The sequence below is a fragment of the Hymenobacter ruricola genome, from assembly GCF_015694525.1.
GTDB lineage: Bacteria > Bacteroidota > Bacteroidia > Cytophagales > Hymenobacteraceae > Hymenobacter > Hymenobacter ruricola.
Genome location: NZ_JADQDM010000013.1, coordinates 57,672 through 115,342 on the forward strand (window position 1 = coordinate 57,672; position 57,671 = coordinate 115,342).

At 61.9% G+C, this 57,671-nt stretch carries 46 protein-coding genes and 1 pseudogene (2 of these 47 cut by a window edge); 28 read left to right on the forward strand and 19 right to left on the reverse strand.

Annotation, left to right across the window (positions count from 1 at the left end; genetic code table 11):
• From I2H31_RS19210 to I2H31_RS19245, 8 genes are all read right to left on the reverse strand, one after another.
• Nucleotides 1-526 carry the 5' portion of a DUF4292 domain-containing protein gene (locus tag I2H31_RS19210; RefSeq protein WP_196294681.1) on the reverse strand. Its footprint begins 254 nt before the window's first position, so only the first 526 of its 780 coding nucleotides appear in the window; its start codon is at nucleotides 524-526; the stop codon falls past the left edge of the window.
• Complete coding sequence (locus I2H31_RS19215) at nucleotides 519-2,339, reverse strand: tetratricopeptide repeat protein (protein WP_196294682.1); 1,821 nt, start codon at nucleotides 2,337-2,339, stop codon at nucleotides 519-521. Before I2H31_RS19215 ends, I2H31_RS19210 begins: the two co-directional genes overlap by 8 nt.
• Nucleotides 2,340-2,453: 114 nt before the next feature.
• Nucleotides 2,454-3,464: a sugar phosphate nucleotidyltransferase gene (locus I2H31_RS19220; RefSeq protein WP_196294683.1), complete on the reverse strand. Its 1,011-nt coding sequence runs from the start codon at nucleotides 3,462-3,464 to the stop codon at nucleotides 2,454-2,456.
• Between the two features lie 129 nt (nucleotides 3,465-3,593).
• Nucleotides 3,594-4,031, reverse strand: coding sequence for a dUTP diphosphatase (gene dut, locus I2H31_RS19225; RefSeq protein WP_196294684.1), 438 nt, complete (start codon nucleotides 4,029-4,031; stop codon nucleotides 3,594-3,596).
• Between the two features lie 162 nt (nucleotides 4,032-4,193).
• Nucleotides 4,194-6,239 carry a family 16 glycosylhydrolase gene (locus I2H31_RS19230; protein ID WP_196294685.1) on the reverse strand — a complete coding sequence of 682 codons (2,046 nt, stop codon included), beginning with the start codon at nucleotides 6,237-6,239 and terminating at the stop codon, nucleotides 4,194-4,196.
• A 446-nt stretch (nucleotides 6,240-6,685) separates the two neighbouring features.
• Nucleotides 6,686-8,221, reverse strand: a complete 1,536-nt coding sequence (locus I2H31_RS19235) for an ArnT family glycosyltransferase (protein WP_196294686.1) — start codon at nucleotides 8,219-8,221, stop codon at nucleotides 6,686-6,688.
• 5 nt (nucleotides 8,222-8,226) lie between these two features.
• A complete protein-coding gene (locus I2H31_RS19240; RefSeq protein WP_196294687.1) occupies nucleotides 8,227-9,729 on the reverse strand; it encodes an oligosaccharide flippase family protein in 1,503 nt (500 codons plus the stop codon).
• A gap of 147 nt (nucleotides 9,730-9,876) precedes the next feature.
• Nucleotides 9,877-10,668, reverse strand: coding sequence for an enoyl-CoA hydratase/isomerase family protein (locus I2H31_RS19245; RefSeq protein ID WP_196294688.1), 792 nt, complete (start codon nucleotides 10,666-10,668; stop codon nucleotides 9,877-9,879).
• Between the two features lie 232 nt (nucleotides 10,669-10,900).
• On the opposite strand from I2H31_RS19245, the gene mscL reads away from it, so the two are divergent.
• Nucleotides 10,901-11,284, forward strand: coding sequence for a large conductance mechanosensitive channel protein MscL (mscL, locus tag I2H31_RS19250; RefSeq protein WP_196294689.1), 384 nt, complete (start codon nucleotides 10,901-10,903; stop codon nucleotides 11,282-11,284).
• A 235-nt stretch (nucleotides 11,285-11,519) separates the two neighbouring features.
• The gene (locus tag I2H31_RS19255) at nucleotides 11,520-11,969 is read left to right on the forward strand and encodes a hypothetical protein (protein WP_196294690.1); all 450 of its coding nucleotides are present in this window, start codon (nucleotides 11,520-11,522) and stop codon (nucleotides 11,967-11,969) included.
• Between the two features lie 72 nt (nucleotides 11,970-12,041).
• Here I2H31_RS19255 and infB read toward each other — a convergent pair whose 3' ends face one another.
• The 3 genes and pseudogenes from infB to I2H31_RS19270 form a co-directional block, all read right to left on the reverse strand.
• Nucleotides 12,042-15,092 (reverse strand): translation initiation factor IF-2, encoded by a 3,051-nt coding sequence (gene infB, locus I2H31_RS19260; RefSeq protein WP_196294691.1) that lies wholly within the window; start codon nucleotides 15,090-15,092, stop codon nucleotides 12,042-12,044.
• A gap of 338 nt (nucleotides 15,093-15,430) precedes the next feature.
• Nucleotides 15,431-16,663 (reverse strand): annotated as a pseudogene (gene nusA, locus I2H31_RS19265) (transcription termination factor NusA); the annotation flags it as partial.
• Between the two features lie 94 nt (nucleotides 16,664-16,757).
• Nucleotides 16,758-17,228: a ribosome maturation factor RimP gene (locus tag I2H31_RS19270; RefSeq protein ID WP_230687934.1), complete on the reverse strand. Its 471-nt coding sequence runs from the start codon at nucleotides 17,226-17,228 to the stop codon at nucleotides 16,758-16,760.
• Between the two features lie 276 nt (nucleotides 17,229-17,504).
• Here I2H31_RS19270 and I2H31_RS19275 point away from each other — a divergent pair, with 276 nt between their 5' ends.
• The 3 genes from I2H31_RS19275 (at nucleotide 17,505) to I2H31_RS19285 (ending at nucleotide 19,821) form a co-directional block, all read left to right on the forward strand.
• Complete coding sequence (locus tag I2H31_RS19275; protein WP_230687935.1) at nucleotides 17,505-18,056, forward strand: DUF2911 domain-containing protein; 552 nt, start codon at nucleotides 17,505-17,507, stop codon at nucleotides 18,054-18,056.
• A 116-nt stretch (nucleotides 18,057-18,172) separates the two neighbouring features.
• On the forward strand, nucleotides 18,173-19,210 hold the full coding sequence (selD, locus tag I2H31_RS19280; protein WP_394368974.1) for a selenide, water dikinase SelD: 1,038 nt from the start codon (nucleotides 18,173-18,175) through the stop codon (nucleotides 19,208-19,210).
• Between the two features lie 17 nt (nucleotides 19,211-19,227).
• A complete protein-coding gene (locus I2H31_RS19285; protein ID WP_196294694.1) occupies nucleotides 19,228-19,821 on the forward strand; it encodes a hypothetical protein in 594 nt (197 codons plus the stop codon).
• 10 nt (nucleotides 19,822-19,831) lie between these two features.
• Here I2H31_RS19285 and I2H31_RS19290 read toward each other — a convergent pair whose 3' ends face one another.
• Nucleotides 19,832-21,247, reverse strand: coding sequence for a hypothetical protein (locus I2H31_RS19290; RefSeq protein ID WP_196294695.1), 1,416 nt, complete (start codon nucleotides 21,245-21,247; stop codon nucleotides 19,832-19,834).
• 157 nt (nucleotides 21,248-21,404) lie between these two features.
• On the opposite strand from I2H31_RS19290, the gene I2H31_RS19295 reads away from it, so the two are divergent.
• From I2H31_RS19295 to I2H31_RS19360, 14 genes are all read left to right on the forward strand, one after another.
• Entirely contained in the window at nucleotides 21,405-21,827 is a 423-nt protein-coding gene (locus tag I2H31_RS19295; RefSeq protein ID WP_196294696.1) for a ribosome-binding factor A, read from the forward strand.
• 122 nt (nucleotides 21,828-21,949) lie between these two features.
• Nucleotides 21,950-22,759, forward strand: a complete 810-nt coding sequence (locus I2H31_RS19300; protein ID WP_196294697.1) for a class I SAM-dependent methyltransferase — start codon at nucleotides 21,950-21,952, stop codon at nucleotides 22,757-22,759.
• Between the two features lie 102 nt (nucleotides 22,760-22,861).
• The gene (locus I2H31_RS19305) at nucleotides 22,862-24,094 is read left to right on the forward strand and encodes an ABC transporter permease (protein WP_196294698.1); all 1,233 of its coding nucleotides are present in this window, start codon (nucleotides 22,862-22,864) and stop codon (nucleotides 24,092-24,094) included.
• Between the two features lie 120 nt (nucleotides 24,095-24,214).
• The gene (locus I2H31_RS19310; protein WP_196294699.1) at nucleotides 24,215-27,193 is read left to right on the forward strand and encodes a DEAD/DEAH box helicase; all 2,979 of its coding nucleotides are present in this window, start codon (nucleotides 24,215-24,217) and stop codon (nucleotides 27,191-27,193) included.
• A 267-nt stretch (nucleotides 27,194-27,460) separates the two neighbouring features.
• Nucleotides 27,461-28,030: a CsgE family curli-type amyloid fiber assembly protein gene (locus I2H31_RS19315; protein WP_196294700.1), complete on the forward strand. Its 570-nt coding sequence runs from the start codon at nucleotides 27,461-27,463 to the stop codon at nucleotides 28,028-28,030.
• Between the two features lie 31 nt (nucleotides 28,031-28,061).
• Nucleotides 28,062-28,487: a curli production assembly/transport component CsgF gene (locus I2H31_RS19320; protein ID WP_196294701.1), complete on the forward strand. Its 426-nt coding sequence runs from the start codon at nucleotides 28,062-28,064 to the stop codon at nucleotides 28,485-28,487.
• Nucleotides 28,488-28,545: 58 nt separating this feature from the next.
• Nucleotides 28,546-29,970 (forward strand): CsgG/HfaB family protein, encoded by a 1,425-nt coding sequence (locus tag I2H31_RS19325; RefSeq protein WP_196294702.1) that lies wholly within the window; start codon nucleotides 28,546-28,548, stop codon nucleotides 29,968-29,970.
• A gap of 241 nt (nucleotides 29,971-30,211) precedes the next feature.
• Nucleotides 30,212-31,261: a hypothetical protein gene (locus I2H31_RS19330; RefSeq protein ID WP_196294703.1), complete on the forward strand. Its 1,050-nt coding sequence runs from the start codon at nucleotides 30,212-30,214 to the stop codon at nucleotides 31,259-31,261.
• Nucleotides 31,262-31,415: 154 nt separating this feature from the next.
• Nucleotides 31,416-32,438, forward strand: a complete 1,023-nt coding sequence (locus tag I2H31_RS19335) for a hypothetical protein (protein WP_196294704.1) — start codon at nucleotides 31,416-31,418, stop codon at nucleotides 32,436-32,438.
• Between the two features lie 134 nt (nucleotides 32,439-32,572).
• On the forward strand, nucleotides 32,573-33,223 hold the full coding sequence (locus tag I2H31_RS19340) for a hypothetical protein (protein ID WP_196294705.1): 651 nt from the start codon (nucleotides 32,573-32,575) through the stop codon (nucleotides 33,221-33,223).
• A gap of 171 nt (nucleotides 33,224-33,394) precedes the next feature.
• Nucleotides 33,395-33,757: a curli-like amyloid fiber formation chaperone CsgH gene (csgH, locus tag I2H31_RS19345; RefSeq protein ID WP_196294706.1), complete on the forward strand. Its 363-nt coding sequence runs from the start codon at nucleotides 33,395-33,397 to the stop codon at nucleotides 33,755-33,757.
• 25 nt (nucleotides 33,758-33,782) lie between these two features.
• Complete coding sequence (locus tag I2H31_RS19350) at nucleotides 33,783-35,312, forward strand: carboxypeptidase regulatory-like domain-containing protein (protein ID WP_196294707.1); 1,530 nt, start codon at nucleotides 33,783-33,785, stop codon at nucleotides 35,310-35,312.
• 221 nt (nucleotides 35,313-35,533) lie between these two features.
• The gene (locus tag I2H31_RS19355; protein WP_196294708.1) at nucleotides 35,534-37,510 is read left to right on the forward strand and encodes an OmpA family protein; all 1,977 of its coding nucleotides are present in this window, start codon (nucleotides 35,534-35,536) and stop codon (nucleotides 37,508-37,510) included.
• Between the two features lie 140 nt (nucleotides 37,511-37,650).
• Entirely contained in the window at nucleotides 37,651-38,091 is a 441-nt protein-coding gene (locus I2H31_RS19360; protein ID WP_196294709.1) for an SRPBCC family protein, read from the forward strand.
• Between the two features lie 79 nt (nucleotides 38,092-38,170).
• Here the strand turns inward: I2H31_RS19360 and I2H31_RS19365 are convergent, their stop codons facing one another.
• Nucleotides 38,171-38,641, reverse strand: a complete 471-nt coding sequence (locus tag I2H31_RS19365) for a GNAT family N-acetyltransferase (RefSeq protein WP_196294710.1) — start codon at nucleotides 38,639-38,641, stop codon at nucleotides 38,171-38,173.
• Between the two features lie 81 nt (nucleotides 38,642-38,722).
• On the opposite strand from I2H31_RS19365, the gene I2H31_RS19370 reads away from it, so the two are divergent.
• A complete protein-coding gene (locus tag I2H31_RS19370; protein WP_394368975.1) occupies nucleotides 38,723-39,922 on the forward strand; it encodes a class I SAM-dependent rRNA methyltransferase in 1,200 nt (399 codons plus the stop codon).
• A gap of 139 nt (nucleotides 39,923-40,061) precedes the next feature.
• Here the strand turns inward: I2H31_RS19370 and I2H31_RS19375 are convergent, their stop codons facing one another.
• A complete protein-coding gene (locus I2H31_RS19375) occupies nucleotides 40,062-40,958 on the reverse strand; it encodes a prohibitin family protein (protein ID WP_196294712.1) in 897 nt (298 codons plus the stop codon).
• A 50-nt stretch (nucleotides 40,959-41,008) separates the two neighbouring features.
• Nucleotides 41,009-41,218: a hypothetical protein gene (locus tag I2H31_RS19380; RefSeq protein ID WP_196294713.1), complete on the reverse strand. Its 210-nt coding sequence runs from the start codon at nucleotides 41,216-41,218 to the stop codon at nucleotides 41,009-41,011.
• Nucleotides 41,219-41,365: 147 nt separating this feature from the next.
• Here I2H31_RS19380 and crtD point away from each other — a divergent pair, with 147 nt between their 5' ends.
• The 4 genes from crtD to I2H31_RS19400 all read left to right on the forward strand — a co-directional run bounded on the left by crtD (nucleotide 41,366) and on the right by I2H31_RS19400 (nucleotide 46,176).
• Complete coding sequence (gene crtD / locus I2H31_RS19385; protein ID WP_196294714.1) at nucleotides 41,366-42,877, forward strand: 1-hydroxycarotenoid 3,4-desaturase CrtD; 1,512 nt, start codon at nucleotides 41,366-41,368, stop codon at nucleotides 42,875-42,877.
• Nucleotides 42,878-43,001: 124 nt separating this feature from the next.
• Complete coding sequence (locus tag I2H31_RS19390) at nucleotides 43,002-43,700, forward strand: carotenoid biosynthesis protein (RefSeq protein ID WP_196294715.1); 699 nt, start codon at nucleotides 43,002-43,004, stop codon at nucleotides 43,698-43,700.
• A gap of 96 nt (nucleotides 43,701-43,796) precedes the next feature.
• Nucleotides 43,797-44,411: a TetR family transcriptional regulator gene (locus I2H31_RS19395; protein ID WP_196294716.1), complete on the forward strand. Its 615-nt coding sequence runs from the start codon at nucleotides 43,797-43,799 to the stop codon at nucleotides 44,409-44,411.
• A 37-nt stretch (nucleotides 44,412-44,448) separates the two neighbouring features.
• Entirely contained in the window at nucleotides 44,449-46,176 is a 1,728-nt protein-coding gene (locus I2H31_RS19400; protein ID WP_196294717.1) for a M28 family metallopeptidase, read from the forward strand.
• A gap of 111 nt (nucleotides 46,177-46,287) precedes the next feature.
• On the opposite strand, the gene I2H31_RS19405 is transcribed toward I2H31_RS19400, so the two are convergent.
• Both I2H31_RS19405 and I2H31_RS19410 read right to left on the reverse strand, forming a co-directional pair.
• Entirely contained in the window at nucleotides 46,288-47,760 is a 1,473-nt protein-coding gene (locus tag I2H31_RS19405; RefSeq protein WP_196294718.1) for a hypothetical protein, read from the reverse strand.
• A gap of 118 nt (nucleotides 47,761-47,878) precedes the next feature.
• Nucleotides 47,879-48,307 (reverse strand): hypothetical protein, encoded by a 429-nt coding sequence (locus I2H31_RS19410; RefSeq protein ID WP_196294719.1) that lies wholly within the window; start codon nucleotides 48,305-48,307, stop codon nucleotides 47,879-47,881.
• 162 nt (nucleotides 48,308-48,469) lie between these two features.
• On the opposite strand from I2H31_RS19410, the gene I2H31_RS19415 reads away from it, so the two are divergent.
• From I2H31_RS19415 to I2H31_RS19430, 4 genes are all read left to right on the forward strand, one after another.
• Complete coding sequence (locus tag I2H31_RS19415; RefSeq protein WP_196294720.1) at nucleotides 48,470-50,104, forward strand: NADP-dependent glyceraldehyde-3-phosphate dehydrogenase; 1,635 nt, start codon at nucleotides 48,470-48,472, stop codon at nucleotides 50,102-50,104.
• Between the two features lie 303 nt (nucleotides 50,105-50,407).
• A complete protein-coding gene (locus I2H31_RS19420) occupies nucleotides 50,408-51,646 on the forward strand; it encodes a transglutaminase-like domain-containing protein (RefSeq protein ID WP_196294721.1) in 1,239 nt (412 codons plus the stop codon).
• Between the two features lie 83 nt (nucleotides 51,647-51,729).
• Complete coding sequence (locus I2H31_RS19425; RefSeq protein WP_196294722.1) at nucleotides 51,730-52,965, forward strand: hypothetical protein; 1,236 nt, start codon at nucleotides 51,730-51,732, stop codon at nucleotides 52,963-52,965.
• 105 nt (nucleotides 52,966-53,070) lie between these two features.
• The gene (locus I2H31_RS19430; RefSeq protein WP_196294723.1) at nucleotides 53,071-55,122 is read left to right on the forward strand and encodes a M13 family metallopeptidase; all 2,052 of its coding nucleotides are present in this window, start codon (nucleotides 53,071-53,073) and stop codon (nucleotides 55,120-55,122) included.
• A gap of 184 nt (nucleotides 55,123-55,306) precedes the next feature.
• On the opposite strand, the gene I2H31_RS19435 is transcribed toward I2H31_RS19430, so the two are convergent.
• On the reverse strand, nucleotides 55,307-57,247 hold the full coding sequence (locus tag I2H31_RS19435) for a sensor histidine kinase (protein ID WP_196294724.1): 1,941 nt from the start codon (nucleotides 57,245-57,247) through the stop codon (nucleotides 55,307-55,309).
• A gap of 130 nt (nucleotides 57,248-57,377) precedes the next feature.
• Nucleotides 57,378-57,671: the 3' portion of a ribose 5-phosphate isomerase B gene (rpiB, locus tag I2H31_RS19440; protein WP_196294725.1), read on the reverse strand. Its footprint extends 135 nt past the window's final position; only the last 294 of its 429 coding nucleotides appear in the window; its start codon lies beyond the right edge, outside the window — the gene reads right to left on this strand; its stop codon occupies nucleotides 57,378-57,380.

Below are 57,671 nucleotides of genomic sequence, written 5' to 3' on the forward strand. Positions count from 1 at the left end.
GTTGCAAGAGGCGCTCAATGAGCACGCCGGCTAGCGGGTAGCTCACGCGCTGGCGGCCAGCTTCCTCCACCGTGATGGTGGGCGTGGTGCCAGTGGGCGCGGGCTGGTAGTCGCCGAGCAGCAGGGCCTGCATCTGGGCGAAGCTCACGGGCACGTTCAGCAGCTTGCTGAGGTAGTCGTAGCCACCCGAGAAGTAGGTTTTCTCCAGGCGGTTCAGCACGTGCACCGAGTCGCGCGTGAGCACGGCCCGCACGCCCTCGATGCCCACCAGCGAGGCCGAAACCCAGATGATGCTGTCGCGGCGCATGCGGATGGCGATGTTGGCCCCCTGCTTTTCGCCCTTCATGTTGATTTGCGCTTTGCCTTTGGCGTTCAGGAAAACAAAGCTGGTGTTGGTGGCCCGCACCGACGGCTCGGCGGCCGATACCGACGTGCCGGGGCCCTTGGTGGAAACGGTGGGCACGGCTTTGCGGGCGCAGCCGCCCGCCAGCAGCCCGAGGGCCAACAGCAAAGAAATTCTATTCATACAGTTTTCGGTCTTTCAATTTGCGCTCCAACAGGTTGGAGGCCACGCCGGCTTTGCGGGCGCGCTGCCATTCGGCCACGGCCTTGTCGGGGTCGCCGAGTTGGAAGAGGACGTCGCCGTAATGCTCAATCACGGAGGCGTCTTTGGTGGTTTGCATGGCTTTTTCCAGCGCCGCCCGGGCGCCGGCGTAGTCCTTCATCTTGTACAGCACCCACGCGTAGGTATCGAGGTAGGTGTCATTGTCGGGAAACTGCTTCACCACTTTGCCCGACATCTGCTTGGCCTTGTCCAGCTTTTCGCCCCGCAGCGAGAGAAAATAACTATAGTTGTTGAGCACCTGCACGTTGTTGGGGTCGCTCACCAGGGCCGCCTCGTAGGCCTCGTCCGACTTCTCGTACAAGTGCATCTCGTGGTAGGCGTCGCCGAGCTGCGCGTCGAACTGGCCCAGCAGCTCGGGGTTGTTCACCACCAGCTTGCGGCCGTGCTCCAGGGCTTTCACGCCCTTCTGCGGCTGTTTTTTCAGTAAATGGGCCACGCCGTTGTAGAACCACAGCGACGACTGGTTCGGAAACAACTCCAAAGCCCGGTCGGTGTGCACCAGCAGCGAGTCGGTCTGGTTCAGTTCGGCATCAATGAGCACGACCTGCTGCCAGATTTGAAACTTGGAATTGTCGTAGCGCAGGGCCTGCAGGTAGGTGTCGCGGGCGTCCTTTTTGTGGTCGGTCAGGGTTTGGATATCGCCGGCCACGGCGTAAGACTTAGCGTCCTTCGGGTAGGTTTTGATGGTAGCGGCGGCCAGGTCCCGCGCCAGCTGGTTCACCGATTCCTTCGGGTTCGGCAGCTGCTTGATGTAGCCCACCAGCACGCGCACCCGGTCGTCGATGTCCAGCGCCGGGCTGGCGAAGGCCTGCTTCAACTGCTGCGCCGATTCGGCGGGCTGGTTTTGCTGGCGGTACACTTCGGCCAGTATCATGTGGGCCTGTGGGTTGTCGGGGTCCACGCGCAGGGCCTGCTGGGCCACGCGCAGGGCGTCGGGCAGGCGGTTATTGCTGGCGTACATCTCGGCCTGGGCCAGCACGTAGCGGCTCTCCGTCGGGTTGGCCTTGATGAGCTTTTCGCCCTCGGCCAGCGCCAAATCCAGCTTGTTCTGCTTCAGGTAAATCTGCTGCTTCTTGAAGGAAATCTCATCCACCTGCCCAAATTCTTTCTCGGCCTGCTCCAGAGTGGCCAGGGCCTCGGGCAGCTTGTTCTGGGCCAGGTATAAGTCCGCCAAGTTGAACAGGTAGCTGCCCGAATTTGGCACCTGCTTGATAAGGGCGGCGTAGGTTTTGGTGGCCCCGTCGTACTGTTTCTGGCTGGCCTGCACCTGGGCCAGCAGCAGGTAGTAATAGGCGTTTTTCGGGTCGAGGCGAATGGAGGCCTCGGCGTAGTTGCTGGCGTCGCGCAGGTTGCCGCTCAGCAGGTTGGCTTCCGCTATTTTGTAGTTGATGGCCGCGTTGTCGGGGTTCAGCGAATACGCTTTCAGCAACTGCTCCAGGCCCTTGGTGTAGTCTTCCAGCAGCACGTACTTCACGCCTTCCACAAACAGCGCCTCGCTCATTTCGCGCTCGCGCTCCGAGAGCGGCGGCGCACTCGCCCGCTTGGCGCGCAGCTCGGCCAGTTTTTTCTCGGCTTCGCGCTGCTCTTTTTCCAGGGCGCGCTGCTCTTTGCGGCTCAGTTTGGCCGGCGGCTGGGGGGCGCCATCCGTGGGCTGGGCATGGCTCACGGCCACCAATCCCAACCAAAACAACAGACTCAGAGCAACTTGACGCATATACAACAAAACCGGACCTCGGGCCCGGCTCACGAAATTACGGGGTTTACGAACGAACGACGCGGCCCTCCGCGGAAGGCCGCGTCGCTAGTAACGCATTTCCGCTTTAAAATGTCACACCCGCAACTGGTTATAATCGCCGAGGCTCAAGTCGTCGGGCGAGCCCACCACGCTGGCGTGGTTGCCAATCATGGAATTGGTGATGACCGCATTCAGCACCGAGGCCGACTGCTGCACGATGGAGTTCGACAGGCGCGAGTCGCGCACGTTGGCGTGGTCGCCCAAACTCACGTGCGGGCCCACCACCGAGTCGGTCACGATGGCGTTTTCGCCAATGTACACCGGCTCGATAATCACCGAGTTGGTGATTTTGGCCGAGGCGGCCACCAGCGACTCGCCGCGTTCCTTGAGGTACTCCAGGTAGCGCTGGTTGGTGAATACCGTGGCGTCCTTGTTGCCGCAGTCAAGCCACTCGGTCACGCGGCCGGGCACGAACACCGTGCCCTTGTTCTTCATGTTTTCGAGGGCGTTGGTGAGCTGGTACTCGCCTTTGTCCTTTATGTCGTTGTCGAGCAGGTACTGCAGCTCGTCGCGCAGGTACTCGCCGTCCTGGAAGTAGTAGATGCCGATGATGGCCAGGTCCGACACGAATTCCTGCGGCTTTTCCACAAACTCCGTAATCTGGCCCTGCTCATTCAGCTTCACCACGCCGAAGGGGCGCGGGTCTTCTACTTTCTGCACCCAGATGGTGCCGGGCACGCTGGAATCCAGCGTGAAATCGGCTTTGAACAGCGTGTCAGCAAAAGCCACCACCACCGGGCCAGTCAGAGCTTCCTTCGCGCAGAGAATGGCGTGGGCGGTGCCCAGCGGCTCGTCCTGGTACACGATGGTGCCCTTGGCGCCTACCGACTCGGCAATTTTCACCAGGTTTTTTTCCACCTCGGCGCCAAAACGGCCGATGATGAAAGCCACCTCGTCCACCGGCTCGCCGCATACTTTGGCAATGTCCTCCACAAGGCGCTGCACAATGGGCTTGCCCGCAATTGGAATCAGGGGTTTGGGAACGGTGAGGGTGTGGGGGCGCATGCGCTTGCCCATGCCGGCCATCGGGACGATGATTTTCATGTGTTGAGTAGTGGTCAGGTATTTATGATGTTCATTCAGTGTGCGCTAGGCGTTGGCCGCGTCCGCCCGGCAATCGGTTGTTGGCGGCCCGAAGCTAGGGCCTGCCCGCCAACAACCGATTGCCGGATATTAGCTTTTTCCTGTACTGCCATACCCACCCGTGCCGCGTTGGGTTTCGCTCAGGGCCTCAACGGGCTGCCAAGCTATGGTTTCATGCTTGGCAACTACCAGTTGGGCAATGCGTTCGCCATCGTTCACTACGAAGGGCTCATTCGACAAATTCACCAGCAGCACCCGGATTTCGCCCCGGTAGTCGGCGTCAATCGTGCCCGGGCTGTTCACAATGCCGATGCCGTGCTTCACGGCCAGCCCGCTGCGGGGCCGCACCTGCGCCTCGTAGCCCACCGGAATTTCCAGGCTCAGCCCCGTGGGAATGAGTTGGCGCTCCAGCGGGCCCAGCGTGACGGGACCATCCACGAGGTGGGCCCGCAAATCGAGGCCGGCGGCGTGGGGCGTCTGGTATTCGGGCAGCGGGTGGCCGGAGTGGTTGATGACGGGAATTTGCATAGGAACGAAATTAAGACAGCGATAAGCTAGCCGGCCAAAGATAGGAGTGTCCTTATGCGGATAGTAAAAGCATTGCCCTAGAAGTGCAGTCTCAGTTCATGTCAAAAGCCCTGGCAGTGAAGTTGCCAGGGCTTTCCAATGCTCGCTGTTGTTTGTCCGCAGCTAATGAGTTATTGGATTAGAAAAACTCTCGTGGTCAATCAGCACTTTGTTCGTTGTGATGATATCTGCCCCAACAACCTTTAGCGTATAAATGCCTGCGGGCATTTCTTTGGTATCGATGATTAAATCTGCTGATGTCAGGCTTGACGTAAAAACAATCTTTCCATAGGCGTTAGACAGATAAAGCGTGCTTTTAGCATTCTCTTCCGCGCCTTTCACAAGCAGCGACGCATTGGCAGGATTGGGATAAAAGGACACTTGCCGCGGTTGTTCTCCCCCGGGAGGATTTGAAGTATTGGGCGGGCAACTTAGGGGCCGATAGATTCTATCGCTGATTGTAACTGTCCCACATTCGTTGGTAATAGATAGTGTATAAGGCGCAGCGGGATTTGTACCAGGATAGGCATACCACTCTCCACTAATGCAAGGGTCAGAAGTATGGACACAGCCGCATCCAGGGTCCGTCCCCGGACCCGGTGTTGGCGCTACTTTACCCTGAACACTGTCCATTTGGGTCGTGTTCACTAGTGCTCGGTGAGGCGCCAGAGCCATTGTCGTCCAATCGTACGTTGCTCCCATTAGGCTCGCTCCCGGGATGTATGCGCATAGGTTGAAAGATTGACAGGAGACGGCCGGATTCTGTGGCGAATTGTGGAGCAGGGCGTAGAGGTCGCTGTAGCTTATTGGCAAACCTATCCAAAAGTTTTTCGTGATTTTACCTTCCGCTGATGTGCAAACAGTCCCGTTCTGAAATATGGGCTCTGCAGCAATCCAGCCAGGCTCCGTCAAATTCGCCGATACCGGGGTCACCGTTACCGTGTTGCCTGTCGTGCTTGAAAGAACCAGATTGCTGGAGCATGTCCAATTAATTCCAGTGGTAGGCAGGCGAAAGGCGGCAGTAAAATCTTGCGGTCCACATATTGCCTTTTTTTCCGCCACAGGCGAGCTGTTTAGTGTTCCCCCACACAGGTGCTTTGGGTCATCAATTGGGATGCGCTGATAGACCCTGATGTAATCAATGTTGTAGGATGCGGGCAGGGTTGCCGTTCCATCGATGCCTTCGTCGCCCATTTTCAGCTCAGCCACGATGTTAAGCGGACTGTCGGGCCACAGTGGGTTGCTGATGCACGTGGCGCATGAGTTCTCGCCGCATGGGTTCCCCAACATGTCTACATAACGGTAATAGCGGTTCACTTCTACTCCGTCGTAGAACCAGACGATTCTGCTTGGCTCCCATTCAACAGCATAGATATGGTAGCCATTTGTGATACCGGTTACACGAGGGTCTTTTTGAAAATTTACCCGGGAGAACGAGTTGGGCAAATCGTGTGGGGAATGTCCTTCGCAATCTTTGCATTCTACCCCTCTGGTGCTCGGGTGAGTATTATAGGGCTGCCCGTGTAGGGAGGTGTATAAAGTGAGATGGTCTGCTGTATACGTCCAGCCATAAGACAGGCCATCCCAATATTCTTGGCGATGGTGAGAATCATTGACCTCCAGCACATCTATTTCGGAAGTGCCACAATTGCCGCCTATAAGCCAGAACGAACTCCATAATGGCTGACCCATCCATCCACAAGTGCCTCGCGGCATCTGGCATCGGATTTCGAAGCGACCGTACAGATACTGATTTTTACTGTAAATAAGCCCGCCCGTAAAGTCGCCATTTTTTGAACCATACGGCTGAGGGTTAGGCTCTGATTTTACTTGAAGCGTTAAGATTCCATTATCAACAGTAACATTCTCGTCTCTGAACACAACCGGCCCTTCTGGTTTGGTTCGGTCATCAGGACTGGTATATGGATAGTAAGTTGCCCAGTCGTTAGTATTGATTGCCGTACCATCGAATTCATCGTTGTAGATGAGACGAAAAGGCTGATTGGATATTCCTGAATTGCACCGATATGCGTATCTGATATTGGAAGAGAAATTGGTGCATGTACCGTCAAACCACCCAATGGATGATTGGGCCAAGGCATACCCGCCGGGCATACACAGTAGAAGTAATATTCTAATTCCAAAAAGCGAGTGTAATATTTTTTTCATGCGTTTACTGTAGGTTGAGGGTGAAAAATATAGCGACAATATAGGTACTTGCCCCAGCTTATTGACAACACACGGAGGAACACCCAGAAACGCAGGCTGCGCGTGCGACGGAATACACGGCCAAAGGTGTCTGTAGACCAACTTACCTTGCCCGACCCGGCCCTGCATGTCGGCTACAGGTACAAATCGGCAGGACGAGCGCCTGAGCGGTTGTTCCAAACAAAAACCAGCAAGCCCTTACCGGGCCGCAGCCAACATACAAACGAGCATTGCACCCTAAACGAGAGGTGTAACAGCCACTCAATGCGCGGTGCGGATTGACCACGCGCTTATATATATAAAGCTGCTGCCATCTGCTCCATGCTCGTCGTACTGAGAGTTGTTCGTCGATGGCCCTGGCCGTTCTGCAAACGTCGGCCTTCGCTTGTACAGGCAGCGCGCTATCGTTAATCTAGTGGTTTCTTTATGACCAGAACGCTCGCATCCTGCTGCAGGTACTTGGGCAATGTGGTGCACCCCGGTCCAATAAAAACGGCTATGCCCTCCCCCCAACTCCGCAAGTTCTGGCACTCCTGCTCGGAGGGCAATTGCCAATATACATTGCGCCGCGAGTAGAACATGGCTTCTACATCCTCAAATGGCGGTGCGTTGAGCACTACGTAGCCGGATGGCACCAAGGCGTCGAGTTGCCGGTAGATTTCCGTATGTTGCAACTTGCGCTGCCGGTCCCGTCGTAGTTCTGGGCTGGTATGAGCAAGGGAATGGTGTTTAAGTAAAGCAGTGGGTCTTAGGTTACAGAATAGCATTAACCCTGCCAATAGCATTCCTCCCCATTTTCCAGCCCTACCCCGGTGGTTAAGCCACCTCGTGGCTTCTACCCAACCCAGGGCCGCAAGCAGTAGCAACACCGGCGCCACTGCATAGGTATAGGAAACCATTTTGGTGGCAGCGCACGAGAAAAAGGCAAATACGACGCCGCAGGTTAGCAGCAAGGGCAACACCACAGGCCGCCAGGGGCGGGTGACCAGCACGCCAAATCCACCCGCAATAGGCAGCACAATCCATTGGAACTGATACCATAGATTTGTAATGTAGAAGTACCACGGGCCGCCCTTGTCTTCAAGCACCTCACTGAAGTGTCTGGCCGCATATTCTTGCTCGAAGGCACTTTCCAACGGAAATTTGTGGCGAATGTATACTTGCCAAGGTAACGCGACGGCCAACGTTATGGCCAGTGCTGCTAATAGCCGGCCGTATTCCTGCACTTTCCGGCGGTGAACATCCACCAAGACATCGGCGCCCCAGGCGGCGTACACAACCAGCCCCGGCAGCCATTTACACAACACGGCCGCCCCTGCTAGCAAGCCGGTTAGCACTGCCCAGCGCCACGCCCGGGCTGGCGTGGCCCGACACTCGTAGTAGGCCCACAGGCTGCCGGTTACATAAGCCATAAAAGCCACGTCGGCATGGTCCACACTTTGCCAGCCACTGGTCAGTTCCAAGGAGTAGTACGCCATAGCAAATAACACCCCTGCATGATAACCAATGATGGCGTTAAAAATGAGGCAACCCAGTCGATATACTGGCCAGATAACGGCGGCACCCAGCAACGCACTGGGTAGCCGGAGCGCGAATTCACTCACCCCCAAATACCGAAAGCTGGTGGCTATTTGCCAAAGGAATAGCGGCTGTTTGTGCAGCCACACGGAATTGCAGCACCACTGCTGGTAGTCATAGGGTAAGACTGGGTCAGCGTGTAGTACGGGACGCATCCAGTTATCCAGCAAATTTTTAGCCACTAACGCATGAAAACGCTCATCCCAACTGTGCAAAAAGGGGTCAAGGCCGGCTACACCGATGCGCAAAGTCAGGGCCGCAGCCATTAACACGGCAATAGACTGCTGGCGCTGCTCACGTTGATAACGCCAACCACTTAGCAGCATCAACCCGCCACTCAGGCCAATCAATATGAATTGTTGCATTACCGTCAATTATTAGTAACTCGCTGCGGACGTTCCACCACCCACAGCGCCGCCAGAAACAGCACCGTCAGGCCCGCGTGCCAGGCGTGGCGCGTCCAGAAGCCCGCCACCGGCACCCACCAGCCCAAGGCCACCAGCCCCACGGCAAACAGCAGCCACAGCCCCAGCCTCAGCGCCGGATACGGCACCGGGAAGTGCCGCTCGCCCAGCCGCCAGCACAGCACGGCCATGGTGAAATAGCAGGCCAGCGTGGCCAGGGCAGAGCCCATGTAGCCCAGCACCGGAATCAGCAGAAAGTTGAGGGCAATGGTGAGCACCGCGCCGCCGGCTCCGATGTAGGTGCCGAAGTAGGTCTTATCCGTAAGCTTGAACCACACCGACAGGTTGTAGTACATGCCCAGAAACAGGTTGGCCAACAGCAGAATAGGCACCACGATGAGGCCCTGCAAATACTCTGGCCGCCGCAGAAACAGCGGGCCAATGTCTTCCACGTTCAGGCTGATGCCGACGAAGATGACGGCGCAGCACAGCGTGAACCACTTCAGAATCATGGCAAACGTAGCGGGTGAATTCTTCTCGGTGCTTTGGGCGAAGAAGAACGGCTCGGCCGCGTAGCGGAAGGCCTGAATGACAAGCGACATGAAAATGCTCAGCTTGTAGCAAGCCCCATAGATGCCCACCGCCGTCAGGCTGCTCTGGCCCGGGTAGAAGTTGTCGGGCAGCCACTTGGGCAGCAGAATGCGGTCCAGCGTCTCGTTCACCATGCCGGCTAGGCCCATCAGCATCAGCGGGTAGGCATAGCCGAGGAGCGGCTTCAGAAAATCCAGGCGCAGGCGGAAGCGGAAATCCAGCAGCTCGCGTCCCAGCAGCAGCAGCGTGAGGCCGCTGGCCACCAGGTTCGACAGGAAAATGTAGCCCACGCCCATGCCCGGGTCGTACACCCGCGCCACCAGCGGCTGCAGCACCGGCAGCCACTTGCCGCTCAGCACGGCCGGGCACAGCACGATGAAAAACAGGTTCAGCACCACGTTGGCCACGATGCCGGCCAGCTTGATGCCGGCAAACTTGCGGGCCTTGTTTTCGAGCCGCAGCCGGGCAAACGGGATGGCCGTCAGCGCGTCCAGCCCCAGAATCAGGGCCACCCACACGGCGTACTGCTCGTGGCCGGGCGGAATCTCCAGCAGCCCCAGCAGCGGGCGCGCCAGCAGCATCAGCAGCGCCGTGAGGCCCGCGGTGCTCAGCAGCAGCAGGCTCAGCACCCGGTCGTAGAGCTCGCGGCGGTTGGCGCCCGGCCGGTTGGCAAAGCGGAAAAACGTGGTTTCCATGCCGTAGGTAAACACCACGTTCAGAAACGAGACGTAGGCATACAGCCCCGTCACCACGCCGTATTCCGCCGCCGAAAACGCCTTCGTGTACAACGGCACCAGCAGGTAGGTGAGCACCCGGCCCACGATGCTGCTCACCCCATACACCGCGGTTTGCGACGCTAGTTTTTTAACTACACTCATTCTTTTTTGATGAAGAACGTCTCTGTCATCCTGAGCATTCTGCGAAAGCAGAGACGAAGGACCTTATCACGTTGGCAGCAGTAACTAATTACTACAAGCTGCTCTGGCGTGAGAAGGTCCTTCGCTGCGCTTAGGATGACAGAGACGCTATTTACCGGTGAACACGGCCGGGCGCTTCTCCACAAACGCCGTGGTGCCTTCCTTGAAATCGTCGCTCTCGAAGGCGCGCCCGAAGGCTTTCGCCTCCTCTTCGTAGCCGTTCACGCCCTTGGCGTAGTGGGCGTTCACGCATTCCAGCACCATGCCCACGGCCAGCGGCGCCTTGCCCAGAATCTTGCCCAGCAGTTGTTGGCAGAAGGGCAACAGCTCGGCCTGCGGCACCACGTGGTTCACCAAACCCAGGCGCAGGGCCTCGTCGGCCTTCACCTGGTCGGCCGTCAGCAGCAGCTCAATGGCTTTGCCCTTGCCGATGAGCTGCGGCAGGCGCTGGGTGCCGCCGTAGCCGGGCAGCAGGCCCAGGTTCACCTCGGGCTGGCCAAACCGGGCGTTGTCCGACGCCACGCGCATGTGGCAGGCCATGGCCAGCTCGCAGCCGCCGCCCAGCGCAAAGCCGTTCACGGCAGCAATCACGGGCTTGGTACTTTCCTCGATGCGGCAGAAGGCTTCCTGGCCGCGCTCGGCGGCGCGGGCGGCCTGCGCGGGCGTGAGGGCGGCCAGCTCGGCAATGTCGGCGCCGGCCACAAAGGCCTTCTCGCCGCTGCCCGTTAGGATGATGCCGCGCACCTGGGGCTCGTTCAGCGCCTGCTGCACGGCCGCGTCGATGTCGGCAATGGTGGCCGCGTTCAGCGCGTTGAGCTTGCTGGGCCGGTTGATGGTGAGAGTGAGGATGCCGCTGGCGGAATCCAGGTCGTACAGCAGGTTTTCGTAGGAAGCAGACATGGTGTAAAAACGGCCGGGAATGGTTTGGCCCTGCCAAAGATAGGGCCGCGCTCCACAGGGCTTGGCCGGGCCGGGGCAGCGGTTCGTCGCCTTCGCACCCCCACCAAGCGAAAGAGCGAACCACGCTCACGCTTCATGCACCACTTTTGCAGCACTAAAGCTGCTATGTATTTGGGTATAAATAAGTAGCTTTAGCCGCAACTCATTCGTTCACTATTCATCTCAAACCGCCATGGGACTTGTTTCTGAATTCAAAGACTTTATTGCAAAAGGCAATGTGCTCGACCTCGCCGTGGGCGTCATCATCGGCGCGGCCTTCGGCAAAATCGTGACCTCGCTCACCGACGACGTCATCATGCCCGTGGTGGGCATTTTCCTCGGCCACACCGATTTCTCCACCATCATGCTGGGTCCGATGAAAATCGGCTTGTTTATCAACGCCGTCATCAACTTCGCCATCATCGCCTTCATCATTTTCCTGATTGTGAAGGGTGCCAACAGCATCAAGAAAAAGCCCGTGGAAGTGGTAGAGGTAGCGGCCACCCCCCCGCCGCCCACCACCGACCAGCAGCTCCTCATGGAAATCCGCGACGCTCTGCGCGCCGGCCGCGCCTAAAGTCCAATTCCATTCACCCCGAAAAAACAGCTGCCCACCGAGTTCTGGGTGGCAGTTTTGCGCTTTTTGCCTCAAGTTGCGGTTTTAAATGGTCGAGGTAACTTGCCGAATCGAAATATGTTGCGAACTTAGGGGCGACCGAACGAAGAAAGGCTTCCCAATTGGGCCTTTGGTGAACCACCCCTTCCGCTCATTCGTTAAGTCGCATTCCTCCTCCACCCCCCGCCCACCTGACATGAAGATTTTCTTTGCTGCCGCTCTGCTGAGCGGCCTGAGTCTTGGCCTTTCGTCGGCCGCGCACGCCCAAACCGGGCCTGCTTTCCCCATGCCCGGCCAGGGTTCCAGCGAGGCCAACGCCCGCAGCACCTCGGGCACCAACGCCCAGGAACTGGCCCGCAACCAGCGCCGCGCCGCCATGACGCCCGACGAAGTGAAGCGCGACCAGCAGTTGGAACTCCTCGAAGCCCGCACCGGCAACACCAGCTTCGGCGGCCGCAGCGGCCCCGAGCGGCAGTTCGACAGCAACCGCAGCGGCGGCGGCTTCATGGTGAAGAAGTTCAAAAGCAAGTCCGGCACCATGGAGCAGAAGCGCGGCCAGAGCCACCCCATCGGCGGCTCCAACCCCGCTGGCAAGCCCCTGGTGCACAAGCACAGCAATCAGAAGCACAAATTCTTATTCTTCTAAACTCGGATTTTAAGCCAACAAAAAGCCCCCGCTGCATCGGCAGCGGGGGCTTTTTGTTGAACCAGCTTCGGCCTACAGCGTCCGCTTGATTTCCTTTTCTTCGAAGCCTTCAATGTTGTCGCCTTCCTGCAACTCGTTGAAGCCCTTGATGGAGATACCGCACTCGTAGCCCTGGCGCACCTCGCTCACGTCGTCTTTGAAACGCTTGAGGTCCTGAATGTCGCCGGTGTGCAGCACGATGCCGTCGCGCACCACGCGCACCTTGGTTTTGCGGGTCATGGTGCCTTCCGTCATCATACAGCCGGCAATGGTGCCCACTTTGGTAATGTTGAACACCTGACGAACCTCGGCGTTGGCCACCACCACTTCCTGCACCGTCGGGGCCAGCATGCCTTCCATGGCATCCTTCACCTCGTTGATGGCATTGTAAATGATGGAGTACAGACGAATGTCAATTTGCTCGTTCTCAGCCAGCTTTCGGGCGCTCTGCGAGGGCCGCACCTGGAAGCCGATGATGATGGCGTCGGAAGCCGAAGCCAGCAGCACGTCGCTTTCCGAGATAGCGCCCACCCCTTTCGAGAGGATGTTCACCTTCACTTCCGGCGTGCTCAGCTTGAGCAGCGAGTCGGAAAGTGCTTCCACCGAACCGTCCACGTCGCCCTTCACCAGGATGTTGAGTTCCTTGAACGAACCGATGGCCAGGCGGCGACCAATTTCGTCCAGCGTGATGTGCTTCTTGGTCCGGATGGTTTGCTCGCGGGCTAGCTGCAAGCGCTGGGTGGCAATTTCGCGGGCTTCGCGTTCCGTCTCCATCACCTGCAGGCGGTCGCCAGCCTGCGGGGCACCAGTCAGGCCGAGCACCTGCACCGGCGTAGCGGGCGGCGCGGTCTTCATCTTCTTGCCGCGGTGGTCGGTCATGGCCTTCACGCGGCCGAAGTGCGGACCGGCCAGAATCACGTCACCTACGTTCAGCGTACCGGTTTGCACCAGCACAGTAGTTACGTAGCCACGGCCTTTGTCCAGCGAAGCTTCGATTACGGTACCAATGGCGCCGCGGTCGGGGTTGGCTTTCAGGTCGAGCAGTTCGGCTTCGAGCAGCACCTTTTCGAGCAGGTCGTCAATACCAATGCCCGATTTGGCCGAAACCTCTTGGCTCTGGTATTTGCCGCCCCATTCTTCCACCAGAATGTTAATCTGGGAAAGCTCCTCGCGGATTTTCTCGGGGTTGGCGGCCGGCTTGTCAATCTTGTTGAGGGCGATGATAATCGGTACCCCAGCCGCTTGCGCGTGATTGATGGCCTCCTTGGTCTGCGGCATCACCGAGTCATCGGCCGCCACCACGATGATGGCAATGTCCGTCACCTTGGCACCGCGAGCACGCATGGCCGTAAAGGCTTCGTGACCAGGCGTATCAAGGAACGTGATGGGCTGGCCCGACTTGGTTTTCACCTCATAGGCCCCGATGTGCTGCGTGATACCGCCGGCTTCGCCCTTGGCCACACTCGCGTCGCGGATGTAGTCAAGCAGCGACGTTTTGCCGTGGTCGACGTGCCCCATGATGGTGACGATGGGGGCACGAGGCCGCAGGTCTTCTTCCGCGTCGCCGGCATCGATGCTGATTTCTTCCTCTTCTTTCGACAGGAACTCTACATCGAAGCCGAATTCGTCGGCAATCACCGTAATGGCCTCGGCATCAAGGCGCTGGTTGATGGACACGAACATGCCCATGCCCAGGCACACCTTGATTACCTCGTTCACGTTCACGTCCATCAGCGAAGCCAGGTCATTGGCCGAGATGAATTCAGTGAGCTTGAGGGTCTTGGCGTCGAGTTCATTCTGCGCGCGCAGGGCCTCGCGGTCCTCCGCCAGCATGCTCCGCTTGTCGCGGCGATACTTGGCGCGGTTGGCTTGGCCGGTGGCTTTGTTGCCGCCGAGCTTGGCCAGCGTGGCCTTAATCTGCTCCTGAATCTGCTTTTCAGCCTGCTCCGGCGTGAGCGCGGGCGCGTTCGGCTTCGGGCCGGGCTGGCCGGGGCGCTGGCCGGGGCCACCGGGACGGTTGCCGCCCTGGCCACCGCCGGGGCGGTTGCCCTGATAGCCGCCACCCTGGCCGGGACCACCCGCCGGACGGTTACCTTGGTAGCCGGGACTGGGCGGCGAGGTGGTGCTGCCGGGAGGGCCGGGCAGGCGCGTGCGCTTCTTCTGGCCGGGGCCAGCAGGCAAGCCACGCTTGCTCACGTCGGACGACGCAATGGGGCGGGGGCCACGGCCACCCGGACCACGACGGTCGTTGTTAATAGAGGACAGGTCGATTTTGCCGAGCACCGTGAGGCCCTTCAGCGTGTCCGACTTGGCGACAATGGTGCTGGTATCTTCCGGAGCGCTCGTCTCTGCGGGTGCAGCCGGTACCGCAGCGGCCGGAGCCGGAGCAGTTGGCGCCGCCACGGGTGCAGCAGGTGCTGCCGGAGCAGCAGCAGCCGGCGGTGTAGCTACCGGTGCCGGAGCAGGCTCAGCTTTCGCAACGGGCTGCGGGGCGGGAGGTGCCACGGGAGCAGGAGCCGGCGCTTCCACTTTGGGCGGAGCCGGAGCTTCTACTTTCGGGGCTGCCGAAGCGGGTGCTGCCGGGGCTGGGGCCGGAGCAGCCGGCTTAGGGGCCACTACCCGGCCTTTGCTATCCAATTCAATTTTGCCCAACACTTTGAGCCCAGGCGCGGCTGGCGCTTGGGGAGCGGGTGCGGGGGCCGGTGCCGCGGGGGCTGCCGGCGCTTGAGCAGCCGGCGCCGGCGCCGGAGCAGCCGCTGCTACCGGAGCAACGGGCGCGGCGGGCTTGGGCGCCGGGGCTGGCGTGGCCACGGGGGCCGGGCGCGGGGGCGCCGGAGCAGGCTTGGGAGCTGCTTCAAGGTCGCTCTGACGCTTCGCCTGGATGACCTTTTGGGCCTCCTGACGGTCGTGAGCTGAGGCTGCAAATTCCTTTTCAAGCGAGGCCACTTGCTCACCGGTAAGCTTCGTGGTCGGCTTGTTTTCTACTTGTATGCCTTTTCTGGCCAGGGCTTCGACCACCCTGTCCATTCCAACGTTCAGGTCTTTGGCCGCCTGTTGTAGCCGTTTCGGGGTTGCTTCCGCCATTCTATCTGTTACTCGCGTACGATACGCTTCTAAGTGCAAAGGTATTACATTAAATCTTGCCAGCAGGGCGTAAACCGCGCCTGCTGGCCCGATTTATTACCTCTGCCGTACCGGCCGCGCGGCCGTCATTGGGCTGGCTCGGCGGGAGAGCTGGCGCCCGCTTCCTCAGTCGTTGCTTCGGTTTCCGTGTCCAACACGGCGTGTTCGGCCGCTACGGCGGTGGCCGAAGCGTGCGTTACGGCGGCTTCTTCGCCGACGGTGGTATCGGTGGTTTTACCCGCCGCTACGCGGTTTTTGGCCGCTTCCAGCGTGCTGTCGTCGAGGTCTTCGTCGTCGGCAAATTCCTGGCGAATAATGCGGTACACATCGTCCACCATTTCTTCTTCGAGCTCTGTGCGACGCACAATGTCGTCTTTCTTCACCGCCAGTACGGCGCGGCCGGTGTCGAGGCCGATTTTCTTCAGCTCGGCCAGCACCCAAGGCTCGATTTCGTCCTGGAACTCGTCCAGCGAGATGTCTTCCTCGTAGTCGGTGGCTTCGCGGAATACGTCGATTTCCATGCCCACCAGGCGGCTGGCCAATTTAATATTGGCGCCGCCGCGGCCGATGGCCAGGCTCACCTGGTCGGGCTTCATGAACACGGAAACCCGGCCGTTCTCTTGGTTTATCTTCATAGAACCCACTTTGGCCGGGGATAGTGCCCGCGCAATATAGAGTTCCAGGTTATCAGTGTAGTTGATGATGTCGATGTTCTCGTTTTCGAGCTCGCGCACCACCGGATGGATGCGGCTGCCCTTCATGCCCACGCAAGCGCCCACGGGGTCGATGCGCTCGTCGTAGCTTTCGACGGCCACTTTAGCACGCTCGCCGGGTTCGCGCACCACGTTCTTGATGGTGATGAGGCCGTCGTAAATCTCGGGGACTTCCAACTCGAACAAACGCTCCAGGAAAGCGGGTGCGGCGCGCGAAAGGATGATTTTCGGCGTGCCGTTAATAACCTCTACGCGGTGCACCACGGCACGCACGGTGTCGCCCTTGCGGAAACGGTCCTTGGGGATTTGCTCGCCCTTGGGCATCACTAGCTCGTTGTCGTCCTTGTCCATGATGAGGGCCTCGCGGCTCCACACCTGGTAGACTTCGCCGGTCACGATTTCGCCGACCTGGTCTTTGTATTTCTGGTAGAGGTTGTCGCGCTCCAGGTCCTTCACGCGCTGAATCAGCGTCTGGCGGGCCATGAGCACGGCGCGACGACCGAAGTCCTCCAGCTTCACGCCTTCGGCTACGGATTCTCCCACTTCAAAGTCGGGCTCGATTTTCTGGGCTTCGGCCAGCGGAATTTTGTCGTGGTCCCAGATATCCTCCGAGTTGTCGTCCACGATTTCGCGGTTGCGCCAGATTTCCAGGTCACCGTTGTCGGGGTTGATGATGACGTCGAAGTTTTCGTCCTGGTCGTACTTTTTGCGAATCATCGTGCGAAACACGTCGTCCAGGATGCTCATCATCGTGGGACGGTCGATGTTTTTGCTCCGGGCAAATTCGCTGAAGGACTCAATTAGTTCGTGGCTATTCATTGTTTTAGCTGTTAGCTAGTAGCTGATGGCTTTTAGCTTTTTTGAATAAACAGAATGAACGTCAGCTAACAGCTAATGACTGTCAGCTAACAGCTTACTTAAAGGAGATAACAACCTTGGCCTCCTTAATGTCCCCGAAGGAATAAAAAGCGGCGGGCAGGGTAGTTTTCTTGGTTTTTTGCTTGATGACTTCTTCGATTTCCACGCCTTCGGCCGTGGCAGCGGTGAGGACGCCGGTTTTCTCGGTGCCGTCGTTGAGTTTCAGGTCCAGCGAACGGCCGATGTGGCGCGGGTACTGGCGCGGGTCGGTGAGGGGCTGGTCGGCGCCGGGGCTGGTGACTTCGAGCGAGTACACCGAATCCTCGCCGTACCGTTCTTCGATGCGGCGGTTGAGGCGGCGGCTAATCATGGCGCACTCGTTGATGCCCAGGCCGGTGGGGCCGTCGAGGATGACGGTAATCTTGGGCATCACCGAATCGGACACGGTGAGGCCCACGATGAACAGTTCCAGGTCGCCGATGGCGTCGCGGAGCATTTCCAGCAGCAGGGTACGGTCGTAGGACATGGATGAAACGGGGCAAAAAAAGAGGGGACTCTGCGTCCCCTCTTTGCTAAAGCGAATACCAACTTCAGGGGCAAAGATACGACAATGGCCGGCGGAAAGCAAGACAGGCCCGCGGGGAAGGGTTTGGGCCGCTTTCGCACAGCAAATTCCCGGCTGAGCTTTGGCAGGCAGCGGCGGCGGAAATCCCGTGCGGTTGCAAACATGGCGCGGCTTTGCAAGGTTTGGCACGCAGCCTGCACCTTTGCGCGCGCATTCTCACCTTTTTACTTTACGCTCATGCAAACCAGTCAACTGTTCCGCCACTTCGTTTTTAGCTGCGCGGCGGCCTTTGCCACAAGTGCGGCTCATGCCCAGACTACGCCTGCAGCACCAACGATGCCAGCCAAAGAGGCCAAGCCGAGCCCGCCGGCCACGGCCACGGGCAAAATCGGCGGTGCCGACGTGACGGTGAATTACAGCAGCCCGGGCGTGAAGGGCCGCAAGATTTTTGGCGGCATGGAGCCTTATGGCAAGGTGTGGCGCGCCGGGGCCAACGAGGCCACCACGGTGGAATTCAGCAAAGACGTGACGGTGGAAGGCAAGCCGCTGCCGGCCGGCAAGTACGGCTTCTTTCTGATTCCGGCCGAGAAGGACAAATGGACCGTGATTTTCAACAAAGTGCCCAACCAGTGGGGCGCCTTCAAATACGACGAGAAGCAGGACGCGCTGCGCGTGATGGTGGCGCCCCGCAAAACCAGCAGCGTGACCGAGCGGCTGGCGTATGAGGTGACGCCCAAGGCCCTGGTGCTGCGCTGGGAGAACGTGGAAGTGCCGGTGACTATTAAGTAAGCCTCTGGATAATTGTAGCATGGACTCTGCGAGTCCGCGCGTAGGGGCCTTCCCGGCGCGGACTCGCAGAGTCCACGCTACATACTTTTGCACCCATGCCCGACTCATCCCAACCCATGGACTACAAGCTCACCCAATACAGCCACGGCGCGGGCTGCGGCTGCAAAATCGCGCCGGCCGTGCTCGACCAGATGCTGCACACCAGCATTGCGCAGCCCCAGCACGACAAGCTGCTGGTGGGCAACGCCAGCCGCGACGACGCGGCCGTGTACGACATCGGCGGGGGCCAGGCGGTGATTTCGACCACCGACTTTTTCATGCCCATTGTGGACGATGCGTATGATTTCGGGCGCATTGCCTCGGCCAACGCCATTTCGGACGTGTACGCCATGGGCGGGCGGCCGCTGCTGGCCATTGCCGTGCTGGGCTGGCCCGTGGACAAGCTGCCGCCCGAGGTGGCGCGCCGCGTGCTGGAAGGTGCCCGCAGCATCTGCGCGGAGGCAGGCATTCCGCTGGCCGGCGGCCACAGCATCGACTCGCCGGAGCCCATTTTTGGGCTGGCCGTGACGGGCATGGTCGACATCGTGGATTTGAAGCAGAACGACACGGCCACGGCCGGGTCGGAGCTGTTTCTGACCAAGCCGCTGGGCGTGGGCATTCTGACGACCGCGCAGAAGAAAGGCCTCCTGCGGGACGAGGACGCCGCCATCGCGCCGGCTCAGATGATGCAACTGAACAAGATTGGCGCGGAGCTGAGCAAGCTTTCGGCCGTGACGGCCCTGACTGACGTGACGGGCTTCGGCCTACTGGGCCACTTGGCGGAAGTGTGCGAAGGGAGCGGGCTAACGGCTGAAATCGACTTCAACAAAGTGCCGCGCATCGCGGCGGCCGACTCCTACCTCAAGCAAGGGAGCGTGCCCGGTGGCACCACCCGCAACTGGGCCAGCTACGGCCACAAAGTAGGCCCCATCACGGACGAGCAGCGCGCCTGGCTCTGCGACCCGCAGACGTCGGGCGGCCTGCTGGTATGCGTGGAGCCCGACGGCCGCGCGGCGGTGCAGGCCGTGTTTGAAAAGCACGGATTGGCGCTGGAAAGCTTTGGGCACCTGCGCGCCCACGCCGAGGGCGAGGCCTGGGTGCAGTTGGGCGCCTAGCGCCAACTTCCTTTTCCATGAAAACCGCCCTCCTCCGCCCCCTGCTCGAAGCCGCCGCCGTGCTGCTGCTGGTGCTGGGGGCGGCGCGCTGGGTAACGGGTCTGTTTTCGAAGCGCACCCACCTGTACCGGGCCACGGCGGCGCGGCAGCTGCGGCTGCTGTTTTGGCCGCTGCTGGCGCTGGGCGCGGGCCTGAGCGTGCTGCCCGCCGTGGCCGTGGGCGAGCAAGCCGCCAGCGCATTTGAATGGGCGTTGACCGGGGGCTTCGTGCTGTTTACGCTGCTGCTGGGCGGGCCGGCGGCGCTGCTGCACCTGCGCTACTGGGCGCTGAACCACGCCACCACGCTGGTTTTTCAGCCCACCGAAAACGTGTTTGAAGTGTACGAAGCCGGCCAGCGCGTGCCCTTTGCGCGGCGCGATGTGGCCAGGGTAGAACGGGTAACGTGCCGGGCCCGCCGCACCTTCTGGGCCAAGTACGACTACCTGCGGCTGCACCTGGTTGATGGGCGCGTCATTACCTTGACTTCATTGCTCACGGAGCTGGAGCCGCTGGCCATTTTCCTGCGGAGCGTGCCCACCGAGCGGCGCAGTGCCCGCTGGTGCTGGGTGTAACCAACGCCGATTAGCGGGCCTTGCGCTGGTACAATCCCGGCGTGCCCGTGGGCTGATACGGCCCGAACAGGCCCGGCAGCAGCTGCTTGAGGCGGGGCACCTGGTTGCCCTGGTCCAGCAAGTAGTCCGGCGGGTGGTCGCCCATTTTCCGGGCCACGCGCACCACGGCGGCGTACTCGTTGAGGTGGCCGAAATCGGCTTGCGACAGGGCCCAGTCGAGGTAGGGCGTGGCGGGGTGGTTGTGGAAGTAGGCGCGGTCGTCGGGGCCGAGGATGAGCAGCGTCTGGCCGCGCAGGGCGGCGTAGCGCGGGTCGGGCGCCAGGCCGAAGCGGCTTTCGGCGGGCATGTGCAGCAGGGTTTCGAGGCGGGGCACGTGGGCCCGGTAGCGCAGCACCACCGCCGCGTTGATGATGAGCAGCAGCAGCAGCTCCAGCAGCCAGCTTTGGCGGTAGCGCTGCCACAGAAACAGGCTGAAATACGCCAACGGCGGCAACAGCAGCACCAGCACGCCCGGGGCCGCGCCGCGCTCCACGGCCGCCGTGGCAATGGCCACCACCAGCCACACCAGCATCAGCTGCCGAAACTTGGCCTGGAACACCAGGCCCAGCGAGGTGCCCAGCGAGCGCAGCAGCGCCAGCACCAGCACCACGCCCGGCACAATGAGCAGCCGCAGCTGCAAGCCCGCCGGCAGGCCGCTGGCAATGAGGTCGGTGAGGCCCGGCTGCAAGTGGAACTGCCCAAAGCCCGGCAGTGCCCCCGCGTAGAAGAAATACGTAGCCACCAGCGCATACGGGAAGAAAAACCCGCACAGCAGCAACAGGAAGCTGCGAAAAGAATTGGCGGCGAAAATTATCACTGCAAACAGCCCCACTACCAGGAACAAGGCCAGCGGCAGGTAGCACAGCGCCCCCAGCCCAATGAGAAAGCCGGCCCGAAACAGGCGGCGGTTGTCGTAGCCCTCGCGCGAGGTGGGCAGCAGCGCGCTCAGCGAAAACACCACAAACGTGTTGCCCAGCAGCAGCGGCGAAAGCGCATCCAAATCGGTGCTGATGCTGCCCACCAGCAGGTAGGTCAGCGCCGCCACGTAGCCGCGCTCGGGGTGCACGTCGTAGCGGTTGAACACGACATTGAGCCGCAGGGCCTGCACCAGCAGCAGCAGCAGCGCCACCACCCGGTAGAGCCACACCGGCCGCGCCACCACGGCATCGAGCACGCCGAAAAAGGCGGCCGCCAGCGGCGCGGTGCCGTCGTAGAGGTCGCGGTAGGGCAGGGCGCCGCCGTGCACCCGCTCGCCCACCAGCAGCGCGCGCAGCTCGGCGGCCGTCACGGGCAGGCCCAGCCACAACAGCGGCAGGCGCAGGGCCAGCACCAGCACCAGCAGGGCCAGCAGCTGCGCCGGCAGGGAGCTTTTGAAAAAGCGGAGCACTGGCAGGAATACGGAAAAGGGAACAAGGGAGCGGCAAAGGTATTGGGTCGGTCAACTCTGTTAGAAGCACTCCGTGCGGCGCCCCGATTCTTATTCCCTATCCCACATTCCTTATCCCATATCCCTTATTCCCCCAATCGTACCTTTGCCCATTAGTATGGAAAGCAAACGACAACAAAAAATGGCCAGCCTGCTGCAGCAGGAGTTGGCCGCCGTGCTGCAGCGTGACTTGCCGCACCTGTTCGGCGGCGGGCTGGCGCCGGCCATCAGCGCCGTGAAGGTGACGCCCGACCTGGGCCAGGCCCGCGTGTACCTCAGCCTGCTGCTGGGCAACAACGCCGCCGACCGCCTCGATATCATCAAGGACAACGCCAAGGAAATCCGGCACGCCCTGGCCAAGCGCATCCGCAAAACGGCCCGCGTGGTGCCGGAGCTTATTTTCTTTCACGACGACAGCGCCGCCTACGCCGCCCACATGGACCAGGTCCTCGGCACCCTCGACATCCCGCCCGCGCCGAAGGACGACGAAGGCGACGAGGACGACAAACCGGCCCGCCCGCGCCTCTTCAAGGGTGAATAAATTTATTGATGTGCTGATTAGTCGATGTGCTGATGTGCTGCCGCAGTGTTCTGCTGCGGTTCTTTCCATCAGCACATTGCCCCTGCAGCACATCAGCACATCGACTAATCAGCACATCGCCTTTGTACTACGACCCGATTAAGAAGACGCTCGGCCAGGTGTTCAACCGCACGCCGTGGCTGCGCCGGCTGTTTTATCACCTGCTCGACCTCTTGCTGCTGCGCACCTGGCACGTGCACCGCGAGCTGCGCCGCTGGGCCAAGGGCCGCACCCAGGAGCCGCTGAACATCCTCGACGCCGGCTCCGGCTACGGCCAGTACACCTACTGGATGAGCGGGCTGAGCGCGAAATGGCACATTCTGGCCGTGGACGTGAAAGAAGAACAAGTGGCCGACTCCAACACGTTTTTCCGCCAGATTGGGCGCAGCAACGTGCAGTTTGCGGTGCAGGATTTGGTGCTGTACCAGGAGCCCAACTCCTTCGATTTGGCCTTGTCGGTCGACGTAATGGAGCACATTCTAGAAGACGTGGAAGTATTCCGCAACATCCACGCCTCGCTGAAGGACGGCGGCATGCTCCTGATTTCCACCCCCAGCGACCAAGGCGGCTCCGACGTGCACGACGACGGCGAAACCAGCTTCATCGAGGAGCACGTGCGCGACGGCTACAACATCCGCGAAATCCAGCAGAAGCTCACCACCGCCGGTTTCGAGCGCGTAGAAGCCCGGTATTCGTACGGCGAACCCGGCCAGATTTCCTGGCGCCTGAGCATGAAATACCCAATATTGATGCTCGGCAAGTCGCGCCTGTTCTTCATCATCCTGCCGTTTTATTACCTCATCACGTTCCCGTTCTGCCTGCTGCTGAACTGGCTCGATGCCCGCACGACACACGATTCGGGCACCGGCCTCATCGTGAAAGCCTGGAAGTAGCGCCAACGCGCCAGGGCCGACCAGCGTTAACCAGCATTCGGTAGCTTTACCCGAAATTGCTTTGCCTAAACCGCCTGCACTTCTGCCCGCTAATTTCCATTTGTGAGAGTCCCCCTCCTCATTGCCCGGCGCTACTTCCGTTCCAAGAACAAGCGCAACATCATCACCATCATTTCCAACATTTCGATGATTGGGGTGGCGGTGGGCACCATGGCGCTGATTATTGTGCTGTCGGTGTTCAACGGGCTGGAGGATTTGGTGCGCACGCTCTACGGCAAATCGGACCCCAACCTGGTGATTTCCGCTGCCAAAGGCAAGGCCTTCTCCGTGGACCGCACCTTCCTGATGAAGCTGGAAAACACGCCCGGCGTGGCCCTGCTCACCGAAGTCATCGAGGACAACGCCCTGCTGCAATACCACGACCGCCAGATGGTGGTGAAAATGCGCGGCCTCTCGGACAATTATTTCGGCCAGAGCCAGATTGACGCCAACATCCGCGAAGGCGACCACCGCCTGCGCCGCGACAGCCTAGAGCTGGCCCTGGTGGGCGCCGGCGTGCAGCACGAGCTCAGCATCACGCTCAACAACCGCCTGGCGCCCATGCGCCTGCTCTACCCGCGCAACACGCCCGGCAAAAAAACCCTGCAAATCGACCCCGACAAGGCTTTCAACGAGCAGGATTTGATTGCGGGCGGCGTGTTTCTCATCGAGCAGCACATCGACGACAGCTACATTTTCGTGCCGCTGGAATTTGCCCAGCGCCTGCTGAATTACGGCACGCGCCGCACCGCGCTCTACGTGAAAGTGGGCCAGAGCTTCGAGATTGAGCAGGTGAAAAACCAGCTCCGCAAGCAGCTCGGGCCCGATTTCAAAGTGCAGGATTCGGATGAGCAGCACGTCAGTCTCTTCAAGGCCATCAAGGTGGAGAAGCTCTTCGTGTTCATCACGTTCACGCTCATTCTGCTCATTGCTTCGCTCAACATCTTTTTCTCGCTCTCGATGCTGGTCATCGACAAGAAAAAGGACATTGCGGTGCTGCTGGCCATGGGCGCCAGCCAGAAAACGGTGCGCCGCACCTTCCTCTACGTGGGCGCCATTGTGGCGCTGGTGGGCGCGGCCACGGGCCTGGTGCTGGGCGTGGCCTTGTGCTGGCTGCAGCAGCGCTTCGGCTTCGTGAGCATGGGCATGGCCACGAGCGTGGTGGATGCTTACCCGGTAAAAATGCAGACGTCGGATATCATTTTTACCTGTATGTCCATCATTTTAATCACCCTGGCCGTGAGCATCCGCCCCGCGCTGAATGCGAGCCGCTTGGACGTGCGCGAGAATTTGTAAGTCCTGCTGCATCCTGCCCGCAGTCCAGCCGTAAGGGCTTTACCCGCTCTTTAGGCCGCGAAGCTCTGCCGTGCACATTTCCGCTTTCGGCCCTACCTTGCGCCTTCCGCGTGCCCGGCTATGAAAGTATCTACCGCAGAACCGTTTCAAATCGTTTACTCGCTCTTCGAGCACGAGTTCCTCGGCCATTTGTTTGCGGCCTACGTGGTGCAGCTCGGGCCGCGGGGCCAGCTCACGCTGCAGCACCAGACCGTGTCGGGCAAGAATGCCCACGAGTTTGCCGCCGGCCTCGACGCCACCGACTTTGAGCTGGTGGAGTTGTGCGACCAGATTCAGCAAGAGGCCGTGGTGAAAGAATTCTGGCCGCGTAAAATCGCGACGGCCGAGTTTTTTCTCAAGACCTACAACGCCGAAAAGGGCGACAAGCCGCTGCAGGAGGCCATTTCCAGGCACGTGCAGGCGCGCATGGCTGGCATCCTGAACCGGCTGGCCGGCAAGCAGGTGTTCATCATGGGCCGCGACGGTGAGCCGACCTGGAAGGAAATCGGGTTGGCCCCCGCCAAGGCCTCTATTCTCTTTCACTTCCGTCGCAACGAAGAGGGCACGCACTACTTCCCTACCATTCAGTACCAGGGCCAGAAGCTCGATTTTCAGTATAAGGACGCGGTGCTGGTATGCCTGCAGCCGGCTTGGCTGCTGCTGAACGACCTGCTCTACTCCTTCCGCACCGACGTGGACGGCAAAAAGCTGCTGCCGTTTTTGAAGAAGAAATTCATCGTGGTGCCCCGCAACGTGGAAGAAAGCTACTTCCAAAAGTTCGTGGCCCCGCTGATGGAGTCGTTCGAGGTGCACGCCCGCGGCTTCGACATCCGCTCGGAGCGCTACGTGGCGCGGCCGCGGCTCACGTTCAGCGACACCATTCCGGCGCCGCCCGCGCCCGAGGCGCCCGTGCGCCCACCCGGCCCGCCGCGGCGGGGCCGCATTCCGCTGCCCAAGCCCGTCGCGCCCCTTCTCACCGGCGCCGAAACCGAACAGATTCACTTCGAGCTCAGCTTCCGCTACGGCCCGCACCTGATGCCGCTGGGCACCAGCAAACCGGTGAGTGTGCACCTGGAAAAAACCGCCGACAGCTACGTGTTCCACCGCCTGCTGCGCAATCCCGAGCAGGAAATGGCCACCGTGGACGAGTTGCGTGCCCGCTCGCTCACCGTGGAAAACGGCCACGCCATCCTGCCTAAAAGCGAAGCCTTCAAGTGGCTGCACGATAACTCCCCGGCGCTGGCCGAACTGGGCTACACGGTGGAAGCGGCCGACTCGGCCACCAAAAGCTACTTCATCGGCCCCACCAGCGTGCACGTGGGTATTCAGGAGGCCGGCGACTGGTTCGACGTGCGCGGCACGGTGCGCTTCGGCGACATCGAGGTGCCGTTTATCCGGCTGCGTGGGCACATTTTGCAGCGCCGCCGCGAGTTCAAGCTGCCCAACGGCCAGATTGCCATCATTCCCGACGAGTGGTTTACGGACTACCTGGAGCTGTTTGCCTTCGGCGAAGAAACCGAGGACGGCCTGAACCTGCGCCGCCATCACTTGGCATTAGTGGCTGATTTGCAAAGCAATGAGCTGGCCACCGTGCGCATGGGCCGCAAGCTGGAAAAGCTGCGCGACTTTGCCGAGGTGGAAGACCACCCGCTGCCGCAGGGCTTCCAGGGCGAGCTGCGCCCCTACCAAAAGGCGGGCTACAACTGGCTGCGCTTCGTGCAGGACTTTCATTTCGGCGGCTGCCTGGCCGACGATATGGGTTTGGGCAAAACCATCCAGACGCTGGCCATGCTGCAACACCGCCACGAAAGCGGTGAAAACCAAGGCGCTGCCTCACTATTGGTATTACCCACGTCGCTGGTGTTCAACTGGCTGGCGGAGGCCGAGAAGTTTACGCCTGACCTGCGCATACTAGCCTATACCGGCACTTACCGCGACAAGAACCCCGACCGCTTCGCCGACTACGACGTGGTGCTGACCAGCTACGGCATCGTGCGGCTGGACACCGAGTTGCTGGCCAGCTATAAGTTCGACTACGTGATTCTGGACGAGTCGCAGGCCATCAAAAACCCGTCGAGCACCACCTCACAGGCCGTGCGGCAGCTGCGCTCCAAGCACCGGCTCATCCTCACGGGCACGCCGGTAGAAAACAGCACCATGGATTTGTGGTCGCAGATGTCCTTTATCAACCCCGGCTTGCTGGGCACGCAGGCGTTTTTCCGCAAGGAATTCCTCAAGCCCATCGAGAAGCACCAGGACGAAGGCCGCACCCGGCGCCTGCACGCCCTCATCAAACCGTTCATTCTACGCCGGCACAAAGCGCAGGTAGCCAAAGAGCTGCCCGAAAAAACCGAGCAACTCAGCTACTGCCCCATGACGGAGGAGCAGGCCCACGCCTACGAGGAAACCAAGAGCTTCTACCGCAACAAAATCCTGCAAAACCTCGACGAGCACGGCCCGGCCAGCACCCAGTTTCTGCTGCTGCAAGGCCTGACGCGCCTGCGCCAGATTGCCAACCACCCGCGCCTGGCCGACGAGAACTACACCGGCGAGTCGGGCAAGCTGCGCGAGGTGCTGCGCATGATTCGCAACGTGGTGGCCGAGGGGCACAAGGTATTGGTATTTAGCCAGTTCGTGCAGCACTTGGCACTGGTGCGCGCGGCGCTTGATGAGCGCCAGCTTGAATACGCCTACCTCGACGGCGCCACCCGCGACCGGCCCGCCGAAGTGGCGCGCTTTCAGGATAACGAAGACCTTAAAATCTTCCTTATCAGCCTGAAAGCCGGCGGTGTGGGCCTCAACCTCACCGCCGCCGACTATGTCTTCATCCTCGACCCCTGGTGGAACCCCGCCGTGGAAGCCCAGGCCGTGGACCGCGCCCACCGCATTGGCCAGCAGCGACCGGTGTTTACCTACAAGTTCATCTCGCAGGGCACGGTGGAGGAGAAAATCCTGGCCCTGCAGCGCCGCAAGCTGGCCCTAGTGAGCGAGTTGATTGCCACGGATGAGGCCGTGATTAAGCACCTCACGCGCGCTGATATCGAGGAATTGCTGGGGTAGTCTTAGCGGCTGGCGAAGTAAGGGAACAATAGCGTGGCAGCGCAGGCACTCAAATGCCTGGCAAATGGAGATAGCATTTTTCCGGCTAAAAACCGCATTGTTCGGCTAAACGCTCCTTATATATAATGCCTCTTAGCCAATAGACATTTGCAGGGATTTTATTTAACCATTCTGATTTATCCTTAAAAACGCTGATATTTGTGCCCCGCGTTATCTTTCCTTTCGGAAATATATAAGCTACTGGCTCTTTACTACTCTCCTTAACCCATGATTCCCATTGACTTTTCGCACAAGTGGCCGCGATTAGTCCTTGCCATGGGCATGCTGGTAGCCGGGCAAGCAGCCTGGGCCCAGCCCACTAGAAAGCTGCCGGAAAAGAAGGTCACCACGCCCACCTCCGCTCCGGCGCCATCCAATCAGCTATCGGCCTTAAAAACCGAAGAAGCCCTGCGCATGCTACTGAGGGCCGACTCGGTGGCTTCGCAGCGCCAGCGGGCAAAGCTGGGGCCGGAATCCAGCGGCCTGGTGGTGGACCAAACCATCACCAAAATTGGCCACGACTTCTACGACCAGTTTTACAGCCGCTGGGAAGCGCCAAGCGGCATCAACGACTTCACGATACTTGTCGGCGAAAAGCCTTCGCGGGGCAACAACGCCATCATTACGCTGACGGTCAACGACGAAGAGCTGCTGGAATTCCCGCTTCAGGGCAAAGATGAGCTCATTTCGGAAGCTTCCCAGCAAGCCATTGAAATAGCGGCCAACTCCTTGCTGCAAGCCTCCAGCCTCAGCCAACAACTGGAGCGCGGCAACAAACAAGCGCTTGAAACTTACTAGCCTTTCACTTCCCACCATTAGCCGTTCTCTCATGAAACATTTATTTACGCTCGCAGGGCTTTTGGGGCTGCTGTTTTCGGCCCACCGTGCGCAGGCCCAAGACTTTGTGTACGAGCCCAAAAACCCGGCCTTCGGGGGTGGCAACACGTTCAACTACTCGTGGCTCATGAGTGCTGCCCAGGCCCAGAACACCATTCCGGACCCCGCCACCACGGCTACCGCCCCCGCCCAGGACCCCCTGGCCAGCTTCACGGCCAACCTTAACCAGCAAGTGCTGGCCCAACTCAGCAGCCGGCTCATTGCCAGCCAGTTTGGCCAAGGCGCCATCAAACCTGGGAGCTATTCGGTGGGCAACTATCAAATCCAGATTACGCCGGGCGCGGCAGGCATTGGGGTGCAGGTGACGGATACCTCAACCGGCAACCAGACCACCATCACCATTCCGAACGGGCTGTAAGCCACTCCGCGACGTTGTCGCGCGCCCGCTTTTCCCGCGTCTTTTTCACGGCTTTACTATGTTTCTGCGTCGTCTGCTGACGGCCGCGGGGCTCCTCCTATTGGCAGGACTCAGCGGCTGCGCTTCCTATTTTCACCAGTCCTTTATCAAGCCCGAAGCGGCCCGGCTCGGGGCCGAAGTAAACAGCAACGAGGTGTGGCGTCACTTGCCGCCGGCCCGGCAGCGCGTGGTAGTGGCCGTGTACAAGTTCCGGGACCAAACCGGGCAGTACAAGCCCCAGGCCAACGGCTCCAGCTTCTCCACCGCCGTTACGCAGGGCGCCACCACCATCCTGCTGCGGGCGCTGGAAGAGTCGCAGTGGTTCGACCCCATCGAGCGTGAAAACCTGGGCAATCTGCTGAACGAACGCAAAATCATCCGGTCGACCCGGGAAGAATATTCCCAGCAGACGGGCCAGCGGCAACCCAACCTGCCCCCTTTGCTTTTTGCCGGCATTCTGCTGGAAGGCGGCATCATTTCTTACGATTCCAACATCCTGACGGGCGGGGCCGGGCTGCGCTACTTCGGGGCCGGCGCCTCGGGCCAGTACCGGCAAGACCGGGTGACGGTGTATCTGCGGGCCATCAGCACCAATACGGGCAAAATCCTCAAGACGGTTTACACCTCCAAAACCATTCTCTCGCAGCAGGTCGACGCCAGCCTTTTCCAGTTCGTGGATTTCAAGCGCTTGCTGGAAACCGAAACCGGCTTCACCTACAACGAGCCCAGCGAAATGGCCGTGAAAGAGGCCATCGAGAAATCGGTGCAGTCACTCATCTACGAAGGCTTGCTGGTCAACATCTGGGCGTCGGCCGACACGGCGGCCACGCGCGGCTTGCCCATGCAGGCCTATCTGAAAGAAAAGGAGGAGAACCTGGCCTACGATGCGCTGGGCCGGCAAACCACTTTCCGGCGCCGGCCCGTGGGCCTCGGCCTGACGGGGGCCGTGCAGCTCTACCAGGGCGACTTTGCGCAGCCCCAGTACCGATTGGGCAGTGAGTTCACGTTCCGCTACCGCATCGGCGACGGCTACCTGAGCAGTTTCCTGAACGCGGGCACCGGCCGGCTCGCAGCTGGCCCCAACGGGCAGTTCTTCGACCAGCGGGTCAACTACGCCGAGTTGGGTCTGCTGGCGTGCCTGTTTCCTTACGACCGTTTCTCGCCCTATCTATTGGCAGGCGCCGGAGCTACCATGCGCAGCTCTACGGGCATCAGCACCGACGGCAACCTTGTGCCGCATGCCGTGCTGGGGCTGGGGGCCGAATACCTGATTACACCCAAGATTGGCATCAACGTGGGCCTGGACAACCACTTGTACCTGAGCGACCGCATCGACCAAGTGAGCCAGGGCCGCTACAAAGATTACGCGTGGTCTGCCCGGGCCGGATTGGTCTTCTATATAGGGAAAGGCAAGGGTAATTCGGAAATTTTTTATAAAAAGTAGAAAAAAAATTATAAAAAATAAGTTGTTGATTATCAATTGAAAATTAGCCGTCGCAAATATTACCGGATTTAGAAAATCATATTCTTAAGCCTATTTTATAATTATATCAACAAAGGTTTATCCTATTCTGCTAAGCAAGATTTGGAAATTATAATTTTGATAATATATATTTGTCATGTCTTCAGCAAAAGACAAACAAATCTGTTTATCATCATTCCCAACCCAACTCTTTTTTAGTCCCATGAAAAAAATTACGCTTCTTCTCGGCGCAGCCCTGCTGCTGGCCGGCACCGCCAACGCCCAGCTGCGCTACGCCCCCACCACCGCCGGCATCTCCAGCGTGGGCACCTCGCCCGGCGCCGCCACTCGCCAGGCCTCTGATAATCCCAACGCCACGGCCCGCCCGGGCCTGGGCACGACGACCACCATCAACAACGACTCGTACGTGCAGCAGATTGGCGACGGCCAGATGGCCAACGTCTCCCAGACCGGTACCGGCCGCAACACCGCCGACATCGACCAAAGCCCCAGCAGCCTCATGCCGGCCGGTGCCGGTGGCAACTACGCCAGCCAGACGCAGAAGTCGACGGGCAGCACCGCCAGCGGCGACCAGAACAACGCCAACATTCGCCAGCACGGCTCGGCCAGCACGGCTACTCAGGCGCAGACGGGCATCCGCAACGTGGGCGTGATTCAGCAGGGTGGCAACGGCATGCCGGGCACCAGCTTCGCCACCAGCCAGAACACCAAAAGCCAGAACGACTTTGCCGAGCAGAAGCAGACCGGCAATGACAACCAGGGCACCATCATGCAGCACAGCGTGACGACCGGGGCCAGCGCCGCTACCGGCACGAACAACTCGGCGATGCAGGAGCAGAGCGGCGACCGCAACCACGCCAAAGCCAACCAGGAGTACAGCAACCACACTTCGGTGCAAAAGCAAGTGGGCAACGACAACGAAGCTGGGGTAGACCAGTACGGCAACGCCAACTATGCGAACCAGCTCCAGACCGGCAACTCCAACTTGGCCACGGTGAGCCAGCACGCTACCGCCGGCAACGCGGGTGGCAACAACCAAGGCATTCAGGTGCAAAACGGCGACCGCAACGATGCCGGCATCACGCAAACCACGAGCGACAACTTTGCTCGCCAGTCGCAAATTGGTAACGACAACTTTGCCAAAACCACCCAAGGCCCCGCTGGCAGCCCCATCGGCTCTGACTCGGGCCACAGCGTAATCACGCAGATGGGCAACGGCAACATGACCACCGTGAACCAAGGCGGTTTGTAGTAGTAGCTGCTGCTAGCATTGCCTAGTGAAAATGTGCCAGGTTTCGGTCTGCTCGGCGAGTGGGCAGGGACTTGGCCCATTTTTCTTGCAGTGTTCCCCAAACGCCATTCGCTTTAACGCTCAACTCAAACGCCTTTACCTTCCCACCAAGCTTGTGAAAAAGATTACCTTCCTCCTCGGCGCGGCCCTGCTGCTGGCCGGCACCGCCAACGCCCAGCTGCGCTACGCCCCCACCACGTCCGGCATCTCCAGCGTGGGCACCTCGCCCGGCGCCGCTACCCGCACGGCGTCTAACAACCCCGGCGCCACGGCCCGCCCGGACCTGGGCACGACGACCACCATCAACAACGATTCGTACGTGCAGCAGATTGGCGACGGCCAGATGGCCAACGTCTCCCAGACCGGTACCGGCCGCAACACCGCCGACATCGACCAAAGCCCCAGCCTTTTAAACAACGTGGCTTCGGCCAACGGCGGCAACTACGCCAGCCAGGTGCAGAAGTCGACGGGCAGCACCGCCAGCGGCGACCAGAACCAGGCCAACATCCGCCAGCACGGCGGCGGCAGCACGGCCACCCAGGACCAGGAAGGCATCCGCAACATCGCCGTTATCCAGCAGGGCAACAAAAGCGGCAACCTGGGCGCAGGCGTGCTGAGCGGCAACGACTTTGCCTCGCAAAAGCAGAAAGGCAACGACAACACCGCCAAGATTTTGCAGAACACCACCCGGGGCATTTCCAATAACTCGGCCACCCAGGACCAGAACGGCAACGGCAACAATGCGCTGGCGTCTCAGGAGTACCAGGACAACACCTCGGTGCAGAAGCAAGGCGGCATCAACGGCACCACCGGCAACAACAACCAGGCTTCGGTTATCCAGAAAGGCCTGGGCCAGTACGCCAACCAGAACCAGGAAGGCAACAGCAACCTGGCCACCATCAACCAGTCGACGGTGCTGAGTGCTTACAACCAGGGCATTCAGCTGCAGCGGGGCAACAGCAACCAGGCCGCGATTCAGCAGAGCACGAGCAACAACTTCACCTCGCAGTCGCAAATCGGCAACAACAACTTCGCCGAGACGGTGCAAAGCGGCAACCTGCTGCGCGACGCGGCTTACAACGTGATTACGCAACAGGGCAACAACAACATGGCCACCGTGCACCAGGGCGGTAACTAACGAGTCCACCCCGGCCCGCAGCGGCCGGGCTCCTCTACCCGACGAACCCAGTTCCGGCCTGCTTTGACCAGCAGGCCGGGCCTGGGCTCGTTCTGCTTCAAAACCTCCTATATTGTACTATTAAACCGTTTGCTATGAAGCACTCTCTTTTCCATTGGTCGACGTGCCTGCTCGTGCTGGGAGCATTTGGCGCCCAGGCTCAGCAACGGACTCAGAGCGAAGCGGCCACCGCCGAGCAGCGCCTGGTGGAAGATTACGGCCTGGAACGCCTGCCGAATGCCCTGCCGGCCGCCGCCGACGGCCGCACCGCCGCCACGCTGCTGCAGCTGGGCGCCAGCAACACGGCCCGCATCGACCAGCAGAATCTGGCTTCGCCGAGCAACCAAGCGTATGTGGTGCAGGCCGGCGCGGCCAATGTGCTGGGCCTGGACCAAATCGGGGCCGGCAACACCGTGATGATATCGCAGCAGGGCAACCGCAACCAGGTTGATTTCACGCAAAACGGCCTGGGAAACGCGTCGACCATCGCGCAAAAGGGCAACAACAACCAGCTGGATGGCGTGGTGGCAGGCGACCGCAACACCATGAACCTGCGGCAGGAAGGCAACAACAACTCGGTGCAGGGCAGGGTCATGGTTTCGAATAAAACGTACGATATCAAGCAGTACGGCAACAACAACACCCTGAATCAAATCGAGTCGTCGACCCAGGTTTCCAAAGGCTACAGCATTGAAATGCGCGGCCAGGGAATCAACCTGACCATTGAGCAGGGAAAAGTAAAGTGATGCTGCCGGCCTGAATTTGGGCTTTCGCGGCCCGAAGCACCCGCCAGCGGGCTGGTTGCTGCCGTGCGCACCGGCCTTATTTCGGGCCACGCTGCCCAGCACCGTCAGGACTGCCGCAACGCGACCGATTGGGCAACAGCTACTGTTTTGTTAACCTCTCATTCCTTTTCCATGATTTTCCTGTTTCTAATGCTTAGCGCCTGGCAACACGCGGGCCCGGGCGCCCCGTGCCACGCGCGCCTCGAGTTGCAACAGCAGGGCAGCATGCTCACCGTGACCGGGCACTGCCGCAATTTTCAGCCCGCCACGGCCCACTACCGCTACGAGCTGGCCATGTTGCGGGAAAGCGCCGGCGGCCGCTCGCAAAACACCCAGCGCGGCGAAGTGGCGGTGGACTCGCAGCAGGAAGTGTCGCTGTCGCGCACCCAGGTCAATGCGGGCCCGCAAGACACGTACCGCATTCATTTGCGGGTGCTTGATATGGAAGGTCATATATTAGCACAAGATTCTGCTATTCAAAATCCCGCCCGCTAAACGTTGCGTCCTTCTGTTTGCATTTATGCCTTTTTTACTGCTTGCCAAAAACGTTCGGTTTGTCGCACTGCTTCTCATTTTCTGCAATCTTGGCTTACTGAGTGCCTGCAAGGAAGACCTGGTAGAGCCTGTGTACTTCGGGGGCGTGACGGGCACCGTGCGGGACGCCCGCACCAACCTGCCCCTGGCCAACGCCACGGTGACCACCAACCCGGCCACCAGCTCCTATCTCACCGATGCCCAGGGCAAGTTTCAGATTACCGACATCCCGGTTGGCCGCCTCGCCATCACGGTCAGCAAAACCGATTACCAGCAGGTAGTCACCAACATAACCGTCAACGAAGGGCAAACGGCCGACGTTTCGGTCGTCCTCACCAAATCGACGGTGGCGGCCATATCGGCGCCTAACCGCCCGACCCCGGCTACCCAAGCCACCAACCAGCCCACCGACGTGACGCTGAGCTGGCGGCCGGTGAATGCCACGGCCAGCGACTCGTTGCGCTACGACGTGGTGCTGTTCGAGAGCAACTCGACCCTGCAACGCAAGCTGCTCACCAACTCGCGCGACACGTCGGTGGTGGCCACCGGGCTCAAATACAACACCACCTATTTTTGGCAGGTGACGGTGCGCAACCCCGCCGGCAGCACGGCCCGCTCGGACACCTGGAGCTTTCAGACCCGGGCCCTGCCCGACAACCGGTTCCTGTACGCCCGGACCGTGGCCGGCAACACCGACATTTATTCGTCGGACAACACCGGCGGAGGCCTGTTGCGGCTCACCAGCGCCACCACCGTGGAAACAGCCCCGCAACTCAGTCCCAACCGCGACCTGATAGCCTACGCGTCCAATGCCAGCGGCCAGTTTCAGCTGTATACCATGAGCCGGGACGGCTCAAACCAACGCCAGATTACCACCCTGTCGGCCGAGAGTTACAACAACGCGGGCATTGGCTACCGGTGGTCGCCGGATGGTGCCCAGCTTATTTATGCGCACTACGACCAGCTGTACCGCGTGAATCGCGACGGCACGGGCCTGACGCTGCTGGCCACCGCGCCGGCGGGCCGCCACTTCCGCGAGTGCGACTGGACGGTGCAGAACGGCGGGCGCCTGGTGGTGCAAACCGTGGGCTCGAACCCCTACGACGCGGAGCTGTACCTCTACAACGTGGACGGCACGAACCCCGTCCTGTTCGTGAGCAACCTGCCCGGCCGGCTCGATACGCCCAGCTTTAGCGTCGATGGCCTTGCGGTGCTGTATTCGCGGGATGTGGCCGGCTTCAACGACCCCGGCGGACGCCAGCTAGACGCGCACCTGTTCCTCCAACGCGTCGATGGCACTGCTACCGTTGACATAACGGCTGGCGCCACCGGAACCACCACCAAAACCCTCGGCACCAACGACATCCAGGGCCATTTCTCGCCCGATGGCTTCCGGGTAATCTTTGTCAATCGGGTGAATGACGACCTCAGTGCCCCCGAGGTATGGACCATGGACATTGATGGCCGCAACCGCGCGAAGCTTTTCTCCAACGCCTTCTGGCCCGACTGGAAATAAACCTGGTTGGCACCGCGCGGCCACCTGAACCAGGGGAAACGCCGGAGATTGCGGGCTGGAAAGCACCTTTCCGGCGAATGATTCGTTGGGCTCGCAACTGCCGCATCGGCAGGAAATGCATGGGCCAGAAGCTAGCCCCGTTTAGCGAAAAAGGCCTTACTTTACAGGAAATGGGATTTCTGCTTCCTTTTTCCCGTGTTGTTGAGTCCGAGCCGTTGCGTATGAAGGCCTTGTGGGCGCTGGTGCTGGTTGTCTTCCCGTTGATGCTGCGCGCGCAGCCGGAAAAATCCGGCCCCACTGCCACCTACACCGATGGGGAGGGCCGCTACACGCTGGCCTATCCGCTCACCTGGCAGCTCCGACCCAACGCGGCGGGCGCTGAGGTAGCTTTCTACGCGCCGGCCACCGGCCAGCCCGTGCCGGCTGTGGTCACGGTGCTGGCCCGCCCCCTGCCCGATGCCCTGAAGGACCGGCCCCTCACCGGTCCCGGCAGCCAGGACACGCTGTGGCGCAACATCCTGCGCCTTCCCAAAGCCCAGGTGGTGCGCTTGGAGCAGAAGAACTACGGCCGCTACGAGGAGGTGCACTACGAGTACACCTACGCCCCCAACGCCGCCCGCCCGGAGCGCCTGCGCGTGGCCGGGCGGCGGTTTTGGCGCGTGGGCTACGAGTTTCAGGTAGAATACCAGGCCGCCACCAGCCAGGACGCCCGCTGCCTGCCCGAAGGCCAGCAGCTGCTGGAATCATTCGCGTTTACGAACAAGTCCATTACCAGCCGCCGCTACGCCGACCAGGTGTGCGACGGCAAGATGTACGGCATCGCGGCCATGACGCACCGCACCGGCCAGTGGGAAGACGACTGCCGCTCGATTCACGAGTTTTCGACCGACGACCTGTCCGACGGCGCCACGGTGCACCGCAACGTGCTGCCCTTCCAGTCCTACGCCCTGGCCAAGGGCTTCGACAATTGCCTGTATTCGGTCACGAAATCGCCCACCAATCAGCCGGAGTTGGTGTACCGCTACGACCCCACCACCCGCCGCGGCGCCTTCACCACCTGGCAGCTGCCGGCCCAAGGCCCCGGCAACGTTTGGATTTCGGCCGCCACCGACGAGCGCGGCGACCTGTATTTTCTCACTTCCGACGCCAACCAGCTGGTGAAAGTGAGCCCCGGTGAGAGCGGCGCCATCACGGTGCTCTGGAACAAAGACCCCACCCAGCAAGCCGCCTATTATCCCGACATTGCCTTCGACGGCGCGGGCACGCACGGCAATTTTTGCCTCGACGACGCCAGCACCATCTACATGGTGTACAGCACCGACGGCTCGCTGGTGAAGGTGGACGTGAAATCCCAGCGCCCGGCCCCCGAGCTGCTGGCCCTGACGGGCCTGCCCCGGCGCGGCGGCTACAGCGACGTGCTGCTGCAAAACGACGAATCGGGCCGGCGCCGCCTGTACCTGGCCGGCCCGCACGCCCTCTACCGCGTCGACCTGGCCCGGCGCAAGGCCAGCTTCGTGCGCCGCGGCACCTACACCGATTTGGCCGGCTGCAACCTGTTTCGCGTGGCGTACCGGCTGCCCCCGCCCCTGCCCAGCGCCACCGTGCCGTGGCGCGGCCGCGTGCTGAACGCCGCCACCTACCAGCCCCTGACGGCCGCCGAGCTGCGCATTGGCCGCGAAAAGGCCTCGGCGGTGGTGCCGCTTTCCACCGACGGCAGCTTTTCGTACGGCGCGGCGCCGGGCAAGCCGTATTTCTACCAAGCGCAGCTGGCCGGGTTTGTCGACGCCGACAGCAGCTGGACGGTGGGCGCCGGCGCCACGGTGCACGACATTTTGCTGCAGCCGCTGGCCGTGGGCACCACCCTGCCGCTGGCCAACGTGCAGTTTGAGCAAGGCCAGGCCGTGCTGCTGCCGGGCTCGGCCCGCGCCCTCAACCAGCTGGTGGGCATGATGACCGACAACCCCGGCCTGACCATTGAGGTGCGCGGCCATACCGACAACGTGGGCGAGCCCGCCAAAAACGTGGCCCTCAGCGAGGAGCGGGTGGCGGCCGTGAAGGCCTACCTGGTGGCCCACGGCGTGGCCGAAACCCGCATCTCGGGCATCGGCTTTGGCGGCGCGAAGCCCGCGGCCAGCAATGCCCAGGAAGAAACGCGCAAGCTCAACCGGCGCGTCGAGTTTCGGGTGACGGGGATTTAGAACTCATACCCGGGAACGTCCTGCAGAGCGCAGCGAAGCATCTTGCTCGCAAGAGTAATCCTTTCATTTGGCGATTGGTTACCATCTCGGTAGAGATGCTTCGCTGCGCTCTGCAGGACGTTCCCTTATCAACCTAGATTATGCTGGTAACTCTTCGTACCGCCGTGCCCCAGTCGCCGGCCCGGGTAATGGCCGGTTTCACGCGGGCGCTGTTTGAGGCGCTGGCGCCGCCGTTTCCCCGGCTGCGGGTGCTGCGGTTCGATGGCTGCCGCACCGATGACCAAGTTGAGATTGAGCTGAATACGCTGGTGAAAAAGCTGCGTTGGACCTCGCTGATTGTGGACGACGGCGAGTTGCCCGACGGCACCCATTTTTTCATCGATGAAGGCCAGGTGCTGCCGCCGCCGCTACGCTACTGGCGCCACCGCCACCTGCTGCAGCCCGGCCCCGGCGGCACCTGCGTCATCGTGGATGCGCTGGAATACCGCACCGCCTCGCACTGGCTCGACCGGCTGCTGTACCCGGCCATGTGGGCGCAGTTTGCCTGGCGCCGGCCCATTTACCGGCGCTGGTTCAAGTAGCGCGGACTTTGCAGGCCGCGTTTCCGCGCCGTTAAAACTGTTCGGGTTTCCGCCGGGGACGCGGACCACAAAGTCCGCGCTACAAATCCAGCACCATGCGCACGTCGCCGGGCTGCTCGGGGATGAGGGAGGCGCTGCGAAAACCCAGCTTGTCGTAGAGTTTCAGGGCCGGCGTCAGAGATGAAATCGACAATACTTCGACGCGGTGCGCGCCCAGTTGGCGGGCTTTGCCCAGCATGCCCTGCCCCAGCGCCCAGCCAATGCCCCGGCGCTGGGCGGCGGGCGCCACGGCCAGCCGCGCCAGCTCATACACGCCGTCGTGCTCTTTGACGAGGGCGCAGGTACCGACTACTTCGCCTTCGCACACGGCCATCAGAATGTGGCCGCCGCGCTCCAGAATGTACTGCTGCGGGTTGTCGACGGGCTGGCGGTCAGGGCCTTCGATGTAGAAATAGCGCGTAATCCATTCATAGTCCAGCTCGTAGTTGAGGGCTTCAAAGGCCGGGCGGTGCGCGGGCTCAAAGTCGATAATGGAAACGCCGGTGGGCATGAGCGGGAGTGGGAATGGAAGCGCGGGAGAAACGGGACGGCAAAGTTCGCACCAAGCCGGCCGTACCTTTACGGGCCTATGCTGAATCCTGCCACCATCGTCCTTAAAAACGGAAAAGACCACAGCCTGCGCCGCCGCCACCCGTGGGTGTTCTCCGGCGCCATTGCCCGCGTGAAGGGCGGCGACCCGCACGAGGGCGACCCCGTGCGCGTGGAAGCCGCCAACGGCGAGCTGCTGGGCGTGGGCCACTTTTCGGGCGGCGGCTCCATTGCCGTGCGCATGCTGGACTTTGGCCAAAACGCGGCCCTGCCGACGGCCGACTACTGGGAGGAAAAGCTGGGCAATGCCTACCAGCTGCGCCAGCGCCTGGGCCTGACCGGCACGGCCGACACCAACGTGTTTCGGCTGGTGCACGCCGAGGGCGACGGCCTGCCCGGCCTCATCATCGACGTGTACGGCGACGTGGCCGTGGTGCAGGCCCACAGCGTGGGCATGTACCGCGCCCGCCCCGAAATAGCCGCCGCCCTGCGCGCGGTATTTGGCGATAAGCTGCGCGCCATTTACGACAAGAGCGCCGAAACCGTGCCTGGCAATGCCGTGCCTGACGCCCGCAACGGTTACCTCTTTGGCGAGAGCAGCGGCGCCGAGCACGTGGTGAGCGAAAACGGCCACCAGTTTGCCGTGGATTGGGAAACCGGCCAGAAAACCGGCTTTTTCATTGACCAGCGCGACAACCGGGCCCTGCTGGCCCGCTACTCGCCCGGCCGGCGGGTGCTCAATACCTTCTGCTACACCGGCGGCTTCTCAGTGTATGCCCTGGAAGCCGGCGCCGAGCTGGTGCACTCCGTCGACAGCAGCAAAAAAGCCATTGCCCTCACCGAGCGCAACGCCGAGCTAAGCCACCACGCCGACCGCCACGCCGCCTACCCCGATGACGTGCTCGGCTTCCTCAAAAACCACTCGGCCGAGTACGATTTGCTGGTGCTCGACCCGCCCGCTTTTGCCAAGCACATGGGCGCCCGCCACGCTGCCCTTATGGGCTATAAGCGTCTGAACGCGGCCGGCATCGCGCATTTGGCGCCGGGTGGGCTGCTGTTCACGTTCTCGTGCAGCCAGGTGGTAAGCCCCGAGTTGTTCGAGGGCGCGGTGCTGGCGGCGGCCATCGAGGCGGGCCGGCCGGCGCGCATCCTGCACCGCCTCACCCAGCCCGCCGACCACCCGGTGAGCTTGTTTCACCCCGAAGGCGCCTACCTGAAAGGGCTGGTGCTGGCGGTAGAATAAAAGAACTTCAGCTAAACTCAACGTCTGTTATCCTGAGTGCAGCGAAGGACCTTTTCACGCTAGAAAACTCTAACGTGAAAAGGTCCTTCGCTGCGCTCAGGATGACAGGCGTTTTGGCTTACCTTAAAGGATTTCTTCGCTACTTATTGCCTGCCGCGCCCGGCGCGGGCATTTGGAGCAGAAACTGGCTGCCGCCGGCCCCGGAGGCGTAGGTGGGCACGTTGCTGCCACCCTTTTCCCAGGCCTCAATCCAGCGCATTTGCACCAGCAGGGGCGTGAGCGACTGTTGCTGCTTTTCGTTGGCGTAGGCCTGGGCGTCGGCGGCAATGCGGATGGCTTTGGCGCGGCCTTCGGCTTCGGCGATGTTGATGCGGGCCTGGGCCTCGGCCTGGCGGATGCGGTTTTCGGTTTGCAGGCCGGTTTGCACGGCGGTGTTTTTGGCGTCGATGGCGGCTTTGAGGCTGGCGGGCGGCTCCAGCTTGGTGGTGATTTGCTGCACGATGAAGCCCAGCGTCTGCAGTTGGCTCACGAGGTTGGCCTTCACCTGGGCCTCGTAGCTGCCGCGGTTGCTGATGAGGCTGTCGGCGGTGTAGCGGTTGGTGGCCACGCGGTAGGCTTCGTACACGGCGGTTTTCAGGAAGCCGTCTTCGATGGCGGGCAGCGGCCGGCGGTACTGCCGGAAAATGTCGTCCACCTTGTCGGACTGGATGTAATAGTTGAGGCTGGGCGCCACGCCAAAGCTGGAGCCGTCCCGGCTTTGCACCTCGAACTCCTCGTATTCCTTGTGCTGGGTATAGATGGGAAACTCGTGCACGGCCGTGCTCAACGGGCTGTAGAACACCCAGCCGGTGGTGTAGGTGATGTCGTCGACGCCCCGGCTCGAACCGGCCAGGTTGACCTTGATGCCCACGTTGCCCGCGTCGATGCGCTCAACTTTAATGAGGCTGCAGCCGCCCACAAACACAAGAATGAACAGGCCCACGAAGAGCAGAGGTTTCAGCCAGCTACGCCCGGGATTAATTTGGTATTCGGCCATTGGGTTTGGTGCAGGTTATTGCTGGTAAAAAAGTGAAGGCAGGGCAAACATCAGCAGCGCCACAGCGCGCGGCTGGCTTGGCACAGCGAAAGAACAACACCGGCGGCTAACAGCAGCAAGCCCAGCAGGCCGCAGGCCAGCAGCCAGTCGGACGGGCGGCTCAGCCAGTCCAGGCACCGGGTGCCGGCGCAGGGCAGCAGGCCAAGGTAAAACAGCAGCCAGAACACGGGCCGCAGGGAGGAGGCAGTTTTGGCAGGCATGGCGCGGGAAGGTTGAATGGGTGGAAGCGAAACCGTTTTCGCGGAGATATATCGTGTGGTTTAGTGTTGCATTACAGGGCACCGGGCGGCGGCCGACGCTGCGCTATTTTACGCGGCACCAAAACATCTGCCCACCACTTGCGCGTTATGGCCCCAGTGTTTCGCAAAAAAACTTCTTCTGCCCCCAAACTTCCCGTGGCCATCATTGGCGCAGGCGTGGCGGGCCTAGCGGCGGCGGTGCGGCTGGCGGTGGCCGGCCACGCCGTCACGGTGTTTGAGGCCGGGCCCACGTTTGGGGGCAAGATGCACCAGTTCACGCTGCCCGGCGGCTACCGCTTCGATGCCGGGCCGTCGCTCTTCACGCTGCCGCAGCTGGTGGACGATATTTTCCGGCTGGCCCACCGCGAGCCCACCGAGTATTTCCGCTACGAGCGACTGGACCCCATCACGAAGTACTTTTTTGCCGATGGCACGCGCCTGACGGCCTGGGCCGACGCGGCGAAGTTTGCAGCCGAGGTGGAAGCCCAGTTGGGCACGCCCGCGGCGGCCGTCACGCGGTTTCTCCGGCGCAGCGGCCAAGCATACGAGGCCACGGCGGGCACCTTTCTGCACAAGTCTTTGCACAAGGCCCGCACCTACCTCAGCCCCGAAACCCTGAAAGCCGTGGCCGCGCTGCCGCAGCTGGGCCTGCTGGGCACCATGCACCAGCGCCACGAAAGTGCCTTCGGCCCCGACCCGCGCTTGGTGCAGCTCTTCGACCGCTACGCCACCTACAACGGCTCCGACCCCTACCAGGCGCCGGCCACGCTGAGCATGATTCCGCACCTGGAGCACGGCATCGGGGCTTTTTACCCCGAAGGTGGCATCTACGCCATTGCCGAAAGCCTGGTGAAGCTGGCGCTGGAGTTTGGGGTGAAGTTCCGCTACCGCGAGGCCGTGGAGGAAATCATCGTGGCGGAAGGCCGCGTGACGGGCGTGCGCACGGCGCAGGACGTGTACGATTTCGGCCGGGTGGTGAGCAACATGGACGTGGTGCCCACCTACCGGCGCCTGCTGCCCGGCCAGCCCGCGCCGGAGCGCACGCTGAGCCAGCCCCGCTCCTCCTCGGCGCTCATTTTTTACTGGGGCATCGCGCGCGAGTTTCTGGAGCTGGACCTGCACAACATCTTTTTCTCCGCCGATTACCAGCGCGAGTTTCAGGCCATTTTTCAGGAGAAAACCGTGGCCGACGACGTGACGGTGTACGTCAACATCACCGCCAAAAAAACGCCCGCCGACGCGCCCGCCGGCCACGAAAACTGGTTTGTGATGGTGAACGTGCCCCACGACCAGGGCCAGGACTGGGCCGCCCTGGCCCAAAAAACCCGCGCCGCCGTGCTCCGTAAGCTGCACCAAGCGCTGGGCCTCGACATTGAGCCGCTCATCGCCGCCGAAAAAGTGTGGACGCCGCCCGGCATTGCCGCCGACACCTCCTCGTTTGGCGGGGCGCTCTACGGCAGCTCTTCCAACAACGCGCTGGCGGCTTTCCTGCGGCACCCCAATTTTTCGGGCCGGCTGGAAGGGCTGTACTTTTGCGGCGGCTCGGTGCACCCCGGCGGCGGCATTCCGCTCTGCCTGCTGTCGGCCAAAATCGTTTCGTCCTTAATAAATGATGCGTGAGCCATAACCGTCCGTCATCCTGAGCGCAGCGAAGGACCTTCTCACGTTTAAGTAGTTTGTTCAAACGTGAGAAGGTCCTTCGCTGCGCTCAGGATGACAGGTGGGGAAAGCCGCATTCCAACACATGGTTGATTACACCGAGCCGCTACCGGCCGCGAACACAAACCGGCTGCGCGTGGCCCAGGGGTTGGTGCTATTGTTTCACGTCACCGGCTTCGTTGGGCTGGCGTTTTCCAAAGACCCCGATTTTTACCTGCGGTTCACGCCGCTCACGCTCGTGCTCACGGCGCTGCTGCTGCTGGCGTTTCAGCGGGAGCGCACCGCCAGTTTCTGGAGCTTTTGCGTTTCGGTGCTGGTGCTGGGCTTTGCGGTCGAGTTTGTGGGCGTGAACAGCAACGGGGCGCTTTTTGGCCATTACACCTACGGCGATACGCTGGGTTTTAAGCTGTTTGAGAAAGTCTCGATGGGGGGCTACCTGCTCAACGGCGTGCCGCCGATGATTGGCGTTAATTGGCTGATTATGACGTATGTGTGCGGCATGCTGGCTCGCTACCTGCCGCTGCCCGAGCTGCCGCGCACCGTGCTGGCGGCGCTGCTCATGGTGGGGTTCGATATGTGCGTGGAGCCGGTGGCCGGCCGCTACGATTTCTGGCACTGGACCGCGAATGTGATTCCGCTGCAAAACTTTCGCGACTGGTTTATTGTGGCTTGCGTGCTGCAGATGCTGTTCAATCGGGCGCGCTTCCCTAAATTTAATGCCCTCGTGCCGCTGGTCTACCTCACCCAGCTCTTGTTTTTCTTCTTGCTGGGCGCCTTGCAGTAAGGCACCGCCCGCCTTCCGCTAACCCCGACGCTATGGCTGTAGCCGCCAACCAGCGTGGTTTTCGGGCCGTAAATTCCTTCTCCTTCCTTTCCGCCTATGCCCGATTTTACTCTTCCCGCCGCTTCGTTGGAAGCGGCCATGCCCGTGTTTTACCAGCACGGCCTGCACACCGCCTCCGATGCGGCGCTGGCCGCGGCCTTGCACACCAGCGTGCCCGAGCTCACGGCGCAGTTTCCGAGCCGCGAGCTGCTGGTGCACCACGCCGTGCTGGCCGACATGGAGCGCCAGAAGCGCGAGCACGTCGAGCTGTTTGCCCGGTTTTCTACGGCCGTGGAGCGGCTGTATGGCCTGTTGCAGCTGGGCCTGCGCGACCTGGCCGCCGTGCCGGGCCAGTTTTACATCGACCTGCAAACCGACTTTCCCAAAACCTGGGACGCAGCGATGGAGAACGTGAACACCTACTCGGCGCCCCAGCTGCAGCAGCTGCTCAACGACGGCATTCGTGCCCGGCTGTTTCGCTCGGATATTAACATTCAGCTGGTTACCAAAATAATTGTGGAACAGCTGAACATGCTGCTCAACCCGCAGGTGTTCCCGCCCGACCGCTACAACATGCGCGAGGTGTTCCGCAGCATCTTCCTGTACTACATTCGCGGCATCTGCACCGAAGAAGGCGCGCGGATTGCGGCCGAGCATTTTGCCCGGCTGTAGGCAGCCCGGCCCCGGCCGGGCCTAACTGCTTGTAGGAATGCATTATTTCGCGTTGCGCGGCTGGCTGCTGCCGGCCGCGGCGGGCCTGCTGCTGGCCGGCTGCCAGGGCAAAACCTCATCGGAGTCGGAAACGGCCTCCCGCACCGTCATCCGCGACGAAACGGTATCGGGCGACACCGCCAGCGTGCCCGCGCCGAAAGACGGCATCACAGCCGCGCTCATCGGGCAGCACATCAAGGTGCTGGCGTCGGATGCGTTTCAGGGCCGGCGGCCGTTCACGCCGGGCGAGGAGAAGGCCACAAATTACCTAGCCGCCGAGTTCAAGAAGCTGGGGCTGCAGCCCGGCGCCAACGGCAGCTACTTCCAGGCCGTGCCGCTGGTGGAAATTGCGGGCAAGCCCGACTCGACGGCCACCGTGGCGGGCAACGGCAAAAGCCTGACCCTGAAGTACCGCCAGGACTACATGTTCCTGACGGAGCGGGAGGTGCCCACGGTTGGGATTAAGAATTCGCCGCTGGTGTTTGCCGGCTACGGCGTGACGGCGCCCGAGTATGGCTGGGACGACTACGCCGGCCTCGACGTGAAGGGTAAAACCGTGGTGGTGCTCATCAACGACCCCGGCAACGCGGGCAACGACACCACCCTGTTCAAGGGCAAGGCCATGACGTACTACGGCCGCTGGGGCTACAAGTACGAGGAAGCCGCCCGCCACGGCGCCACGGGCATCATCATCGTCCACGACACCAAGCCCGCCTCCTACCCCTGGACGGTGGTGCAAAGCAGCAACGGCGGCGCCAAGCTACACCCCCAAACCGCCGACCACGGCGCCAGCAAAGTAGCCCTCGAAGGCTGGATGACCCTCGACGCGGCCAAGCGCCTCTTCGCGGCCGCTGGCCAGAGCTACGACGACGCCTACACGGCCGCCAATAAAAAAGGCTTCAAAGGCAAGGCGTTCGGCTTGAGCCTGACCACCACGCTGCACAACACCATCACGCGCAAAACCTCGAAAAACGTGGTGGCCGTGCTGCCCGGCACCACCCGGCCCAAGGAGTACATCATCTACTCGGCGCATTGGGACCACCTCGGCATCGGCCCGGCCATTGCCGGCGACTCGATTTACAACGGCGCGCTGGACAACGCCAGCGGCTGCGCCGGCCTGCTGGCCATTGCCAACGGCTTCGTACAAGCCAAGGAGAAACCCCAGCGCAGCATCGTGTTCCTGGCCGTGACGGGCGAGGAGCAGGGGCTGCTGGGTTCCGACTATTACGCCCAGCACCCCATTTTCCCGGTGGCCAGCACCGTGGCCGACATCAACATGGACGAGCTGCTGGCCTTTGGGCCGATGCGCGACCTGACCATCACCGGCTACGGGCAGTCGGAGCTGGACGACTACGCCCGCGCCGCCGCCAAGGAGCAAAACCGCTACGTCATCCCCTACCAGCACCCCGAAACGGGCAGCTTCTACCGCTCCGACCATTTCAGCTTCGCCAAGGTGGGCATTCCGGCGCTGTACGCCAGCGGCTCGTTCGAGAGCCGCCTGCACGGCAAAGCCTTCGCCGAAAAGCAGCGCAAGGACTTCGAGGAAGTGGCCTACCACCAGCCCGCCGACCAGTACGACCCCACCTGGGACCTGCGCGGCGCCGAGCAGGACGCGCGCCTATTGTTCCGCGTAGGCCAGCAGCTGGCCGGCGAAACCACTTTCCCGAAGTGGAAGGACGGGTCGGAGTTCAAGGCCACGCGGGAGAAGAGCATGGCTGGGAAATAGGCCCAACAAACTGGCTGTCATGCTGAACGCAGTGAAGCACCTTATCACGCTCGAACGATTTGTTCAGGCGTGATAAGGTGCTTCACTGCGTTCAGCATGACAGCCGACGGGTTAGTTCAGCAGCACCAGCGGCTTTTTCGCATCAATGTGCCCCTGCTCCTCCAGCAGCTTGGCTGCGGCCGCAAACTGCGCCGGGTCGTGGGCATTCACCAGAACAATCGGCCCGCTGGGTCCGGTGGTGCTCAGCACGAAGCTTTGGTTGGGACGCAGGCGGTGGGCGCGCAGGGCCGGCAGGTTTCTGCGCAGGTAATCGAGCGTGACTTGATGCTCTTGCCCGACGAGGATGACCGGCAGGTACTCGCCGCCCTGGGCCTGGGCCAGCGATTTGGCCTGGTTCAGGATGGGGTTGGAGGTGTAGGTGAACGAGCTACGGAACCGGTCGCGAAACGCCAGCACCGCCGCGCGCGAGTCATCGGCATTGGACCAGTACAGGACCTTGCGAAACAGGTTCACGTAGTCGGTGGCGGCCTGCGGGAAGGTGCGGTCGAAGAGGCCGATGGCCTGGCTCACGAAGGCGCTGTCGATGGTCTGGCCGCGCTCCACGTAGCCGGTCATCAGCGGGTAGAGGGCTTTGGCGTAGCGGTTGATGTAGTCGTCGTTGTACCACTCGCCGGACTCGGGCCGCCCTTTTTGCTGGGCATAAATCCACTCGCCGGCCACGGTGGCCAGGGCTTCTTCCATGAGGTTGTAGGCCGAGCGGCGGTTGGGCGAGGGGTGGTGCAGGTACCAGCCTTCCAGCTGCTGCTGCAAGCCCAGGCGCTGCTGCGCCGAGAGCGAATGGCTCATTTCGTGAAACACGACGCCCGTGCCGTCCACAAAATTGCGCGACGCGGGGTGGCAGTCCAGCAGCACCACGTTGCCGCTCACCCAGGCGTGGTTGGTGAACGTGAGCCCCCCCACGTTTCGGTTGCCGTCGAGCTGCGGGTTGAGCTCGATGCGGTAGGGCAGGTCGTCGGGCCACACGCTGCCGTAGAACGTGCGCAGCTGCCCAAACTTGGGCATGAGGCGGCTTTGGGCCAGAAACTCGGCGTAGGCCGGGCGCAGGCGGGCCAGCTCGGCGGCGTGCGGCTGCCAGGCCAAGGTATCGAAGGCGGGCGTGAAAAACCGGTATACGCTGTCGAGGCTCAGCAGCACCTCGTTGGGGAGCAGGCCCACGGTGCGCCGCTGCAGGTCGGGCAGGTCGCGGGCGTCGGCGCTGGCGGCCATGTAGGCCGGGTTGGTGTTGCCCTGGCTGCCCAGGCGGCCCACGGGGTAGCCTTCGCGGTCGAAGCCGGGCTCGCGGTCCAGGTTTTGGTAGCGGCGCAGCCAGCGCCGGGCCTCGGGGGTGTTGAAGCGGCTTTTCTCAAACGCCTTCCGGCTGCCGAGGTAGCCGCCGCTGCTGCCCGCCAGCGTCTCCACAAACCGCACCAGGCAGTGCACCCGGCTGACTTCGACGGTGACGGCCGGGCCGGCCCCCAGGGGCGTCGTTTGGGCGAGGGCCGGCAGGCAGCCCAACAGAAACCCGAGGAACAACAGTTGCTTCATGGCGCTAAAAATAGCGCCGAACCCGTCTGTCATCCTGAGCGCAGCGAAGGACCTTTTCACGTCAACGTTCAAACGTGAGAAGGTCCTTCGCTGCGCTCAGGATGACAGACGGCCATTCTTACGCCAGCAGCCAGCCCAGCAGCGCGGCCCGCGCCGTCCAGGCCAGCGTGCGCAGCCAGTTGGTGCGGGTGAGGCCGTCGATGGCAATGTAGTCGAAGCCGCCTTCGAGCCGGTTGTGGAAGGGCACGGCGATGAAGAACGTGGCGGCCCACACCAGCCCCACCAGGGCCAGGCTCCACCAGCCCGCGCCGCCGGGCAGCACCGCGCGGCCGGCCCAGGCCAGCCAGCCGGCCAGGGCCAGCTCCAGCACCATGGGGGCCATTACCACGAAGCTCATGCGGCGGGTGTGGGCCGCGTGGAAGGCCGGCCACGCCGCTTTCGGCACCAGCCCGAAGCTGGGGTAATGCACCACCTGCACCGTCCAGATGAGGCCGGTGAGGTAGGCGGCCGCGGCGAAATTGAGCAGGAGCAGGAGGCGAAGGGTCATGAGCAGGAAAAATAATTCTGGCCTGAACATACGGCTTCCGGGCTCGCCGGGGGCCCGCAAACGTTCCCGTAAATTCCCGCTTGCCGGCCCCGCCAGGGCCGAACATTTCCGTTCCCAGGCGCTTGTGCGTAGGTTCGTGCCGCAACTTTTCTGCCCCCAACCATGCCCATTACCCCCGAAACCCTGACGCAACTTTTCCCGCCCGACGAGGCGGCCATCCCCGACGCCTGGCGCCGGCCCGCGCCCCTGCACCAGCGCCAGTACTTGCTCGACGGCGAGCTGCGCGAGTGGCAAGGGCCCACCCAGGAGGTCGTGTCGCCCATGTTCGAGCGCCAGCCCGACGGCTCCCTCAAGCCCCGCGTCATCGGCTCCTACCCCCTGCTCGACGAGGCCGAAGCCCTCAACGCCCTCGATGCCGCCGTGCGCGCCTACGACCACGGCCGCGGCGAGTGGCCCAGCATGAGCGTGGCCGACCGCATTGCGGCCGTCGAGAAATTCACCCGCCTCATCGTGGCCCGCAAGGCCGAAATCGTGAAGCTGCTGCTCTGGGAGATTGGCAAGTCGACGGCCGACTCCGAAAAGGAGTTCGACCGCACCGTCGACTACATCCGCAACACCATCGACGCCCTCAAGGACCTGGACCGCGACTCCTCGCGCTTCACCATTGAGGAAGGCATCATCGGCCAGATTCGGCGCTCGCCGCTGGGCGTGGTGCTGTGCATGGGCCCCTTCAACTACCCGCTGAACGAGACGTTCTGCATGCTCATTCCGGCCCTCATCATGGGCAATACCGTCCTCTTCAAACCCCCGAAACACGGCGCCCTGCTGCACTTCCCGTTGCTGCAGGCCTTCACCGAAGCCTTTCCGAAGGGCGTGGTGAACACCGTATACGGCCGCGGCAACACCGTGGTGCCGGCCCTCATGGCCTCGGGCAAGATTGACGCGCTGGGCCTCATCGGCAGCAGCCGCGTGGCCGACTCGCTCAAGAAGCTGCACCCCAAAAGCAACCGCCTGCGCGCTATCCTAGGCCTCGACGCCAAAAACGCCGCCATCGTGATGCCCGACGCCGACCTGGACGTGGCCGTGAAGGAGGCCGTGCTGGGCGCGCTGAGCTTCAACGGCCAGCGCTGCACGGCGCTCAAGATTTTCTTCGTGCACGAGGCCATTGCCGAAGACTTCGTGCAGCGCCTCGCCGCCGAAATCAACAAGCTCAAGCCCGGCATGCCCTGGGACGAGAAGGTGAACATCACCCCGCTGCCCGAGCCCCAGAAGCCCGGCTACCTGGCCGAAGTCATTGCCGATGCCCAGGCCAAAGGCGCCCGCATCGTGAACGAAGGCGGGGGCACCGCGGCCGGCCCGCTGGTGTTTCCGGCCCTGCTCTACCCCGTGCAGGACGGCATGAAGGTGTGGCGCGAAGAGCAGTTCGGGCCGGTGGTGCCGGTGGCGTCTTTTGCCAAAGTCGACGAAGCCATTCAGTACATCATCGACTCCGACCACGGCCAGCAGGTGAGCATCTTCGGCTCGGAGTCGAAGGAAGTGGCCGACCTCATCGACCAGCTGGTGAACCAGGTGAGCCGCGTGAACATCAACGCCCAGTGCCAGCGCGGGCCCGATACGTTCCCCTTCACCGGCCGCAAAGACTCGGCCGAGGGCACGCTCTCGGTGTTCGACGCGCTGCGCTCGTTCAGCATCCGCACGGTGGTGGCCACCAAAATGACCGACGCCAACAAGCACATCCTGAACGAAATCGTGGACGGGCAGGAAAGCAGCTTCCTGAGCACCCGGTTCATTCTGTAGGCAGCCTGCAAGCTTCGTTCCGGCCCAACCAAAGCCCTTCCCGGCCGGAACGAAGCACCCGCCGGCCCACCCGATGCACCGGCCGGACTGACCGAAGCATCTCACGGCTCATCCGATGCCTTCCCCGGCCTCCTCTATGCACTTCCCGGCACGACCAATGCATTTACCGGAGCTATTTCCGGTGTTTTGGGCATGAAATCCGGCTTGGAGACGTGCCAAGTAAATGCCCGAAGCAAGCACCTTTATGCTAGTTTCGGGCATTTGGCGTTACTGCTTCATCTTTTCACGTTTTTTCGCCCGCTTATGCGCCGCCGCCTACCCTTCCTCGCCTGCTTGCTGCTACACTGTTTAACGTTGCGCGCGCAGCAGGCTCCGTCCACCGCCGCGTTCGATGCCTATTGCACGACTTTCTTCAAGGAAATCCAGGGGCTTTCGGACGCCAAAGAGTACCGCCAGATTCTGAGCCGCTACCCGGAATGGGAAGCGAAGTACAACGCCCTGGGAGCCGCCGACAAGCAGTTGTTTCGGGGCGCGCTGGCCAATAATGTGGACTACAACCGCGCCTGCTACTATGCCCTGCTGAAGGACCGGCCCAATGCCGTGCTCAGCTTCCGGCAGGCCGTGGAGCACGGCTATAAGAACTACAGCCACGCCAAAGTGGACAGCGACCTGGACCTGATTCGGGGCGACAAAGACTTTCAGCAGCAAATGGCACTCATTCGGGAGCACGGCGACTTCATTTACGTGCTGCAGCAGGCCAAGGGCTACGCCCCGAACGAGGCCCGCAAGCTGCCCGCCTTCACCTACCAAAGCGCCGACGAGCCGCACCTGGTGGCCCTGCGCAAGACCTACAAGCTCGATTCCATTGCCGGGCAAGGCAACGAGGTGTCGCGCTACATCAACCTGCTGCACTGGGTGCACGAGCAGGTGCCCCACGACGGCAACCACGAAAACCCGGCCGTGCGCAACGCCCAGGACTTGCTGCGCGTGTGCCGGGCCGAAAAGCGCGGCCTGAACTGCCGCGGCCTGGCCACCATCCTCAACGAGGCCTACCTGGCCATGGGCTACAAGGCGCGCTTCGTGGGCTGCCTGCCCAAAGACAGCACCGACTACGACAGCCACGTCATCAACGCCGTGTACTCGCCCAGCCTCCAGAAATGGCTCTGGATGGACCCCACCAACGACGCCTACGTGATGAACGAGCAGGGCCAATTGCTCAGCATCGAGGAGGTGCGCGCCCGCATCATCGACGGCCGCCCCCTGCTGGTGAACCCCACCGCCAACTGGAACCACAAGGTTTCCAAAACCAAGGAGGACTACCTCTACCAGTACATGGCCAAAAACCTGTACAAGCTGCAATGCCCCCTGAGCAGCCAGTACGACCTGGAAACCCGCGGCGCGACCAAGTCTTTGCAGTACGTCACGCTGCTGCCGGCCACGGTCGGCGCGCACAAGCCCGCGGTTAGGAACACCCAGGACGGCCCCACCTCTTTCACCCTGTACAACACCAGCAACGCAGCCGCTTTCTGGCAAAAGCCCTGACGGGAAGCCTGGTCCGACGCGTTGTGCAGTAGCTTTGGCGCGAAGCGCTGGCCGTTCGGTGCTTCTCCTTTCCGGTTCTGCTCATGCCTGGTTTTCGTTGGGTGTATATGTTGGTGGCCGCCGCCCTTGGCCTGAGTGGGCCCAGCCGGGCCCAGCCAATGGGCTACCGGTTTTCGCGGGACATTCTGGCGCAATGGAAGCAGGACCCGGAGTGGTCGAACTACCAGAACTACGCCGTGCAGTTCTCGCAGATTGGCGACTACGCCAACACCCTCGCGGCGCAGTCGGCCTACGAGAAGGGCCGCAAGCAAGGCGATACCAACATCAAGTTTGACCCCGCGTATTTTGCCCGTTTCCACGCCGTGGGGGCCCAGCAGGAACTATTGAAACGCACCGCCGGCCGGCAGCTGGTCATTCTGAACGAAGCCCACTACCAACCGCTGAACCGCGTTTTCACGCGCAGCCTGCTGGCGGGCCTGTACCGGCAGGGATTCCGCTACCTGTGCCTGGAGGACCTGGCCAACGGCCCCGATGCCGACGCCGGCCTCAACCAGCGCAAGTACCCCGTGCAAGGCACGGGCTACTACATCGTCGAGCCGCAATACGGGGACCTGGAGCGCCACGCGCTGGCGCTGGGCTTCACGCTGGTGCCGTACGAGTACGTGCCCGGCGGCGGCGACGCCGCCAACCCCATGGCCCGCATGCAGGCGCGCGAAACCGGCCAGGCCCGCAACATTCAGCAGATTTTGACGAAGGACCCGCAGGCCAAAATTGTGGTGCACTGCGGCTACGGCCACCTCGTGGAAAACCTGTTGGGCGACGGCCAATTCGGTTTCATGGGCGCTTTTCTGAAGAAATACACCGGCCTCGACCCCTTCACCATTCACCAGGTGGATTTGCTGGAGCACGCCGACGCGACCCTCGACAACCCCTACCGCGCCCTGATGCGCGCCACCGAACCCAGCGTATTCGTCGACGGCCAGGGGGCTTTATTCAACAGTGCCCAAAACTCGGAGAAGTGGGACGCTTCGGTGTATTTCCCGCCCACCACCTACCAGCACGGCCGCCCCACGTGGCTGCTCCTCGGCACCGAGCGGAAATACTTTCGCCTGAATGCCTCCCAACTCACGGTGGCCTTTCCCTGCCTGGTGCGCGCCTACAAAGCCGGCGAGGACCTTAGCCAAGCCATTCCGGCCGATGTTATTGAGCTGCCAAGCGGCGCGCAAGACCGGGCACTGGTGCTGGACAAGGGCCGCTACACCCTGCTGCTGCAAGACAGCCTGGGCAAGCAGCAACAGCTGGCGGTTACGGTGCGCTAGCGCCTGGGCAAAGGGTCCTCGCCGTGCAACGGTTGGGGTTTACTATTGTCGTTTTGAACCCATCGGCTGCGGCCGCCCCGCTATCATCACCTCCGCACTTTTCTCATGAGAAAACCCCTATTCCTGTTGCCGCTGCTGGCCGCGGCCGTCACGGGCTGCCCCAGCAATTCGCTGAAAACGGCCAATTCCGGCGACAAGCCCGACCTCCTCTACACCGCCCTGGACACCACCGTGGCGCCGGGCGACGACTTCTTCAGCTACGCCAACGGCACCTGGATTAAGAACAACCCCATTCCGGCCTCGGAAAGCAACATGGGCATCGGCAAGAAAGTGCAGGACGAGATTTACGCCCGCCTGCGCCAGACCAGCACCGAAGCGGCCAGCGCCAACGCCGCCGATGGCACCAATCAGCAGAAAATCGGCGATTTCTGGGCCGTGGGCATGGATTCGGTGAAGGCCGACAAGCTCGGCGCCGCGCCCATCAAGCCGGAGCTGGACCGCATCGCGGCCATGAAAACCGCGGCCGAGGTGCCGAGCGTCATCGCCCACGAAATTCCGCTGGGCGTGCGCGCCCTCATCGGCCCGCGCGTGGGGCAGGACGACAAGAACAGCGACAAAATGGTGCTCTACCTGCACCAGTCCGGCCTGGGCCTGCCCAACCGCGACTACTACTTCAACACCGACACCCGCACCAAAAACATCCGGGCCGAGTACGTGAAGCACGTGGCCAACACGTTCAAGCTGCTGGGCCAGGATGCCGTTACCGCTCAGTCCAATGCCTTCCGAGTAATGGCCCTGGAAACGGCCTTGGCCAAGTCCTCGCGCAAGCTCGAAGCCCTGCGCGACCCCTACGCCAACTACCACAAAATGAGCATCGCTCAACTCAACAAGCTCACGCCGGGCATCGACTGGAAGGCGTGGTTTGCCCAGATGGGCGTGGCCAACGCCGACACCGTGGTGGTGGGCCAGCCCGAGTTTTACCAAACGGTGGGCCGGCTGCTGAAGGGCTACGCAGGCTTGGATGACTGGAAAGCCTACCTCAGCTGGCAGCTGGCGCGCACGTTTGCGCCCACCCTCAGCAGCGGTTTTGTGAATGAGAACTTCCACTTCTACGGCACGGTGCTGCGCGGCGCCAAGGAAATCCGGCCGCGCTGGAAGCGCGTGCTCGACATGCAGGAAGACGCCCTGGGCGATGCCCTGGGCCAGCTTTTTGTGAAGGAATACTTCAAGCCCGAAACCAAGGCCCGCTACGACACGCTGGTAAAAAACGTGACCACGGCCTTCGCCGAGCACATTCAAAAACTGGACTGGATGAGCGCGCCCACCAAAACCGTGGCGCTGGACAAGCTGCACAAAATCACGCCCAAAGTAGGCTACCCCAACAAGTGGAAAGACTACTCCAACCTGAAAGTTGACCGTAGCTCGCTGGCTGAAAACGTGATGCGCGCCAACCAGTGGCAGTATCAGTACTACCTCAACAAGCTAGGCAAGCCCGTGGACCGCACCGAGTGGGACATGACGCCGCAGACCTACAACGCCTACTACAACTCCTCAAACAATGAGATTGTGCTGCCCGCCGCCGCCTTCGCCGTGCCCGGCCTGCTCGACGCCGACGCCGACGACGCGCTGGTGTACGGCTACGCCGGCGCCAGCACCATCGGCCACGAGCTCACCCACGGTTTCGACGACGAAGGCAGCCAGTACGACGCCCACGGCAACCTGCACGAGTGGTGGAGCAAGGAGGACCGCCAGCGCTTCAACCAGCGCGTGAATGGCATTGTGAAGCAGTTCAACGGCTACACCCTGCTCGACTCGCTGCACATCAACGGCAAGGCCACGGCCGGCGAAAACATTGCCGACCTCGGCGGCATCGTCATCGGCCTCGATGCCTTCAAAAAGACCAAGCAGTACAAGGAAGGCAAGAAAATCAACGGCCTCACGCCCACGCAGCGCTACTTCCTGGGCTATGCGCTGGGCTGGCAGATGCACGTGCGCGACGAAAGCCTGGCTTCGCAGCTGCTCACCGACGTGCACTCGCCCGCCCAGTACCGCGTGAACGGCCCCATGGCCGACGTGCCCGCCTTCTACGAAGCCTTCGGTGTGAAGCCCGGCCAAAAGCTCTACCGCCCCGATTCGACGCGCGTGGTTATCTGGTAAGTGTTGGGGTGGTAGGTTGTCATTGCGAGCGCAGCGAAGCAATCCGTCCTTTCAGAATTAGACGTTCCCTTTTACCAGAAAGCCCCGGCTCTGCACAGTGCTGGGGCTTTTCACGGCTTGAGGCTAGTCGCTGAGAATAGGACGGATTGCTTCGCTGCGCTCGCAATGACAACCTACCACCCCGCTACTTCGCTGCTGGCAAACTCACCGTCACGTTGGTGCCGGCGCCGGGGCGGCTCTGAATGACGAGCGTGCCGCCGTGGCGGTGCACAAAGGCCCGGCACAACGCCAGGCCGAGGCCCAGGCCGGTAGCGCGGGGCTTGGGCGTGGGGGTGGGCTCGGGCAGGGCGGGGCCGCTCATGAGCGAGGCCACGGTGGTGGCGCTCATGCCCGGCCCGGTGTCGGTGCAGCTGATGAGGACCATGGCGGGGTCGTCGGGGTCGGGGGCGGCTTCGAGGTGCACGTGGCCGCCGGTGGGCATGAACTTGAGGGCGTTGCCCACCAGGTTGCGCAGGATGGTGCGGGCCATGTTGCGGTCGGCCATTAGCTGCAGGCCATCGGGGGCGGCCATGGTGATGTGCTGCCAGCTGGCCGCCGCCGTGGTCTGGTACAGGGCCTGGCACTCGCTGAATAAGTCCGCCACCGCAATGGCTTCCGGGCGGCATTCCAGCTCGCCGGTCTGGCTCACGGCCCAGTTCAGCACGTTGTCGAGCAGGTGGTTGAGGCTGTCGGCGGCCTGGCGCACCAGGGCCGGCAGGCGGGCCAGGCCGGCTTGGTCGTTTTGGGCAATGTAGGAGTCAATCAGGCTGGTGACCCCGGCGAACGCCGTGACGGGCCCGCGCAGGTCGTGGGCCACAATGGCGTAAAGCTTGTCTTTGAACGAGGCCACGCTGCGCAGCTCCACCGATACTTTTTCCAGCGCCTTGTTGTTGGCGGCCAGCTCGGAGCGGCTGCGGCGCAGGTTGAGGTAGAAGTACACGGCCACCAGCAGGGCCAGCGCCAGCACGGCCACCGCGCCTATCAGCACGCGGCTGTGGTTCACCTGCTCGTCGTGCTGCTCGGTGAGCTGGCGCAGGCGGCGGGCGCGCTCCTGGGTTTCGCTGCTCACCTGGGCCGCCGCCAGAGTCTGGATGGTCTGGCGGTTGTTGAGGGTGTCGTTGAGTTCCACGTAGCGCTGGTTCCACTCGTAGGCCTCGCGGTAGTTTTTGTGCTCGGCGGCCTCGGCCGAAAGGATGCTGTAGGCGTCGAGCACGCGCTCCAGGTAGCCGCTCTGGCGGGCCAGCTTCAGGGCTTCGCGGGTGGCAGCGTCGGCGCGCTCGGGCTCGTCGGTCTGGATGTAGTACATCGCAAACATGATGAGCTGGTTGGCCTGGCTGCGCAGCGCGCGCTGCCGCCGGCTGATGGCCAGGGCCTGGGTGAGCAGGCGCTTCACCCGGCCCATGTTGCCGGCGCGCATCTGGTAGGTGGCCAGGCTGGAGAGGTAGTTGGCCTCGGCGGTGGAGTCGCCCTGCCGGCGGGCCAGCGCCAGCGCCAGCGAATCGAAGTGCATGGCCTGGGGCAGCTGCTGCCGGAAAAACAGCAGCCCGCTCACGTTGCCCAGCAGCCGCATGCGGGTGGTGGGCGTCACGCCGGGCTGGTTCACCAGCCGCAGGGCGCGGCGGTAGTGCCGCCAGGCCGAGGTGGAATCGCGCCGCTCGTGGTAAATGCTGCCCTGCGCCGTGTAAGCTTGCACCAGCCCGTCGGGGTCCTTCAGCCTCAGGGCCAGGGCCTGGGCTTCGGCGAGGAGCGTCAGGGCCTCGGGGCCGTTGGAAAGGTTGGCGTAGCAGCTGGCCAGGTTCAGCAGGCTGGGCAGCAGGCCGCGGGCTTGCGCTTCGGCCGGCAGCGCGCGGGCCAGCGCCACCGCCGACTCGCCGTAGGGCAGGGCGCGGGCGGGCTGCTCGTTGTGCAGCACGTAGCACAGGGCGTTCAGCAGCCGCAGGCGGGCGGTGTCGGGCAGGCGCGTGGCCAGCTGCAGGCGCATGGCTTCGACGCGGGCCGGCGTGGTTTCGCCCGCCCGGACCCGCGCAGGCGCCAGCACCGCCCCGAAGGCAAGCAGCCAAAACAGCAGGAATCCGGGCCGGGTCATAATTGGCTGCATAATGCTAGCCAAAGATACGCACACTCCGGTCAAACTTCACGCTTTAATGCTATTTTAGCATATTCCGGGACGCAAAATTCATGTACCAACACTGGCTAAAAAGCGCCGCCAGGTAGCCTCAGCACTTTATTTTCGCAACCCGCTGTTGGTGACGGCCGCCTTCAAAATTTGTCTTTAGGAAACTTGATACAATTTCGAGGGCCTGCTCCCCGCTCACGTAGCGGGCCGGGACGCACAGCACGTTGGCGTCGTTGTGCTGCCGGGCCAGAGCCGCCAGCTCGGGCAGCCAGGCAATGGCGGCCCGCACGCCGGCGTGCTTGTTGGCCGTGATGCACACGCCATTGGCGGAGCCACAAAGCAGAATGCCCTGGGCAAACTCGCCCGCGTCCACGGCCGCCGCCAGCGGGTGCGC

Bases quoted from the DNA above. Each gene is read 5' to 3' on its own strand.
- I2H31_RS19380 (WP_196294713.1), bottom strand. From the start codon at position 41,218: ATGCCTGCCAAAACTGCCTCCTCCCTGCGGCCCGTGTTCTGGCTGCTG.
- I2H31_RS19415 (WP_196294720.1), top strand. From the start codon at position 48,470: ATGCCCATTACCCCCGAAACCCTGACGCAACTTTTCCCGCCCGACGAG.
- crtD (WP_196294714.1), top strand. From the start codon at position 41,366: ATGGCCCCAGTGTTTCGCAAAAAAACTTCTTCTGCCCCCAAACTTCCC.
- I2H31_RS19340 (WP_196294705.1), top strand. From the start codon at position 32,573: ATGAAGCACTCTCTTTTCCATTGGTCGACGTGCCTGCTCGTGCTGGGA.
- I2H31_RS19255 (WP_196294690.1), top strand. From the start codon at position 11,520: ATGAAGATTTTCTTTGCTGCCGCTCTGCTGAGCGGCCTGAGTCTTGGC.
- I2H31_RS19435 (WP_196294724.1), bottom strand. From the start codon at position 57,247: ATGACCCGGCCCGGATTCCTGCTGTTTTGGCTGCTTGCCTTCGGGGCG.
- infB (WP_196294691.1), bottom strand. From the start codon at position 15,092: ATGGCGGAAGCAACCCCGAAACGGCTACAACAGGCGGCCAAAGACCTG.
- I2H31_RS19350 (WP_196294707.1), top strand. From the start codon at position 33,783: ATGCCTTTTTTACTGCTTGCCAAAAACGTTCGGTTTGTCGCACTGCTT.
- I2H31_RS19410 (WP_196294719.1), bottom strand. From the start codon at position 48,307: ATGACCCTTCGCCTCCTGCTCCTGCTCAATTTCGCCGCGGCCGCCTAC.
- I2H31_RS19230 (WP_196294685.1), bottom strand. From the start codon at position 6,239: ATGAAAAAAATATTACACTCGCTTTTTGGAATTAGAATATTACTTCTA.
- I2H31_RS19285 (WP_196294694.1), top strand. From the start codon at position 19,228: ATGAAAACCGCCCTCCTCCGCCCCCTGCTCGAAGCCGCCGCCGTGCTG.
- I2H31_RS19315 (WP_196294700.1), top strand. From the start codon at position 27,461: ATGATTCCCATTGACTTTTCGCACAAGTGGCCGCGATTAGTCCTTGCC.
- I2H31_RS19425 (WP_196294722.1), top strand. From the start codon at position 51,730: ATGCCTGGTTTTCGTTGGGTGTATATGTTGGTGGCCGCCGCCCTTGGC.
- I2H31_RS19235 (WP_196294686.1), bottom strand. From the start codon at position 8,221: ATGCAACAATTCATATTGATTGGCCTGAGTGGCGGGTTGATGCTGCTA.
- I2H31_RS19420 (WP_196294721.1), top strand. From the start codon at position 50,408: ATGCGCCGCCGCCTACCCTTCCTCGCCTGCTTGCTGCTACACTGTTTA.
- I2H31_RS19355 (WP_196294708.1), top strand. From the start codon at position 35,534: ATGAAGGCCTTGTGGGCGCTGGTGCTGGTTGTCTTCCCGTTGATGCTG.
- I2H31_RS19245 (WP_196294688.1), bottom strand. From the start codon at position 10,668: ATGTCTGCTTCCTACGAAAACCTGCTGTACGACCTGGATTCCGCCAGC.
- I2H31_RS19375 (WP_196294712.1), bottom strand. From the start codon at position 40,958: ATGGCCGAATACCAAATTAATCCCGGGCGTAGCTGGCTGAAACCTCTG.
- I2H31_RS19395 (WP_196294716.1), top strand. From the start codon at position 43,797: ATGCCCGATTTTACTCTTCCCGCCGCTTCGTTGGAAGCGGCCATGCCC.
- mscL (WP_196294689.1), top strand. From the start codon at position 10,901: ATGGGACTTGTTTCTGAATTCAAAGACTTTATTGCAAAAGGCAATGTG.
- I2H31_RS19240 (WP_196294687.1), bottom strand. From the start codon at position 9,729: ATGAGTGTAGTTAAAAAACTAGCGTCGCAAACCGCGGTGTATGGGGTG.
- I2H31_RS19400 (WP_196294717.1), top strand. From the start codon at position 44,449: ATGCATTATTTCGCGTTGCGCGGCTGGCTGCTGCCGGCCGCGGCGGGC.
- I2H31_RS19310 (WP_196294699.1), top strand. From the start codon at position 24,215: ATGAAAGTATCTACCGCAGAACCGTTTCAAATCGTTTACTCGCTCTTC.
- I2H31_RS19430 (WP_196294723.1), top strand. From the start codon at position 53,071: ATGAGAAAACCCCTATTCCTGTTGCCGCTGCTGGCCGCGGCCGTCACG.
- I2H31_RS19390 (WP_196294715.1), top strand. From the start codon at position 43,002: ATGGTTGATTACACCGAGCCGCTACCGGCCGCGAACACAAACCGGCTG.
- selD (WP_394368974.1), top strand. From the start codon at position 18,173: ATGGACTACAAGCTCACCCAATACAGCCACGGCGCGGGCTGCGGCTGC.
- I2H31_RS19220 (WP_196294683.1), bottom strand. From the start codon at position 3,464: ATGAAAATCATCGTCCCGATGGCCGGCATGGGCAAGCGCATGCGCCCC.
- I2H31_RS19330 (WP_196294703.1), top strand. From the start codon at position 30,212: ATGAAAAAAATTACGCTTCTTCTCGGCGCAGCCCTGCTGCTGGCCGGC.
- I2H31_RS19365 (WP_196294710.1), bottom strand. From the start codon at position 38,641: ATGCCCACCGGCGTTTCCATTATCGACTTTGAGCCCGCGCACCGCCCG.
- dut (WP_196294684.1), bottom strand. From the start codon at position 4,031: ATGCAAATTCCCGTCATCAACCACTCCGGCCACCCGCTGCCCGAATAC.
- I2H31_RS19360 (WP_196294709.1), top strand. From the start codon at position 37,651: ATGCTGGTAACTCTTCGTACCGCCGTGCCCCAGTCGCCGGCCCGGGTA.
- csgH (WP_196294706.1), top strand. From the start codon at position 33,395: ATGATTTTCCTGTTTCTAATGCTTAGCGCCTGGCAACACGCGGGCCCG.
- I2H31_RS19215 (WP_196294682.1), bottom strand. From the start codon at position 2,339: ATGCGTCAAGTTGCTCTGAGTCTGTTGTTTTGGTTGGGATTGGTGGCC.
- I2H31_RS19325 (WP_196294702.1), top strand. From the start codon at position 28,546: ATGTTTCTGCGTCGTCTGCTGACGGCCGCGGGGCTCCTCCTATTGGCA.
- I2H31_RS19270 (WP_230687934.1), bottom strand. From the start codon at position 17,228: ATGTCCTACGACCGTACCCTGCTGCTGGAAATGCTCCGCGACGCCATC.
- I2H31_RS19405 (WP_196294718.1), bottom strand. From the start codon at position 47,760: ATGAAGCAACTGTTGTTCCTCGGGTTTCTGTTGGGCTGCCTGCCGGCC.
- I2H31_RS19320 (WP_196294701.1), top strand. From the start codon at position 28,062: ATGAAACATTTATTTACGCTCGCAGGGCTTTTGGGGCTGCTGTTTTCG.
- I2H31_RS19275 (WP_230687935.1), top strand. From the start codon at position 17,505: ATGCAAACCAGTCAACTGTTCCGCCACTTCGTTTTTAGCTGCGCGGCG.
- I2H31_RS19295 (WP_196294696.1), top strand. From the start codon at position 21,405: ATGGAAAGCAAACGACAACAAAAAATGGCCAGCCTGCTGCAGCAGGAG.